At 70.0% G+C, this 57108-nt stretch carries 53 protein-coding genes (2 of these 53 only partly in view); 27 read left to right on the top strand and 26 right to left on the bottom strand.

Annotated features, from left to right (window positions below; translation table 11 throughout):
• Both BQ9890_RS12135 and BQ9890_RS12130 read right to left on the bottom strand, forming a co-directional pair.
• Window positions 1-677, bottom strand: partial view of a transketolase family protein gene (locus tag BQ9890_RS12135; RefSeq protein WP_143226340.1) — the 5' end (the start) only. The gene continues 1501 nt to the left of window position 1, outside the view; 677 of the gene's 2178 nt are visible here — the first part of the coding sequence; it begins with the start codon at window positions 675-677; its stop codon lies beyond the left edge, outside the window.
• 30 nt (window positions 678-707) lie between these two features.
• Window positions 708-1898 carry an ROK family transcriptional regulator gene (locus BQ9890_RS12130; protein ID WP_195907672.1) on the bottom strand — a complete coding sequence of 397 codons (1191 nt, stop codon included), beginning with the start codon at window positions 1896-1898 and terminating at the stop codon, window positions 708-710.
• A 172-nt stretch (window positions 1899-2070) separates the two neighbouring features.
• Between BQ9890_RS12130 and BQ9890_RS12125 the strand changes: the two genes are divergently transcribed.
• The 5 genes from BQ9890_RS12125 (at window position 2071) to BQ9890_RS12105 (ending at window position 6857) form a co-directional block, all read left to right on the top strand.
• The gene (locus BQ9890_RS12125; RefSeq protein WP_075891825.1) at window positions 2071-2544 is read left to right on the top strand and encodes a PTS sugar transporter subunit IIA; all 474 of its coding nucleotides are present in this window, start codon (window positions 2071-2073) and stop codon (window positions 2542-2544) included.
• The gene (locus BQ9890_RS12120; protein ID WP_075891823.1) at window positions 2541-2810 is read left to right on the top strand and encodes a PTS sugar transporter subunit IIB; all 270 of its coding nucleotides are present in this window, start codon (window positions 2541-2543) and stop codon (window positions 2808-2810) included. The genes BQ9890_RS12125 and BQ9890_RS12120 overlap by 4 nt, the downstream gene beginning before the upstream one ends.
• 9 nt (window positions 2811-2819) lie before the next feature.
• Entirely contained in the window at window positions 2820-4319 is a 1500-nt protein-coding gene (locus BQ9890_RS12115; RefSeq protein ID WP_078062428.1) for a PTS ascorbate transporter subunit IIC, read from the top strand.
• Window positions 4320-4564: 245 nt separating this feature from the next.
• The gene (locus BQ9890_RS12110; RefSeq protein ID WP_075891821.1) at window positions 4565-6151 is read left to right on the top strand and encodes a Na+/H+ antiporter; all 1587 of its coding nucleotides are present in this window, start codon (window positions 4565-4567) and stop codon (window positions 6149-6151) included.
• A 250-nt stretch (window positions 6152-6401) separates the two neighbouring features.
• Window positions 6402-6857 (top strand): DUF4234 domain-containing protein, encoded by a 456-nt coding sequence (locus BQ9890_RS12105; protein WP_230297931.1) that lies wholly within the window; start codon window positions 6402-6404, stop codon window positions 6855-6857.
• A 133-nt stretch (window positions 6858-6990) separates the two neighbouring features.
• Here BQ9890_RS12105 and BQ9890_RS12100 read toward each other — a convergent pair whose 3' ends face one another.
• From BQ9890_RS12100 to BQ9890_RS12090, 3 genes are all read right to left on the bottom strand, one after another.
• Entirely contained in the window at window positions 6991-10560 is a 3570-nt protein-coding gene (locus BQ9890_RS12100) for a DEAD/DEAH box helicase (RefSeq protein ID WP_075893170.1), read from the bottom strand.
• Window positions 10561-10832: 272 nt separating this feature from the next.
• Window positions 10833-12320 (bottom strand): sucrose phosphorylase, encoded by a 1488-nt coding sequence (gene gtfA / locus BQ9890_RS12095; protein WP_075891817.1) that lies wholly within the window; start codon window positions 12318-12320, stop codon window positions 10833-10835.
• Window positions 12321-12497: 177 nt separating this feature from the next.
• A complete protein-coding gene (locus BQ9890_RS12090; RefSeq protein WP_075891815.1) occupies window positions 12498-13517 on the bottom strand; it encodes a ketopantoate reductase family protein in 1020 nt (339 codons plus the stop codon).
• Between the two features lie 390 nt (window positions 13518-13907).
• Between BQ9890_RS12090 and BQ9890_RS12085 the strand changes: the two genes are divergently transcribed.
• The 5 genes from BQ9890_RS12085 to BQ9890_RS12065 all read left to right on the top strand — a co-directional run bounded on the left by BQ9890_RS12085 (window position 13908) and on the right by BQ9890_RS12065 (window position 20494).
• Window positions 13908-14405 carry a YbaK/EbsC family protein gene (locus tag BQ9890_RS12085; RefSeq protein WP_075891813.1) on the top strand — a complete coding sequence of 166 codons (498 nt, stop codon included), beginning with the start codon at window positions 13908-13910 and terminating at the stop codon, window positions 14403-14405.
• Window positions 14406-15155: 750 nt separating this feature from the next.
• Entirely contained in the window at window positions 15156-16838 is a 1683-nt protein-coding gene (locus BQ9890_RS12080) for an alpha,alpha-trehalose-phosphate synthase (UDP-forming) (protein ID WP_075891811.1), read from the top strand.
• Entirely contained in the window at window positions 16828-17643 is an 816-nt protein-coding gene (otsB, locus tag BQ9890_RS12075; RefSeq protein ID WP_075891809.1) for a trehalose-phosphatase, read from the top strand. Before BQ9890_RS12080 ends, otsB begins: the two co-directional genes overlap by 11 nt.
• Before the next feature lie 10 nt (window positions 17644-17653).
• Entirely contained in the window at window positions 17654-18286 is a 633-nt protein-coding gene (locus tag BQ9890_RS12070) for a DUF1345 domain-containing protein (RefSeq protein WP_075891807.1), read from the top strand.
• A gap of 246 nt (window positions 18287-18532) precedes the next feature.
• Window positions 18533-20494: a histidine-type phosphatase gene (locus tag BQ9890_RS12065; RefSeq protein ID WP_230297930.1), complete on the top strand. Its 1962-nt coding sequence runs from the start codon at window positions 18533-18535 to the stop codon at window positions 20492-20494.
• 223 nt (window positions 20495-20717) lie between these two features.
• Here the strand turns inward: BQ9890_RS12065 and BQ9890_RS12060 are convergent, their stop codons facing one another.
• From BQ9890_RS12060 to BQ9890_RS12045, 4 genes are all read right to left on the bottom strand, one after another.
• Complete coding sequence (locus BQ9890_RS12060; RefSeq protein ID WP_075891805.1) at window positions 20718-21800, bottom strand: Gfo/Idh/MocA family protein; 1083 nt, start codon at window positions 21798-21800, stop codon at window positions 20718-20720.
• A gap of 119 nt (window positions 21801-21919) precedes the next feature.
• Window positions 21920-24004 (bottom strand): GmrSD restriction endonuclease domain-containing protein, encoded by a 2085-nt coding sequence (locus tag BQ9890_RS12055; RefSeq protein WP_075891803.1) that lies wholly within the window; start codon window positions 24002-24004, stop codon window positions 21920-21922.
• A gap of 53 nt (window positions 24005-24057) precedes the next feature.
• Window positions 24058-25323: a sigma-70 family RNA polymerase sigma factor gene (locus BQ9890_RS12050; protein WP_075891801.1), complete on the bottom strand. Its 1266-nt coding sequence runs from the start codon at window positions 25321-25323 to the stop codon at window positions 24058-24060.
• Window positions 25324-25472: 149 nt separating this feature from the next.
• Window positions 25473-26351 (bottom strand): serine protein kinase RIO, encoded by an 879-nt coding sequence (locus tag BQ9890_RS12045; protein ID WP_075891799.1) that lies wholly within the window; start codon window positions 26349-26351, stop codon window positions 25473-25475.
• Window positions 26352-26659: 308 nt separating this feature from the next.
• Between BQ9890_RS12045 and BQ9890_RS12040 the strand changes: the two genes are divergently transcribed.
• The 6 genes from BQ9890_RS12040 to BQ9890_RS12015 all read left to right on the top strand — a co-directional run bounded on the left by BQ9890_RS12040 (window position 26660) and on the right by BQ9890_RS12015 (window position 31848).
• Window positions 26660-27358 (top strand): deoxynucleoside kinase, encoded by a 699-nt coding sequence (locus tag BQ9890_RS12040; protein WP_075891797.1) that lies wholly within the window; start codon window positions 26660-26662, stop codon window positions 27356-27358.
• Between the two features lie 248 nt (window positions 27359-27606).
• Window positions 27607-28437 (top strand): alpha/beta hydrolase, encoded by an 831-nt coding sequence (locus BQ9890_RS12035; RefSeq protein ID WP_075893166.1) that lies wholly within the window; start codon window positions 27607-27609, stop codon window positions 28435-28437.
• A gap of 41 nt (window positions 28438-28478) precedes the next feature.
• Window positions 28479-29408: a 2-hydroxyacid dehydrogenase gene (locus BQ9890_RS12030; protein ID WP_143226339.1), complete on the top strand. Its 930-nt coding sequence runs from the start codon at window positions 28479-28481 to the stop codon at window positions 29406-29408.
• Window positions 29409-29689: 281 nt separating this feature from the next.
• Window positions 29690-30223 carry a DUF4282 domain-containing protein gene (locus BQ9890_RS12025; protein ID WP_075891795.1) on the top strand — a complete coding sequence of 178 codons (534 nt, stop codon included), beginning with the start codon at window positions 29690-29692 and terminating at the stop codon, window positions 30221-30223.
• A 119-nt stretch (window positions 30224-30342) separates the two neighbouring features.
• A complete protein-coding gene (locus tag BQ9890_RS12020; protein ID WP_075891793.1) occupies window positions 30343-30930 on the top strand; it encodes a DoxX family protein in 588 nt (195 codons plus the stop codon).
• Between the two features lie 111 nt (window positions 30931-31041).
• A complete protein-coding gene (locus BQ9890_RS12015) occupies window positions 31042-31848 on the top strand; it encodes a tyrosine-protein phosphatase (RefSeq protein WP_075891791.1) in 807 nt (268 codons plus the stop codon).
• 148 nt (window positions 31849-31996) lie between these two features.
• On the opposite strand, the gene BQ9890_RS12010 is transcribed toward BQ9890_RS12015, so the two are convergent.
• Window positions 31997-32518 (bottom strand): hypothetical protein, encoded by a 522-nt coding sequence (locus tag BQ9890_RS12010; protein WP_075891789.1) that lies wholly within the window; start codon window positions 32516-32518, stop codon window positions 31997-31999.
• A gap of 93 nt (window positions 32519-32611) precedes the next feature.
• Here BQ9890_RS12010 and BQ9890_RS12005 point away from each other — a divergent pair, with 93 nt between their 5' ends.
• Window positions 32612-33346, top strand: coding sequence for an endonuclease III domain-containing protein (locus tag BQ9890_RS12005; RefSeq protein WP_195907671.1), 735 nt, complete (start codon window positions 32612-32614; stop codon window positions 33344-33346).
• Between the two features lie 28 nt (window positions 33347-33374).
• On the opposite strand, the gene BQ9890_RS12000 is transcribed toward BQ9890_RS12005, so the two are convergent.
• The 7 genes from BQ9890_RS12000 to BQ9890_RS11970 all read right to left on the bottom strand — a co-directional run bounded on the left by BQ9890_RS12000 (window position 33375) and on the right by BQ9890_RS11970 (window position 41062).
• The gene (locus BQ9890_RS12000; RefSeq protein WP_230297929.1) at window positions 33375-34073 is read right to left on the bottom strand and encodes a rhomboid-like protein; all 699 of its coding nucleotides are present in this window, start codon (window positions 34071-34073) and stop codon (window positions 33375-33377) included.
• Window positions 34074-34136: 63 nt separating this feature from the next.
• Window positions 34137-35021 carry an aminotransferase class IV gene (locus tag BQ9890_RS11995; protein WP_075891787.1) on the bottom strand — a complete coding sequence of 295 codons (885 nt, stop codon included), beginning with the start codon at window positions 35019-35021 and terminating at the stop codon, window positions 34137-34139.
• Window positions 35022-35298: 277 nt separating this feature from the next.
• Window positions 35299-36483: a pyridoxal phosphate-dependent aminotransferase gene (locus BQ9890_RS11990; RefSeq protein WP_075891785.1), complete on the bottom strand. Its 1185-nt coding sequence runs from the start codon at window positions 36481-36483 to the stop codon at window positions 35299-35301.
• A 104-nt stretch (window positions 36484-36587) separates the two neighbouring features.
• Entirely contained in the window at window positions 36588-37079 is a 492-nt protein-coding gene (locus BQ9890_RS11985) for a DoxX family protein (RefSeq protein WP_230297928.1), read from the bottom strand.
• A 50-nt stretch (window positions 37080-37129) separates the two neighbouring features.
• The gene (locus BQ9890_RS11980; RefSeq protein WP_078062421.1) at window positions 37130-39085 is read right to left on the bottom strand and encodes a heavy metal translocating P-type ATPase; all 1956 of its coding nucleotides are present in this window, start codon (window positions 39083-39085) and stop codon (window positions 37130-37132) included.
• Window positions 39076-39540 (bottom strand): ArsR/SmtB family transcription factor, encoded by a 465-nt coding sequence (locus BQ9890_RS11975; RefSeq protein WP_075891783.1) that lies wholly within the window; start codon window positions 39538-39540, stop codon window positions 39076-39078. Before BQ9890_RS11975 ends, BQ9890_RS11980 begins: the two co-directional genes overlap by 10 nt.
• Before the next feature lie 133 nt (window positions 39541-39673).
• The gene (locus BQ9890_RS11970) at window positions 39674-41062 is read right to left on the bottom strand and encodes a DUF2252 domain-containing protein (RefSeq protein ID WP_075891781.1); all 1389 of its coding nucleotides are present in this window, start codon (window positions 41060-41062) and stop codon (window positions 39674-39676) included.
• A 176-nt stretch (window positions 41063-41238) separates the two neighbouring features.
• On the opposite strand from BQ9890_RS11970, the gene BQ9890_RS11965 reads away from it, so the two are divergent.
• Window positions 41239-42978, top strand: a complete 1740-nt coding sequence (locus tag BQ9890_RS11965; RefSeq protein WP_075891779.1) for a hypothetical protein — start codon at window positions 41239-41241, stop codon at window positions 42976-42978.
• A gap of 307 nt (window positions 42979-43285) precedes the next feature.
• Entirely contained in the window at window positions 43286-44296 is a 1011-nt protein-coding gene (locus tag BQ9890_RS11960) for a DoxX family protein (RefSeq protein WP_075891777.1), read from the top strand.
• A gap of 123 nt (window positions 44297-44419) precedes the next feature.
• Here the strand turns inward: BQ9890_RS11960 and BQ9890_RS11955 are convergent, their stop codons facing one another.
• From BQ9890_RS11955 to BQ9890_RS11945, 3 genes are all read right to left on the bottom strand, one after another.
• On the bottom strand, window positions 44420-44932 hold the full coding sequence (locus BQ9890_RS11955; RefSeq protein ID WP_075891775.1) for a DUF4395 domain-containing protein: 513 nt from the start codon (window positions 44930-44932) through the stop codon (window positions 44420-44422).
• The gene (locus BQ9890_RS11950) at window positions 44929-45330 is read right to left on the bottom strand and encodes a thioredoxin family protein (protein ID WP_075893154.1); all 402 of its coding nucleotides are present in this window, start codon (window positions 45328-45330) and stop codon (window positions 44929-44931) included. Before BQ9890_RS11950 ends, BQ9890_RS11955 begins: the two co-directional genes overlap by 4 nt.
• 271 nt (window positions 45331-45601) lie before the next feature.
• The gene (locus BQ9890_RS11945) at window positions 45602-45865 is read right to left on the bottom strand and encodes a GlsB/YeaQ/YmgE family stress response membrane protein (protein ID WP_075891773.1); all 264 of its coding nucleotides are present in this window, start codon (window positions 45863-45865) and stop codon (window positions 45602-45604) included.
• A 461-nt stretch (window positions 45866-46326) separates the two neighbouring features.
• Here BQ9890_RS11945 and BQ9890_RS11940 point away from each other — a divergent pair, with 461 nt between their 5' ends.
• Together BQ9890_RS11940 and BQ9890_RS11935 are read left to right on the top strand one after the other, a co-directional pair.
• Window positions 46327-46989 carry an SDR family oxidoreductase gene (locus BQ9890_RS11940; RefSeq protein ID WP_075891771.1) on the top strand — a complete coding sequence of 221 codons (663 nt, stop codon included), beginning with the start codon at window positions 46327-46329 and terminating at the stop codon, window positions 46987-46989.
• A 74-nt stretch (window positions 46990-47063) separates the two neighbouring features.
• Window positions 47064-47525 (top strand): iron chaperone, encoded by a 462-nt coding sequence (locus tag BQ9890_RS11935; protein ID WP_075891769.1) that lies wholly within the window; start codon window positions 47064-47066, stop codon window positions 47523-47525.
• Window positions 47526-47681: 156 nt separating this feature from the next.
• Here the strand turns inward: BQ9890_RS11935 and BQ9890_RS11930 are convergent, their stop codons facing one another.
• A complete protein-coding gene (locus BQ9890_RS11930; RefSeq protein ID WP_075891767.1) occupies window positions 47682-48578 on the bottom strand; it encodes a LysR family transcriptional regulator in 897 nt (298 codons plus the stop codon).
• A 332-nt stretch (window positions 48579-48910) separates the two neighbouring features.
• On the opposite strand from BQ9890_RS11930, the gene BQ9890_RS11925 reads away from it, so the two are divergent.
• Complete coding sequence (locus BQ9890_RS11925; protein WP_230297927.1) at window positions 48911-49525, top strand: EamA family transporter; 615 nt, start codon at window positions 48911-48913, stop codon at window positions 49523-49525.
• 146 nt (window positions 49526-49671) lie between these two features.
• On the opposite strand, the gene BQ9890_RS11920 is transcribed toward BQ9890_RS11925, so the two are convergent.
• Complete coding sequence (locus BQ9890_RS11920; RefSeq protein WP_075891765.1) at window positions 49672-50277, bottom strand: TetR/AcrR family transcriptional regulator; 606 nt, start codon at window positions 50275-50277, stop codon at window positions 49672-49674.
• A gap of 49 nt (window positions 50278-50326) precedes the next feature.
• Between BQ9890_RS11920 and BQ9890_RS11915 the strand changes: the two genes are divergently transcribed.
• The 3 genes from BQ9890_RS11915 (at window position 50327) to BQ9890_RS11905 (ending at window position 52996) form a co-directional block, all read left to right on the top strand.
• The gene (locus BQ9890_RS11915; RefSeq protein ID WP_075891763.1) at window positions 50327-51148 is read left to right on the top strand and encodes a class I SAM-dependent methyltransferase; all 822 of its coding nucleotides are present in this window, start codon (window positions 50327-50329) and stop codon (window positions 51146-51148) included.
• 228 nt (window positions 51149-51376) lie between these two features.
• Window positions 51377-51718, top strand: coding sequence for a helix-turn-helix domain-containing protein (locus tag BQ9890_RS11910; protein WP_230297926.1), 342 nt, complete (start codon window positions 51377-51379; stop codon window positions 51716-51718).
• A 30-nt stretch (window positions 51719-51748) separates the two neighbouring features.
• Window positions 51749-52996 (top strand): AlbA family DNA-binding domain-containing protein, encoded by a 1248-nt coding sequence (locus BQ9890_RS11905; RefSeq protein ID WP_075893152.1) that lies wholly within the window; start codon window positions 51749-51751, stop codon window positions 52994-52996.
• Window positions 52997-53014: 18 nt separating this feature from the next.
• On the opposite strand, the gene BQ9890_RS11900 is transcribed toward BQ9890_RS11905, so the two are convergent.
• Both BQ9890_RS11900 and BQ9890_RS11895 read right to left on the bottom strand, forming a co-directional pair.
• A complete protein-coding gene (locus BQ9890_RS11900; protein ID WP_143226338.1) occupies window positions 53015-53218 on the bottom strand; it encodes a hypothetical protein in 204 nt (67 codons plus the stop codon).
• 11 nt (window positions 53219-53229) lie between these two features.
• A complete protein-coding gene (locus BQ9890_RS11895) occupies window positions 53230-53592 on the bottom strand; it encodes a sulfate permease (protein ID WP_075891757.1) in 363 nt (120 codons plus the stop codon).
• A 202-nt stretch (window positions 53593-53794) separates the two neighbouring features.
• Here BQ9890_RS11895 and dprA point away from each other — a divergent pair, with 202 nt between their 5' ends.
• Window positions 53795-54799: a DNA-processing protein DprA gene (gene dprA, locus BQ9890_RS11890; protein WP_075891755.1), complete on the top strand. Its 1005-nt coding sequence runs from the start codon at window positions 53795-53797 to the stop codon at window positions 54797-54799.
• A gap of 209 nt (window positions 54800-55008) precedes the next feature.
• A complete protein-coding gene (locus BQ9890_RS11885; protein ID WP_075891753.1) occupies window positions 55009-55356 on the top strand; it encodes a hypothetical protein in 348 nt (115 codons plus the stop codon).
• Here BQ9890_RS11885 and BQ9890_RS11880 read toward each other — a convergent pair.
• Entirely contained in the window at window positions 55313-56611 is a 1299-nt protein-coding gene (locus BQ9890_RS11880; RefSeq protein WP_075891751.1) for an ISL3 family transposase, read from the bottom strand. The two genes, BQ9890_RS11885 and BQ9890_RS11880, sit on opposite strands and share 44 nt — an antisense overlap.
• A protein-coding gene (locus BQ9890_RS11875; RefSeq protein ID WP_143226337.1) for a hypothetical protein crosses the window boundary here: on the bottom strand, window positions 56604-57108 show its 3' portion. Its footprint extends 281 nt past the window's final position; only the last 505 of its 786 coding nucleotides appear in the window; its start codon lies beyond the right edge, outside the window; it ends in the stop codon at window positions 56604-56606. The genes BQ9890_RS11880 and BQ9890_RS11875 overlap by 8 nt, the downstream gene beginning before the upstream one ends.

Raw genomic sequence — 57108 nt, 5'->3', positions numbered from 1 at the left:
GCCAGCGACCCGTCGATGGTGATCCCATTGTCGTCCCAGAGGACGACGAGGCGGGGGAGCCCCACCCTGCCCGCCAGGGCAGCTGCCTCGGCGGAGATGCCCTCACTGAGGTCGCCGTCGGAGACAAGACACCAGGTCCGGTGTCCCAACGGGTTGTCCTCCGGTGCGCCACCCGGGGCGAGCAACTCGCCGACACGACGCTCCTCCATGGCGGAACCCACTGCGGCCGCGAAACCCTGTCCCAGGGGACCCGTCGACATCTCCACGCCCGGCGTGACGCCACGCTCGGGGTGGCCGGGGGTGAGGGACCCCAACCGCCGGGTGTCCCGAAGGTCCGCCATCCCGATCCCGTACCCCCACAGGAACAGCTGGACGTAGAGGGCCAGGGACGCGTGACCACAGGAGAGGATGAACCGGTCGCGCCCGGGCCACAGGGGCTCCGCGGGATCGTGGCGCAGGTGGCGTGCATAGAGGGCGGTGAGCAGCGGCGTCAGGCTGACCGCTGTTCCGGCGTGGCCGTTGCCCTTCTGCTCGACGACGTCGAGGGGGAGGACCCGCGCGTGACGGATGAGGTCCTGCTCGAGTGAGGTCGGAAGCCCCTCAGGGTCCGTGTGTGGATCATTCCTGCTGGCGCGCCCGGGCATGGCCATCGCCTCCTTGCTCGCGAACTTCCGCACAATGCTATACGAAAGCCGGGCATGAAGGTCTCACTCCACGGGGGTGGCTCCGTTGACGAGATCGTCCAGGGAATCGGCGGAGTAGAACTCGTCGAGGACCACCAGGCATGCCCCCGTCAGTCCGCCGACCACGCCGAGCTTCGCCGGAACGATGCGCGCCGCGTCACGGACCAACGGTGAGGCCCTCACGAACGCGGTCTCACGGAAGCCCTGGTAGACGAGATCCGAGTACGTCGTCAGGTTCCCGCCCACCACGACGACACCGGGGTTGAGCATGTCCAGCAACCCGGAGACCGCTGTGCCGACCTCCTCCCCCGTGTCGAAGAGGGCGTCCCGGACCAGCGTGTTGCCCGCGACGGCGAGGTTCATGATCTCCACGGAGGAGCCCACACCCACCCCCTCCAGGCGGAGCGAGGAGGCGATGGCCCGACCGCCCGCGACGGTCTCCAGGCAATTGTCGTGCCCCCTCACGCAGGGTGAGCGATCCGAACCCCGGGCATGGGTGACACGGCGGCCCACGTGCCCGATCTCGAAGGCTCCCCCGTTCTCCCCGGACATCGGTTCCCCGTCCCAGACCACGGAGCAACCGATCCCCATGCCCACCTTGATGAACGCCAGGACCCGCGCCTCGGGGTGCACGAGACGCTGTTCAGCCAGGGCCATGAGGTCGACGTCATGGCGCACGATGACGGGACCGGGACAGAACCGGCGCAACGACCGGCGCACATCGACGTGCGCCCACGCCCGGGTGCTCGGTCCGATGCACGGCTCTCCGATGGTGGGGTCCACCGACAGTGGCAGACCCACGCAGATGGCACGAACAGGCTGCTCCCCCAGGGCCACGAAGCGTTCGAAGGCCGCAGCGACCTCATCGATCGCACCGGACGGGTCGTCGAACGCTGCCACCTCGACCGACGAGGTCGCCAGGAGGGTCCCATCCATGGTGGCAACGCCCGCCCTGATCACCGACGTCCCCACGTCGGCGACCAGGATCCGACCGAAGTCCTGGGCGATCTGGTACCGACGCGCCGGCCTTCCACCGGTCTCCGCATTCCGCGGAGAGAGGTTCACCAGCCCGATCCGTTCCAATGCCTCAAGCCGATCGTGCACGGTCATCCGTGCCAGGCCCGTCGTCTCGACCAACTCGGCGTGTGTGTGCGGTCGCTTCCTCAGACGCTCGACCACGGCCACCGTCGGGCCTGCTGGCACGGGCCTGGCCATCGTCATCATCCCCATCACAGTTCGCCGACCCGTCGATGTTATCCGCTGCCAGGCGGGTCGAGTGGGGACCTCCGCGGCCATTTACATCTAGTGCTAGACAAAAGTCGTCTAGCATGGGTCACGTGGGACGTCGTCGTCCCGCTCCTTCACCGGCGAGGGGAACGTGCACACCATGTCCACCACCTGCTCACTGCTCGACCTGATGCCAGCGGACGCCATGGTCGTCTCCGCACGCGCGCACGACTGGCGCGCAGCGATCCAACTGGCGGGGGACGCCCTCGTCAGCGGGGGGATCACCACCCCGGACTACACCGGGGAGATGGTCAGGACCGTCGAGGAGCTCGGCCCCTACATCGTCATCGCCCCGGGACTGGCGCTGGCCCACTCCCGCCCCTCGCCCGCAGTCCTGCGGACGGGTCTGTCATGGGTGGGTCTGGCCGAGCCGGTGGAGTTCGGCTCGAAGTCCAACGACCCTGTCCACCTGGTCATCGGTCTGGCGGCCCGCGACCACGAGTCGCACCTCACTGCGATGACACAGCTCGCCCGTCTGGTCTCGGACGGACGACGACTGGAAGCCCTCGCCGCCCTGGACAACGTCTCCGCGGTCCGGGAATCCATCAGCACCTTCGAAAGGACACAGCAGTGAAGATCCTCGTGGTATGTGGAATGGGCATCGGAACGTCGATCATCCTCAAGATGAACACGGACCGTGCCCTGCAGGAACTGGGTGTCGACGCCGACACCGAGGCCTCCGACATCTCGGCAGCGCGCGGTGCTGCCGCCATGTCCGATCTGGTACTCACCTCCGAGGACCTGGTCGGGCAGCTCGACTCGGTGGGCACGCCCATCGAGGTCGTCCACAACTTCACCGACGTCGCGGAGATCAAGTCCGTGATCTCCCGTCACATCTAGGAGGTTCCCGTGAGTGTCGTCGTGTCAGTACTCGACTTCATCGTCAACCAGATCCTCGCCGTCCCCGCATTCCTGGTCGGCATCGTCGTCGCCGTCGGTCTCGCCGCGCTGAAGAAGAACACCGGGCAGATCGTCGGTGGCGCACTCAAAGCCATCTTGGGTTTCCTGATCCTCTCCGCGGGAGCTGAGGTCGTCGTCTCCTCCCTCACCCCCCTGGGGGAGATGATCCTCGGAGCGACAGGGGCCCAGGGCGTCGTTCCCACCAATGAGGCCATCGTGTCGATCGCCCAGGAGGACTTCGGCGCGATCACCGCCTACGTCATGATCCTCGGGTTCGTCTTCGCCCTGCTCCTCGCCCGCTTCACGCCGCTGAAGTACGTGTTCCTCACGGGCCACCACGTGTTCTTCATGGCCACGATGCTCACCGTCGTCCTCGCCAGCGCCGATGTCGCCAACGGCGTCGTCGTGGTCGTGGGTTCGGTGCTGCTGGGGGTCATCATGGTCGTCCAGCCGGCGTTCGCCCATCCGTTCATGAAGAAGGTGACGGGCAACGACACGGTCGCCATCGGCCACTTCGGTACGGCTGGGTACATCGCTGCGGGCGCAGTGGGTGCTGCAGTCGGAAAGCGTTCGAAGTCGACCGAGGACCTGCGCCTGCCGCAGAGCCTGAACTTCCTGCGCGACTCCATGGTGGCCACGGCCCTGTCCATGGTTCTCTTCTACGCGGTGTTCTCCGTCTGGTACCTCCTGGTCGTCGGCCAGGAGACGGCCTTCGAGCTCGTCGGATCAGCGGACACGGGGTCATACATCATGACCTCGCTGACCAACGGCCTGAAGTTCGGCGTGGGCGTCGCGATCATCCTCTACGGCGTGCGCATCATCCTCGGCGAGATCGTCCCCGCCTTCCAGGGCATCGCGGAGAAGGTCGTGCCAGGAGCGAAGCCCGCTCTCGACTGCCCGATCGTCTTTCCGTACGCGCCGAACGCCGTGCTCGTCGGTTTCGTCTTCTCCTTCATCGGCGGCATCGTGTCCCTCCTCCTGTTGGCCGGGGTCTTCGGCCCGGCCTTCGGGTTGGCGTTGATCCTCCCGGGCATGGTTCCCCACTTCTTCACCGGTGGCGCAGCAGGCGTCTTCGGGAACGCGACGGGCGGGCGCCGTGGCGCGGCCCTGGGCGCGTTCACCAATGGTGTCCTCATCACCTTCCTCCCGGCACTGCTGCTGAAGGTCCTGGGGTCACTCGGCTTCGCGAACACGACGTTCGGCGACGCCGACTTCGGCTGGTACGGCATTCTCATCGGGAATGCCGTCCAACTGGGCCCGGTGGTCGGGGTCGTGCTGACCGTCGTCATCGCTGCGGTGCTGGTGGTCCTGGCGTCCCTGTGGCAGCGGAGACGGGTCGACACCGGGTGGGAACCAGCGCTGGGGCACTCCGATTTCATCGCCGAGGTCAAGGCGGCTGAGAAGGCGGAGGATGCCGCTCGCCGGAAGAACCCGACCGCGGGGGCGTGAGCGCGTCCCGGTCCCCAGGGTCCGCTCCCATGCCGTGTGCCGTCCCCTTGCCCGGGGGCGGCACAACGGCTGTCTGCCCGGGGATGATCGAGCCCTGCGCAGCTCGTCCACCCCCAGGACACCCGACGCCACCACGTCGCACACCACCCGGCACCTCCACCCCCGTGCCTCCGTCCCGGAGCTGTCCCCGAACAGGAAGACCTCGACGACCGGGCCGCAGAACCGGGCGGTGCGACAATCGGCACGTGCACACCCTGGTCCTCATCGTCGTCCTCGCCCTCGTCTCGGCCGCGGTCGTGGGCGTCGGGGACCGGATCCGCCTGCCCTGGCCCGCCCTCATGGTGGTCGTCGGTGCACTGGTCGCCCTCGTCCCCGGTCTCTCCGTGGAGATCAGTCCGGAGCTCATCCTGCCGGTGTTCCTGCCTCCCCTGCTCTACTCCGCGGCGCAGCGCAGCTCCTGGCAGGTCATGCGTCGCAGGTGGAGGTCCCTGGTCTGGCTCGCGGTCGGCCTCGTGGTCGTCACGGTCGCCGCGGCCTCCGCCACTGCCATGGCGATCATCCCGGGCATCACGGTTGCCGCTGCCATCGCACTGGGGGCCATGGTCGCCCCTCCCGACCCCGTGGCCGTGGAGTCCGTGGCCGGTTCCGTGCCCATCCCGAGGCGCGTGCTCATGACACTGCAGTCCGAGGGCCTGTTCAACGACGCCGCCTCCCTCGTCGTGTTCCAGCTGGCACTCTCCGCCGCCCTGTCGGGGGACCGCCCCGACCCCGGTGCCATGGCGGTCGGCTTCCTGGTCGGGGCCGTGGTCGCCGTGGCGGTGGGGTGGGTCTGCGCGTGGGTGGTCCGCCGCGGGACGGAACTCATCGACTCCCCGATGGCACGCTCCTCCGCGATCCTGGCACTGCCCTTCCTCGCCTACCTCGTGGCCGAGCACCTCGGCGCCTCCGGCGTCATCGCCGTGGTGGTGGCGGGCCTCCAGATGCGCTCCTCGGAGGATCCCGCCCGCTCCGACGACCGCCTGACCCAGGAGGCCCTGTGGGGGGTGCTGGAGACGTGCATCACCGGTGTGGCCTTCGGACTCATCGGGCTGGAGATCCGCCAGATCGCCCTCGACGTCGGCCCTGCCATCGGCAGGTTGTTCCTGTACGGACTCGTGATCGCCCTCGTCCTCGTGGCGGTGCGGGCAGGGTGGTTCCTGCTCATGTGGGCCGCGGTGCGCCACGGAGGGGTCGCGGACGACGCACCGAGGTCCGGCGGTGACGTCGTGGTGATGACCTGGGGCGGCATGAGGGGACTGGCCACCCTGGCGCTCGCACTGTCACTGCCGGCGACGCTCAGCGACGGCACCCCCTTCCCCGCCCGTGACGCGATCCTCGTGGTGGCCATCGCGGTCCTCTTCGTGACGCTGCTGATCGCCGGGCTCACCCTGCCCGCCCTCGTGCACGCCCTGCACATCGACGCCGAGGCCGAGTCCGAGGTGGCCGCCGAGCAGGCGCTGCGGACCCGGATGATGACTGCCGCCACCGCAGCGGTCGCGGCCCGCAGAGACGTGCCCCCCGCACTGGCCGACCGCCTCACCGAGTGGGCGCGGAGGGTCGCGGAGTCCACCTTCGACGAGGCCGAGGGCGGCACTCCGAAGTCCCCGCATGCGCGCAGGATCATCGAGAGGCGGGAGGCGATGGCCTCCGTACGGCGTGCCTCCCTGGAGGCCTGCCGGGCGGAGGTGATCCGGGCCCGACGCGAACCGGGTACCGATCCGGAGGTCGCCGACCGGATGCTGCGCAGCCTCGACATGCGCCTGGTGGCCCTGGAGGCGACAGACCGGGACTGAACCGAGGGGATCCACCTCTCCCACGTGACCCGCACCCTGACGACACGCTGCAGGATCCACCGTCGAAGTGGACACGATTGACGCTCCCCGCGATAGTCTGCAGCGGTCCCAGAGCCTTGTCCCCGACATCTCTCCGTCAACCAGAGGATCCACCATGTCCACTCCCCAACCAGTCTCACCCCACACCGCGCCGACCGAACCCGTCGCGGCGGTGCCGTCAGCCCCGGTCCCTCCAACAGGAGACGGAGCGTTGGCTCCCCGCCCCGCCATGCCTGTGGTCCCGCCAGCCACCGCGCCGGCGCCGCATGTCGCCTCCCTCCGCACCGACCGGTCCCTGGTCATGGTGGTCCTGCTCGGCCTCATCACCTTCGGCATCTACCCCATCATCGTGCTCTCCGAGATCTCGACCTCCGTCAACACGATCTGCTCGCGCTACGACGCCCGCAGGACCATGCACTACTGCCTGCTGGTCTTCATCGTGGGACCACTCACCCTGGGGATCGGCACTCTCGTCTGGTTCAACAACATCAGTGGACGCATCGGCAACGAACTGGCGCGTCGGGGTCAGCCGCGCCTGCTCAGCGCCACCGACTACTGGATGTGGGGGGTGCTCGGCGCCCTCATCGTCGTCGGCCCCTTCATCTACCTCCACAAGCTCCTCACCGCGATGAACGCCCTCTCCGCCGACTACAACGCGCGGGGCTGACGGGTACTCCCCGGTACCACGACCGATCCCCGCGCCACGGCGGAGCGGTCACCGTCAGCTCGGACCGGGGGAGGCACCGACGGGGCTCAGCACTGCGACGTCCCGCCAGTGGTGTGTGACCCCGACCCGTCCTTCACCCGAGCAGGACCCGGAGGTCCTCCGCGCTGAGCGCGCCACCACCGACAGCGCGGGTGGGGGCGACCGGAGCACTGCGACCAGCGGATCCGGAGTCCGCGTCGACGTCCGCGTCGACGTCCGTGTCGCCGACTCCGACCGCCTCGCCCGGACCGGCCCCGTCGGTCCCGGTGGGGGCCAGGTCGACACGCCCGTCCGCCAGCACACCGGTCGCCAGGTCGCGCTTGCGCTGCTGGAGGGCCAGCACCTTCTCCTCGATGGTGTCCCGGGCGACCAGTCGGTAGACGTGGACGGGCCGGGTCTGGCCGATGCGGTGGGCACGGTCCACGGCCTGGGCCTCGGCGGCCGGGTTCCACCAGGGATCGGCCAGCACGGCGTAGTCGGCCGTGGCCAGGTTCAGCCCGACACCGCCGGCCTTGAGGCTGATGAGGAACACCGGGTCCTCGCCCTGGGCGAAGCCTTCGATCACCTGTTTGCGGTGCGGAGTGGTGCCGTCCAGGTAGGAGTAGGACACTCCCGCGCGGTCCAGCCGCTGCGCGATCCGACGCAGGTAGCGCGTGAACTGGCTGAAGACCAGCACCCGGTGCCCCTCCTGTGTGGCCCTCTCCAGCAGGGGCACCAGGACCTCCATCTTGGACGACGGCGCGGAGGAGTCCTCCTCGACCAGTGCGGGGTCGATGGCGAGCTGGCGCAGACGCGTCAGGGCCGCAAGCACCTCCACCTGGTTGTGCTCCAGGTCCTCGGCGAGCCCGAGGATGCGCTGGCGCTCACGCTGGAGGTGGCGGTCGTAGATGTGGCGGTGTGCGGGGACGAGTTCCACGTCGAGGACCTGTTCCTGCTTGGGCGGCAGGTCCAGGGCCACGTCCTCCTTGGTGCGACGCAGCAGGAACGGGGCGACGCGGCGGCGCAGGCGGGCCAAGAGCTGCCCATCCGCGTCATCCCCGTGCTCCAACGGCCTGCGGTAGGACTGCCCGAACTGGGCCGGCGTGCCCAGCAGGCCCGGTGCCGTCAGGGCGAACATCGACCACAGCTCGCCCAGATGGTTCTCCATCGGTGTGCCCGTGACGGCGAAGACCACGGGGGCCTGGACCTTCTTCACCGCCGCGAAGGTGCGTGAGGTGTGGTTCTTGGCGTTCTGGGCCTCGTCGAGGACCAGGCCCACGACACCCAGATCGGCGTAGTCCTGCTCCTCCAGGCGCAGCAGCGCGTAGGAGGTCACGACCACGTCGGCCCCTCGCGTCGCCTCGGCGAGGTCAGTGCCCCGCCGCGCCCTCGTGGCCTCGATGGCGACGACCCGCAGGTCCGGCGCGAAACGGCCGGCCTCGGCCACCCAGTTGGACACCACGGAGGTCGGGGCGACCACCAGCCACGGCCCCCTGCCCCGGGCAGCGGAGCGCTCCCCCGTCCCCCCGGACCCGTCCTCCCGATCCACGAGGGCGGCCCCCTCCCCTTCCCGCTCATCGAGGATCATGGCGAGCACCTGGATGGTCTTGCCCAACCCCATGTCGTCGGCGAGCACACCGCCGAGTCCGGAGCGACGCAGTCGTGCCAGCCACTGGAAGCCCTCACGCTGGTAGGGACGCAGTGTCGCATGCAGGCCGGTGGGAAGTGCTGCCGGCTCGGGCGGTTGCGCCACGGCATCGCGGACTGCCTGGAACCAGGCGTGTTCGCTGGTGTCCACGATGCCCAGTGCCAGGAGCTCCTCCCACCAGGACAGGCGCACCTGCGGCACCCGCAGGGAGGTGCGTCGCTGGTCGGACAGCTCCGCGGCTTCCGCCAGGAGGCGGCGGAGGTGGTCCAGCGCCGGGTCGTCCAGGTGGGCGTACGTCCCCTCGGGCAGGAAGAGGACGTCCTCGCCCAGCGTGAGGGCGCGCACCAGGGAGGCCATGGGGACCTCCACCCCGCCCACCTCGACACGCACCTCCAGGTCGAACCAGTCGGGTCCCTCCCGGCCGACCCCGATGCGCACCTGCGGCGTGCCGGCATCGCGCAGGTCGGGCAGGTCGTGGCGCAGAACGGTCACACCCAACGCCTCCAGGCGCGGAAGGACCTCATCCACCAGCCGCACCACCTCCATGCCACGCAGGCGCGCGTCCTGACGGGGACGCATCCCGGTGGACCGGCGTGCCGGACCAGCGGGCGCACCGGCGGTGCCGGCTGACGCGTCCCGGGACGCTCCGGCCCCAGCGGGCACACCTCCGGCAGCGGGAGGATCCTCCTCGACGGTGCCCTCCAGGCCCGAGAGCACTGCGCAGACCTCGGTGAGCAGGCGGACCTCGGCGTCGCCCTCGTCGATCGCGAAACGGTCCCTGCGCTCGATGCCCACGACCCCGCCCTCACTCCCGGGGCGCACCCAGGTCCAGTGCAGGCGAGCCCCCGGGCGCGTCACCACACCGGAGGTCGCCTCCGGAGTGATGTCCAGCTGCAGCGTGGGCGGTGTCGGCGGGGCGGGGGCGAAGCTGCCGTCCGGGGAGAACCAGCCCGACCGCTCCAGGCGTGGGAGGATCTCGCGCTCGAAGGCACCGCGCTCCGCTGACGGCACCACGACCTCCCCGCGCTGACGTGAGAGGACCTGCCAGGTGCGCGAGGCGGGACGCTCCAGACCCGCCAGGTGCAGGTTCCCCGCGGCATCACGCCACGCCAGGCCGTGCACGGGCATCCCGCACATCACCCGCGGTGAGTCCGGCGCGAGGCCGGGATGGAGCAGCGCGGCGCTCAGGTGCAGGTCCCCACCGCCGTCCTGGGAGATGGAGACATCGGCTCGGGCCGGGGAGGTCTCCAACAGCACGGGCGCGAAGGAATCGGACTCGACCAACTCCACCCCGGCTGCGACGACGCGGGCCAGGACGCGCCAAATGTCCGGCGCCATCCCTGCGGAGAAGTCGATCCATGCGCGGGAGGAGGCGTAGTAGGGATCCCAGTCCGGGTCTGCCCGACGTACCTCCTGCAGGGCGTCGAGCTGGTCCGGATCAGCGTCCTCCACCGTGCCCTGGGCGATCTTCGCCCACGTCGCACCGGTGACGATCCACCGGCCCCGCTTTCCCATGCGCAGCGGCCTGGCATTGAGCGCTCCGGGATCACCGTGGTCTGTGTGCCAGGGCAGTGTCGTCCGTCGGGGACCGGAACCGCCCCGCGGCCCCGGAGTGCGCTCGGGGGTGAACTCGAAGGCCAGGGCGAGGCGGGCACCCGTGGCGGAACCGCTGGGGAGCAGGTCTCCGAACACGGAACGCCAGGAGGGTCCCGACGCGCGGTCAGCACCCCCGCCACCCGCCCCGTCGGCGGAGTATGAGCCGAGAGCGGTCAGCAGCAGGGCCACGACGTGCTTGCAGTTGTACCCGACCGGGCACGAGCACTCCCCGTCCACCGCGGTGAGGACACCGGACGGTGAGTACTCGTACTCCAGCGTCGTGGAGTAGGTGTGGGAGCCCGACCCGCGGCACAGGCCCATGACCTCGCCGGTCTCGGGGTCGTGGTGGAGCAGGCGGACGCGGCCCTCGCGCGCATAGGCGCGCCCACGGGTGAAGGGACCCATCCCCACCAGTGCTGCAAGTTCCACGGGCTCGGTCATGTCGACCAGCGTAGGGGGCGGCATGGGCATCAGGGCTGAGCGGGTCGGGGTCGGCCCCACGCCGTTCCCCCCGCCATGGCCGAGCGGGGACATGTCGGACCTCACGTCACGCCCGGCTGGGGGCCACACGGTGCGGGGGAGTGCGCGGTGCGGTGGTGTCCCCACGCGCAGGGCGCCCACGTCTGTCGACACATGGCCTGTACATGTTCGTCCCCCGCAGGAGTGATGCACGGGTCCTCCGCGATCCTGCCGGCGCCGGACCGGGACTGCGCTCAGCTGACCGCGGCCCGCAGGATCTCCTCCACGGTCCCCTGCATCAGGGTCTCGCCCCCTCGATCGATGACCAGCCGGGAGGCGCCCGGCCGGGCGAGGTCCGCGCTCAGCTCGGCCAGGCCTTCCTCGGAGTCCCAGCGCATGACGAGCGTGTGGGCGTCGCCCTCGTCGAAGGAGAAGGCCCCCTGGAAGGCGGGGTGGGTGCTGCGCAGCTCGAAGAGGGCGAAGAGCGCACGCACGACGGGGCGACGGAGCTCCTGGGCGACCTCGCCCGCGCTGTAGTGGTGCCTGTTGATGTCCCGTCCCACGCCGGTGCGTCCCAGGAGGTCCTCGTCGTTGGAGCCGGCCAGGGCACCCGTGTAGTACACCTGCGGGATCCCGGGGGTGAACACCTGGATGGCGCGCGCCAGCAGATATGCGGCATCGTCACGACCCAGGGCGTCGTAGTAGGTGGAGTTGACCTGGTAGAGGTCCAGGTTGGAGGCCGCTGCCCCTGTGGCGCGACGCGAGGCCCCCTCGGAGTGCTCGTGGATGCCCTCGACCAGGTCGTCGATCTGCTCTGCGGTGAGCAGGCCGGGCTCGTCACCCTCGGGACCGACGTCGATGACGCCGATGCCATCATGGGTGTCCAGGACGGTGATCGCATTGGTGGGGCGGATCCCCATCCACCGGGCCAACGCCCCTGCCTGACCTGTGTAGAGCGCGTGCAGCAGCAGGGGTGGCAGGGCGAAGTCGTACACACGGTCCACGGCCCTGGCGATCTCGACCTGCTTGCGGTGGTGGGCGTGGATCTCGACGAGCACCTCCAGGCCCCGCTCCCGCGCCCGGGCCGCGAACTGGTCGATGAAGTCGAAGGTCTCGGGTGTCATGAAACAGCTGGTGCCCGGTGTCTTGATCGCGTAGCCCACGGCGTCCAGTCGGATGGACCGCGCGCCCACACCCGCCAAGGTGTCGAGGATCGACGTGAGGTAGGCGTCCCCGCTCCGGGAGTGCACGTCGATGTCGATCTGCTGGGGTGTGAACGTCGTCCAGAACAGACGACGGCGCCCTCCGGCGGTGTAGGGCGTGAAGGGCAGGCCGGGCCGGGGACGGTAGATGTCAGCCAGCTGCTCCTCGGTCGCCCCCTCGGGGAACACCGAGGAGAGGGTGAGGAACATGTCGGCCTGCTCGGAACCCTCACCCTTCCTGAGCACGTCCTGGAATGCCGACGACTCTGCCGAGACATGATTGACGATCACGTCGACCATGAGGTCGAACTCACGGGCGATCCCCGCGACGTCGTCCCATGTCCCCAACCGAGGATCGACACGTGTGTGATCGACGGGGTCGAACCCGGCGTCCGCCCCGTCGTAGGGAGTGAAGAAGGGGAGGATGTGCACCCCGGTGAAGGCCCTGGACCACGGGTCGCTGGCCAGGAGCTGGCGCAGCGCAGCAAGACCGGGAGCGAGTCTGTCAGCGTAGGTGATGAGCTGGACACCGTTGCGCACGAAGGACCTCCGGAGGATGGCAGAAGGGGTTCACCGGGTTGGGACTCCATCCTCCCGTACCACGGTCCCACCCGCTCGCCTTCGGGGGGAGCAGCCGGGGGCCGGGCCCCGCTGCTCCCTCACAACGAGGCGAGAGGGAGGCCCGGCCCCTCAGTGACCGCCGTGTCCCAGGAGCTCTCAGGCCGCTGCCTGCTGCGCCTTGTCCGCCGTGTCCCGGTCCGGTCGTTCGGCGGCCTCGGCCTTCGCGGCCTCCAGATCGCGCATGGCCTCGGCCAGGTGCATCTGGTGGGTGACGAACTCGTGGAGGTGACAGATGTAATCGTGGTCGCGCCCCAGACGGGCGATGTAGCCGTTGATGTAGTCGACCTCGGTGGGACGGTCGTGGGAGAAGTCCTGGTACATCGAGGGGTGGTGCAGGGGGTTGCCGATCCGGCTGACGAAGTCCACGGAGGCGACGGACTCCTGGCGGGTCTCGATGAGCTGGATCCCGGCGCGCTCGCAGGCGTCGTAGGCCTCGTCCAGGAGCATCCGCGCCATGTCCTGCTCACCCTCGTAGGTGGCGAACTCGCCCATCGTCATCCCGAACATCGTGCACATCGTGTTGACGACGGAGTTGAAGACGACCTTCGCCATGAGCGTCCCCATGAAGTTCTCGGTGAGGACGGGGTTGAGGTTGGCGGCCTCGAAGTCGGCGAACATGGCGCGCGTGGTGTGGTCCGGCTCCTCGGTGAGGTTGACCATGTGCATCGTGCCCGCACCGGCCTTGCCGATGAAGTCGACGTCGCCGGGGCCGTTGAGGACGGTGGCGATCATGGCGGTGCCCGCGACGATGCGGTCGTCGGCGAAGTACCCCTGCAGCTTCTCGACGTGCCCCATGCCGTTCATGGCACTGAAGACGTACTGCTCGGGGCGGAAGAGGTGGGCGCAGCGCTCCAGCACCCCGGCCAGCTGCATCTGCTTGAGGAAGACGATCCACACGTCGGGAGTACCCGTGTACTCCTCGGGTGTGTACAGGTTGATCGGCACCAGGTGGCGACCCTCGTGGTCGCGCGAGACGTACACGCCTCCCTGGCGGCGCACCGCCCGGATGTTCGGCTCCCACGTGTCGACGAAGTCGACCTCCAGGCCCGCCTGCTCCTGCAGGAGGACACCGTAGCGGTATCCCATGGCCCCGGCACCGATGACTGCGTACTTCATTTCCTGTGCATCCTCACGTCTGGATCTCCGCGGGGTCAGCACCGTGCGACCCCTGCGGTGTGGGAGCGGGGCGGGCACCCGATGCCGGTGCGTCCATGTCCCCGGGCGCGCGACGCGCCCCTCCCCTGTGTGTCGGGCGTCGGGCAGGTCCTGGTGAGGATCGCGGCGCGTCCCCGTTGTCGCCTCGTGGGCGTCCTCGACGCTACCCCCGTCGACGAGGGCGCCGCAGTGTGATCTTCCATGGTGACCCTCACCCGCCGTGGGTGAGAATCGCTGCAGCACCGCTGGGCTGCATGGGTGAGCGGCTCGCCCGAGCAGCATGTCCGGGCGACGGCCCAGGGCAGCACCCGCGGACGGCATCCCCGGTCAGCACCGATGAGAGGAGACCCCATGTCACTCGAGACCGCTCGGCGTTACCTCGCGGAACGCGGCCACGTCGACGACGTCATCGTGACTCCGGAGTCGGTGGGCACCGCCACCGTGGAGGCGGCGGCCGCGGCCCTCGGCGTCGAACCGGCACGCATCGCGAAGACCCTGAGCTTCCGTGGGCCGGAGCCCGACACGGCGATCCTGGTCGTCATGGCCGGCGACGCCCGGGTGCAGAACGGATCCTTCAAACGGACGTTCGGCGTGAAGGCCCACATGCTCCGCGGCGATGAGGTCGAGCACCTCACCGGCCACAGGCCCGGAGGCGTGTGTCCCTTCGCCAACCCGCCTGCCGCGAGGGTGTACCTGGACACCTCGCTGCAGCGTTTCGCGACGGTGTTCCCCGCCTGCGGAAACGACCATTCCGCCATCGAGCTGAGCTGTGCAGAGCTGGAGCGGGTCACCGGCGGGCCCCAGTGGGTCACGGTCTCCACCGTGGCGTCCGCGGTCTCCGCCGCCTGAGACGCGACACCTACAACTCGGGTCCCGGCACCCCGGCACCTCGGCACCTCGGCACCCCGGCACCCCGGCACCCCGGCACCCCGACACTTCCAGCATTCAGTGACGTGTGCCGACGCGAAGGGCACACGTCACTGAAACTCAGGGCACATACACCGACCCACCCCGCACCCCCGACACACACCACACACATCACTCCAGGTCACAGCAGACTTCTGCACAGACCACCACCCGAACACACCCCCGACACCTCCAAGATTCAGTGACCTGTGCCGACGCGAAGGGCACACGTCACTGAAACTCAGGGCACACACACCGACCCACCCCGCACCCCCGACACACACCACACACATCACTCCAGGTCACAGCAGACTTCTGCACAGACCACCACCCGAACACACCCCCGACACCTCCAACATTCAGTGACCTGTACCGACACGCACGGCACACGTCACTGAAACTCGTTGGGGTCACTTCGCGCGGCGACGCCTGGGACGCCCGTCGGTTGACTCCGACGACCGGTGTCCATCTCCTCAACCAGTACCTGGGTGGCGTTCGACGGCACCCTTGTCGGAGCACCGGATCCACCGGCCCCCATCCCTCCGGAGCACCGGATCCACCGGCCCCCACCCCTCCGGGGCGCCCTGACCCTGCCGGATCTCCCCGAGAGATGTGGGAAACCCGCCGATAAGGTGGGAGCGCGGTTGTCGCCGGCCCGAGCGCCGGGCTGCGGCGCCCCGGAGGAGTAGGCACGTGACTGAATCACACGCACCACGCCAGGACGAGGAGTCCCGCACCCCACCCCAGACGCGATCGTCCCTGGTGGTCGTCTCCAACCGGCTCCCGGTGGAGGGGAGCCGCGACGAAGCAGGCGAATGGCACTGGGAACGCTCCCCCGGCGGTCTCGTCACCGCACTGGAACCGGTGGTGGAACGCAGCGGCGGGGTCTGGATCGGCTCACTCGGGATCGCGGACGAGTCGATGGAACCCTTCGAGACGACCGGCACCACCTTGGGCCGTCCGTTCACCGTCGTCCCCATCACGCTGAGTGAGGACGAGATGCAGCGCTACTACGAGGGCTTCTCCAATGCCTCGCTGTGGCCGCTCTACCACGAGGTCATCGCCCCACCCGAGTACCACCGCGACTGGTGGGAGTCCTACCGGACCGTCAACCGCCGCTTCGCCCAGGCGGTGGCCGACGCCGCCGAACCCGGGGCGCGCGTGTGGGTGCAGGACTACCAGCTGCAGCTGGTGCCGCACATGGTGCGCGAGCTGCGCCCGGACGTCTCCATCGGTTTCTTCAACCACATCCCCTTCCCCCCTCCCGGCATCTACTCCCAGCTGCCGTGGCGACGCCAGATCCTCGAAGGACTCCTGGGTGCCGACCTCATCGGCTTCCAACGCGCCGAGGACGCCCGCAACTTCGCCCAGACCGTGCGACGCCTGCTCGGCTACACCGTGCACCACGGCATCATCGAGACCCCCGCAGGCGCCGAGTTCGGTGGCGAAGCCGGCCAGTCCGGACCCCACGACACCTCCGACCGCGGAGCCGAGACCACCAGGCCCGTCTCCTTCGGCGCGTTCCCGATCTCCATCGACGTCGCCTCCTTCGCCGAGCTGGGACGCGATCCCCAGGTCCGGGCACGTGCCCGGGAGATCCGCCGCGAACTCGGCAACCCGAAGACGGTCCTGCTGGGGGTCGACCGCCTCGACTACACGAAGGGCATCCGGCACCGCATCAAGGCCCACGGGGAGCTCCTCGCCGAACACCGCATCGACGTCGAGGACACCGTCATGGTCGAGATCGCGGTCCCCAGCCGCGAGCGCGTCCAGACCTACCAGGACCTCCGCGACGACATCGAGCTGGCGGTCTCACGCATCAACGGGGACTTCTCCACGGTCGGGCACACCGCCATCAACTACCTGCACCGTTCCCTGCCGCGCAGGGAGCTCGCCGCCTTCTACCTGGCCTCCGACGTGCTGTTGATCAACGCCCTGCGGGACGGGATGAACCTCGTGTGCAAGGAGTACGTCGCCACCCGCGTCGACAACGACGGGGTGCTGGTCCTCAGTGAGTTCGCGGGCGCCGCCGACGAACTCCGACAGGCCCTCCTCATCAATCCCCACGACATCGACGGGGTGAAGGCCCAGACCCTGCGCGCCATCCGGATGCCGGAACGCGAGAGGCGCAGCCGGATGCGTTCCCTGCGTCGCACCGTGTCCCACAATGACCTGCAACGCTGGACCCGGGACTTCCTCGACCGCCTCGACGAGGCGGCAACGAGTGCCCGCCTCGCCGCGGGGAGCGCGAACAGGAGCGGGCAGCGCCTCGCAGCGGGCGCGGACGAGGGCGACCACACGGGCCGGACCGGTGCCCCGGACACGGTCTCGGACGAGGGGACCCGGACGACGGTGGGGACCACCCGTGAGTCCTGAGCTGGAGGAGGCCCTCGACCGCATCGCCCGGGCACCGCGCCTGCTCGTCGGGCTCGACTTCGACGGGACGCTCGCGCCCTTCCAGCTGGATCCCTCGTCCTCACGCGCGACACCGGAGTCCATGGCGGCGGTCCACCGACTCCTCCGGCTCCCCGACACCGTGGTCGCATTCGTCTCGGGGCGGGCACTGGGTTCCCTCGCCGAGGTCGCGGAAGCACCCCCGGGGACCGTCCTGGTGGGTTCGCACGGTCTGGAGACACGCCTGGGCGACGGCACGACCGCGCCCATCGGGCTCGACGACACCCAGCGTGCCGCCCTCGTCGAACTGGACGAGCGCCTGTCCGCGCTGGCTGCGGGCACTCCGGGAGCCTGGGTCGAACGCAAACCGAGTTCCGTCTCGTTGCACACGCGTGGTGTCGAGGACGCGGACCTCGCGGAGGCCCTGGAGGAACAGGCACGCGCCGCGGCCGGGGACCCGGCCGCTGCGGACGACTCCGCCACCGACACGTGCCGCGTGGACGTGCTGGGTGGCAAACGGGTCGTCGAGCTGGCCGTACTGCGCGGCGACAAGGGCCGCGCGCTGTCACGTCTGCGCGCGCAGGTGCGTGCCGACGCCGTCTTCTACGCGGGTGACGACACCACCGATGAACGCGCGTTCCGCTCACTGGTCCCCGGCGACGTCGGTGTGCACGTGGGTGACGGCCCCACTGCGGCGGCCCACAGCGTCCCGGGGATCGAGGCGGTCCCGACCGTGCTGGAGCGTCTGGCGGGGGCACGGGAGAGGACCCGCCCGACTTCGCCCTAGGGTCGGCACCATGAACCTGTTCAGGGAGTCGATGCGGGCGCGGTTGCTGACGAGCCTGGCCACCGGGGTGCTGACCTCCGTCGGCGCAGGCCTGGCCGGGCACCTCGCCCTGGGACTGATGGGCGGCTGGGTGGTGGCCGCGGGGCTGTTCACCCTGTCGACCTGGTTCCTCGTGTTCCGTCTGGATTCCGAGGAGACGCGCAGGCACGCGCGGGACAACGACCCGGGCCGGGGGATCGACGACACCCTGCTGATCCTGTCCTGCCTGGCCAGCATCGCGGGTCTGATGCTGCTCCTGGTCCTGACGGAACGCTCGGACGTGGTGGCCAGTGCGGTGCTGGGGGTGCTGGGCATCCTGGCGTCCTGGTCGGCGGTCCACACCCTGTTCTGCCTGCGCTACGCACACGCGTACTACGCCGGCGGCGGGTCCGGCGTGGACTTCAACGGCGACGCCTCCCCCGACTATCGGGACTTCGCCTACCTGGCCTTCACCTTGGGCATGACCTTCCAGGTCTCCGACACGAACCTGGCCACCAAGGAGTTCCGTCGAATGGCGCTCAACCAGGGGCTGATCTCCTACCTGCTGGGGACCGTCGTGGTGGCCTCGACGATCAACCTGCTCAGCCAGCTGATCGCGGGGTGAGAGTGCCCACACCGGGGGCCCGTCCCCCGGTGGGAGCCCCGGGCACGAGGGCGCACCCGACACCTGTCCGCCCTCGTCAGAGGACATTCCGGGCGGACTCCTGAGCGGGCGCGACGGGCGGGGAGCACGGGCGGGCACACCCTCGTTCACCTGCCCGACACCTGGGCGCCACTGCGGGTCGTGAGAATCCGGACGTCCGACTGCCGCGCTCCCAGCGGTGCGGCACCACGCGACCCGGAAGATCCCATGACATCCTCACCGAGCCACCCGCCCACCGACCACCGCACTCCCCGCTCCCGCCGCTCGCTCATCGCCCTCGCCGCAACCCTGGGCGTCACGGCCAGCGCGGTCATCCTCCCCGCCGCCGCACAGGCCGAGGAGAACAGCGCGCCGGCCACGCTCCACCACAGCTCCAAGCAGCCCTACGTGGAGCCTTCGGAATCGGACATCGCCGCCTACTCCCAGGCCCCCGACGGGTACACCGTCGTCCAGACGCAGTCCCTGGGCCGCCACGGGTCCCGGGGCCTCTCCTCCTACAAGTACGACGCGCTCCTCATGCAGATGGCCCGCACGGCGGATGCCGAGGACGCCTTCGTGTCGCCGGAGGTGCGCGACGCCTTCTTCGCCGACCTCGAGGCGATCATCGCCGCCAATGTCGACAACGGCTACGGGATGCTCACCGGGCAGGGCATCCAGCAGCAACAGGGCATCGGGGCACGCGCGTTCGAGCGCAACCGGGCGCTCTTCACCGCGGCGGACCTGGCCGACGACACGATCACCGTCGAGTCCTCCGGGGAGGCCCGCGCCACCGAGTCAGGGACGAGCTTCGTCTCCGGCCTGGTGGGAGCCTCCGGCGGCTCGCTCGCCGACAACGTCTCCGCCATGGGGAGCACCCCCGACCTGCTCTACTTCCACAAGCTGGAGAACCCGGACGGGAGCGAGAAGCAACCGGGGACGACCTCGTACGACCTCGCCTCCGCCTACCAGGACTACATCGCCACCCAGACCGACGACGGTGGGACCATCGCTGCCGCCATCGACTTCATCCAGTCCCAGCCCCGCAGCGAGGAGAGCGCCCTGGACCTGCTCTCGGGCATCTTCACGGAGGAGTTCGTCGAGAGCATCGGAACCGACGGCCACGTCTGGTACAACACCGTCGACGGGTCGAAGAACGGTGCCCTGAACTGCGCACCGAACGCCGACCCCGCACAGGACCCGGACGCCTGCGGGGAGGCGTCGAAGAAGATCAAGACACCCGTCGATGCCGCGATGGATCTCTACAACCTCCTGATCATCGGCGCCGACATGGAGGCCGAGAACACCGGCGACCACTCCTTCGACTTCACGAAGTACTTCGTCGGTCACGAGGCCGACACCGAGTGGTTCGCCTACGTGCTCGACGCGGAGGACTTCTACGAGAAGGGCCCGAGCCTGGAGGGCCACGACGAGACCTACGTCGTCGCCGAGCCACTTCTGGAGGACTTCTTCTCCGCGATCGACCAGCGCCTGGCAGGCGCGGGGGCGGCGGCCACGTTCCGCTTCGCCCACGCGGAGACGATCATCCCCTTCTCCGCCCTGATCGCCACGCCGGGGTCGACCCAGTCCGCGCCCGACGTCGCGGACCCGCAGTCCATGGACGACGTCTACAGCTATGACAACAACGAGTGGCGCGGCGAGTCGGTGACCCCGATGGCCGCGAACATCCAGTGGGACACCGCGACCCGGGAAGGGGTCGACCCGGCCACCGGTGCGGACTACACGCCGGTGGTGCGCATGCTGCTCAACGAGGTCGAGGTGCCCTTCAACGCGTCCTGCACCCCGGTGGCGGAGGGTTCGTCCTGGTACAAGGAGACCGAGCTCAAGCGCTGCCTCTCGGGAACCGACACCGATGAGGACCCGCGCATCTCCGCCGACGCACAGGCCACGCCGACCCCGGACCCCTCCGACGGGACGTCCGGGGAGCCCAGCACCGAGCCGTCCACCGGGTCCTCGACGGCACCGGTCACGGGAGGCTCCACCACGTCCACGCCGACCTCCACGGGGTCGACCGGCGACGCCACGGCCGTGTCGGCCCAGGGGTCCGCGGGACAGGGGCCGCTGGCCCGGACAGGGTCCGATGCCGTGGGGATCGGGGTCCTCTCGGCCCTGGCACTGGTGAGCGGCGCCGCCGCCCTGGCTGTCAGGAAGGCACGCCTGCGCCGGTCCTGAGCACCGGTGCGTTGCCTGGCCGCAGCCTCCGGAGGGAAACCTCCGGAGGCTGCGTCATTGCGACCGGATGCTGGGGGCCGGGTGCTGGTGCCCCGAGCGAGGGCTCACACCATGACCGATTGCCCCTGGGTGATCCCGAGCGGATCGCGGGCCCCTCTGGCCGGCTCGACTTCCGATGGAAGCATCCCTCGTGGCTTGCCCCCTGCTGACGCCTCCCATGGCTTCACGACACGGTGCGCCCCCACGGCTCGACCGCAGTGCGCACAGCAGTTGCGGTCCGGGCGCTCTCCTCGATCGCCAGGGCGAGGAGCTGGTCCTGGAGTCCCTGGGCCAGCGGACAGGGGGCCTCGCCCTCGTCCCGGGCCCATGCCCCAGCCGCGCGCACCAGGGTGGCGATCGCGATCTCCTCATCCGCCAGGCGCGCGCCCAGGAAGGGGTTGCGGTGGACGACGCTGCCCTCGAAGGTCAGGTGCGAGGTGTCGTACCCGTCCAGGTCCAGGTCGTGGCCCAGCTGGGCACGGTCGATGGACGAGCGCACGATCGTCTCCGGTTCGGGCAGGTGCAGGACGGAGTCGTCCCGGATCTCGCCCCGGGTGCCGCGGATGAGGATGCGACGGTGCAGCAGCCGGTTGTGCCACTGGTTGTCGGTGAAGTCGTACAGGCCCGTCCCCTCCGGCAGGTCCAGCACCGCCAGGGTCGTGGTCGCCCGGCACTCCTGCGGGTCGGCGCGCCACCCGGAACGGTCCTCGGGGTCCAGCAGGGGTGCGACGTGTCGGTGCGCGGTGACCGTTGCGGGACCGAACCCGGCTCCCAGGAAGCTGCGGATCAGCGCGACCGCGTGGTAGCCGTGGGTCGAGGAGACCTGGACCTGCGTCACCTCGCCGATCGTCCCACGTTCCACGACCGCACGCCTGGCCGCGTGGCCGGGCAGGAGTGGGTACTGTTCCGCGACCTGCACGCGCCCCGTGGCGCCGACGTCGTGCCACAGCCGACGCAGACCCGACACATCCGCGGCGGGTGGTGTCTCGGCCAGGACGTGGGCTCCCGTGTCGACCACCTCGCGGATCACGTCCTCGTTGGACGGGTGCGACACCGCCACGACCACCAGGTCCGGTCGTGCGTCCGCCACGAGCTCCCCGACCGTGTCATGGGTCGGACACCCGAATGCCTGCCCCCAGGCCCCACGCGTCGCCGACGTGCGTGCGGTCATGCCGACCAGCTCGAAGTCCTCGGGCAGGTCACGTGCGAGGCGACCGAAGAACTGCGCCCGCCACGCCCCGCCGACCACGCCGATGCGCACGCTCATCGTTGGGTCCCCATGCCAGGGATGGTAGCGGGTGGTGCCGGATCGGGTGCGCGTCGTGGAGAGGGCACCCCCGGTACCCGTCCCGAATCCGCGCCTCCGGTCCGGGACACGGGCCGTCCCTACTCGGTACCCAGAACCCGCTGGCGGTAGACCTTCCAGATGTCGCCGAGCAGACGCCCGTCGGCGTCCCTCCGCCACAGCCGCAGGCCATTGCGGCTCTCCCCGGTGATCAGGCGCACAGCGCCTGAAGGGGTCTCGGCGACCTTCCCGTTCGGCAGGCGGTAGCCACCGGTCTCCGTCACGGTCACCCGGTACTCCCTGCCGTCGGAGGCGCGCTGCCACACGAGCACGTCGCCGACCGCCAGCAACCCTGCCCTCACCACCTCGGCCGTCCGGATGCGCCGGGACACGCGTCCCCGTCCCACACCCGGACCGCGCAACAGTTCCTGCTCCCCCAGGGCAGCCAGGTCGATCCCCTCACTGTCGTGCCGGATCTGCCAGTGGTCGGCCAGCGCCTCGACGATCCTGTCCTCCCTGCGCTGCAGCACCTCGGGTGTCCATTCCCTGATGGAGGTCAGCTCCGCTGTGAGACCGAGATCCTCGACGGCAGGGGTGACGATGCGAGCGACCCGCTCGGCGAACCCGTCGACGTCACGGATCCGCGCTTCCGTCTGCGTCGTGAGTGCCATGTTCGCCACGCGGTTGGTCCAGTACTCACGCGTGGCCTCCGTCAGCCTGCGCCACGAGGAGTCCGGAGACGGTGACGTGGGGATCAACCGCACGACACGGATGGTGCGCGCGCGGGCCCCTGGACCACCACTGGTGCTGAGCTGCTCGTTGGCGCGTTCGAGGACGATCCGCGTGATCGGGGCATTCGCTGTCACCTCACCCCGCAGATTGAGCAGGGCCCTACGGCGCTCATTGTCGTCAATGGCGAAGCCCCCACTCCTGGCGTCGGGGTCCTGGACACCTGACCCCATCGGGGCTCCGCCCTCGCCGGCCTCTCCTGCACCGGCCGGGTCCAGGGCGTCGAGGGTGTCGAGGAGCTGCACCACGCGCTGACGACGTTGGGGGCGGGTGCGGGCGGCGACGGTGTCCACACCCACCACTCGTTCGAGGCGGGCGAGCAGGTCGGCCGAGGTCGGGGAGTTCACGCCCCAACGGTCGATGATGACCATGGCGACGGGGATCCAGTCGGTGGTCCCGAACTCACCGAGCCGGCGCAGGGAGTCGGCCACACCGGGACCCATCCCCTCGCACGATCCCGAGGTGACGGCGCGCATCGCCCCGGCCAGGGGAATGATCACCCGGTCCAGGAACGACTGCATCCCACCATCGGGAATGGTGGGGAGCACACGCGTGCGGAAGTCCTCGACCAGGTTGTCCTGCGCCTCTCGGTGCGTGCGCACGGTGAGCACGTGGTGGAGGAAGGTGTCGAGACTTCCACCGAAGGAGTCCGCCAGGTCGTCCCACGTACGCGAGTACCGGTCCTGGATCTCCCTCGGGAGCGATCCCACGATCTGCGACTTGAGGATGTCCCCGGCCGTCAGTGGCAGTCCTCTGGTGTTGAGCACGGAGAAGACCCTGTGTGCACTGGCGAGGTCGTCGGTGGAGATCACGACCAGGAACACCTGGTTCGACAGGTGGACGGCCAGGGCGCGACGCTCCTCCGGCGTGCGGTCGGTGGACAGTGAGTCGAAGAGCGCGCGCGTGTTCTCGAAGATGTGGCGCTGGGCCACCGAGGTGAGGTCGCTTCCCCGGAGGTCGAAGAGTGCCTCGAGGTCGCCGTCCTGCACGGTGTACCGGAAGAAGGACCGGTCCGTGTCGCGCAGCTCCAGGCGCGGACCCGGTGCGATCCCCTGGAGGACCTGTCCGGACTCGTTGATCATGTGGTCCAGTCCGTCGCGGACGTCCGCCCTCTCCTCCAACTCGCGCAACACGGCGAGGAGGATCGTCAGGGTGGTCAGGCGCTGTTGTCCGTCGATGACGTCGCGGACACGCCCATCAGAGGGGTCGCGCAGCAGGACGATCGACCCGAGGAAGTACGGGGACCTCGACTGTGAACTGGACTCGGTGACGTCGTCGAGCAACTGCAGCGCCTGCTCGACACCCCACGAGTAGGGGCGCTGGAACACGGGCATCCGGAACTGGTAGTCCCGCGAGAAGACACGATTGAGAGGCTGCTCCTCTGCAGACAGTGCCATGTCCTCCGACTCCTCCAGGGTTCTCCGGTCAATCAACGACACCCGCTGACCCATCACGATGGTAGGCGCGTGCGGCCTGCGGGTCCGCCGACGTCCGACCGCGCAGGGTCCGCCCCGCCCTCGTCACCGGGAAGTGGGATGTCGGCAGCGGCAGCCATGCGTCGACGGAGCTCGGGGTCGGCCGTCAGGCGCACCAGGATCTGGCGGACCCGTTCCCGGGTGACACCGAAGCGTTGGCCGATCCGCTCCAGCGTCCACTCCTCTCCGTCCACGAGGCCGACGCGCAGGCGCAGCATCCCGACGGACCGTTCGATGGGTCGCGGTGCGCTGCACTGTGCCAGACCCGCAGCGACGTCCCGCTCGAACCGGTCCAGGGCGGCGACGACACCCCGGGCGCACAGGCGTTCGTCCGCCTCCGCGCAGGGATCGCTCCCCTCGATGTCGGTGGCGGAGAGGATCGACCACCAGCCCGTGGGTCGGGAGTCGGACTCCTCGTGCCCCACCCAGTCGTCGAGGCTCAGGGTCGGCCGACTGACCAGTTCGAGCCAGGCGAGCGTGGCGGCGTCCGTGCCGCACTCGGCAGCGAGCTCCTCGCGGCTCGGTCCGCGACCCAGGGCAGCCGTCATCTCCCGTTCGACACGCCGACTGCTGCGCAGCCTGTCCATCACGTGAACCGGGATCCGGATGAGACGTTCGGTGTCGTCGACGCCGCGGGTGACGCTCTGCCTGATCCACCACGTCGCGTACGTGGAGAACCTGCCACGGTCGGGGTCGAACGTCAGGGTCGCACGCAGGAGACCCAGGGTGCCGAGTGAGACGAGGTCCTCCTCCGGCATGCCGGAAGGGATCCTCGTCGACATGACCCGGACCAGGCGCAGGTTGGCGCGCACGAGGATCTCCATGGCCCGGTGCCCCTCCCGGATGGCCCTCCTCGCGGTACGGGTGGCGTGCTGCTCGATCCCGGTGGCAGCCCGGACCCCCGCCTGGATGCGGTCGCTGAGGACACGCTCCTGGTCGGCATCGAGCAGTGGGTGGTCGAACATCGTGGAGGGACCCAGCGGCAGGTCCTCCGCCCACCTCACGACCAGGTCCCACGGGGTCTCGCTCGGGAGCACCCCCCGTTCGAGGTGCCGGGCGCGGGGTGGGCGCGGGGTGCCCACTGACGAGGGCGCCCCATCGAGCCGGTCCACACGGGACAGGAGCTGCCGGAGTTCCTCGTCGTCGAGTGCGCCCACGCCGACCCCCGGTCCTTCGCCCAGGGGCACATCCAGGAGGCGGGTCCCGCCACCGGACCGTGGGCTGTCGTCGATGACCGTCATGGACTGACCGTATGTCCCTCCATGCGCATCTGGGTGCAGTTGGGACCCGCACACCCCCGCAGCGACACGGGGACCCGACGACGAAGTCCTCGGGCAGGTCACGTGCGAGGCGACCGGAGAACTGCGCCGCCGGGCGCCGCCGACCGCTCTCAGACATGCAACCCGGCGGCCGCGAGCGCATCACGAAGCCACTCCTCCGGGTCGACCACCACGCCGCGCGAGGACAGCCAGGCGCAGAGGTTGCGGCAGTCCCGGGCCAGGAAGTCGATCCCGGCGGGGTTGCCCACCAGGTCCACGGCCTGCGGCACGTCGATGACCACGAGCTGTCCCCCGGACCCCGGTCGGTTGTCCACGAGGACGTTGTAGGCGGACAGGTCACCGTGGGCGAGGCCCAGTCCCGCCAAGCCGATGACCGCCTCCCGCAACTGGTCCCGCCAGGCGCACGCCTCACGGGGGGTCGCCGGGGCGGACTCGGCCAGACGCGGGGCGGCGTCGCCCTCGTCCCCGATGTACTCCATGCAGACCTCGGTCCCCACGATCTGCACGGGGTAGGGCACGGGCAGGCCCGCCCCCCACATGGTCGAGAGCAGGTCGAACTCGGTGCGCGCCCAGGAGCCGGAGGCGGCCTCCCGGCCGAACGCGGTCCCGCGCGCCATGGCACGCATCTCCCGGGAGTCACGCACCCGGCGTCCCTGGGCGTAGTCCTGGGAGCGTCGGAAGGACGAGTGCTCGGCCGTGCGGTAGCGCTTGGCCACCATGAGGACGGACTCCCCGGGTGCCCCGGTGCGTTGCCCGGCGGGGAGGGCACGTTCGATGAGGAAGGCGTCGGCCTCCTTGCCGGTCTTGAGGACACCGAGTTCGGTGTCGATGGCGCCGCTGTGCTGGACGACCCAGGAGGGGAAGGGCTGGGGTCCGCGGTCGACGGTGTGGGCGGTCTGCTCCCACGTGGACCATCGCTGGTCCTCGTCGAGGTCAGGTGTTCGGGTGAAGGAAAGGCGAAGTGCGTCCCAGTCGACGGACGAGGGCATGTGATCTCCTGATGAGGAGGGCCCTGCTCCGGAAGTGGTGGTGGAGCGTCAGAGGGCCCGGGGGGAAGGGAGGGCATGGGTGAACGCGTGGACAGCCATGGTCTGCTCCTTCCGTGGGATCACTGCGGGACTTCGTCGGCCGCGGTGCTGCGTGGCGACGACCCCATGCTGGCACCGCAGCGGCGCAGCGGTCAACACCCCGGGCGCGCCGATGGGCCCACGCCGGGGTGCCAGCGCTGGTGGCCCCGTGCCACGCGCCGGACAATGGCAGTGGAATCGCGCTGCGACACGCTCCGGGAGGACGGGACATGCTGATCACACTCGCGGGACCGATCGGGAGCGGCAAGACCGTGCTCACCGGCATCCTCGCCGAGGATCTCGGAGCGCTGGCCGTCTACGAGCCCGTCGACGACAACCCCGTCATCGACGACTTCTACCGGGGCAACGCGATCGCCGACGCCCGGCGGGCCGCAGGGGAGGCGGATGCCCGCAATCCCTACGCCTTCCTCATGCAGGTCTACCTGCTGAACCGCCGGTTCGCCGCGATCAAGAGGGCCCGCGAGCGCGAGAGGGAGACCGGTCAGGACACCATCCTGGACCGCTCGATCTACGAGGACCGCGTGTTCATGGGCATGAACCACGACCGCGGCAACGTCAGTGAGGTCGAGTGGGAGACGTACAACGCCCTGTTCGCGAACATGATGGAGGACCTGGAGGGTGCGCCGTACCGGAAGTCCCCGGACCTCATGGTCCTCATCAGGGTCTCGTTCGGGACGATGATGCGCCACATCCGCAAGCGGGGCCGTCCCTTCGAACAGCCGGAGGTCGATCCCGGACTGGAGGACTACTACCGAGACCTGCTCCGCCACTACGACCAGTGGGAGCAGGAGTACGACGCCAGTCCACTGCTGGTCATCGACGGCGACCACGAGGACTTCGAGGGGAATCCTGCGGAACGGGCCGAGGTGGTGGCGAGGGTCCGGGAGGCGTTGGGTCGGACCGACTGAGCAACCCGCGTCCCGGGGAGCGTGCCTGCCCCGGATTCGGGAGCGGGCACTACGCGGGTGCCGCGACGATCGAGCAGTTCCGGTGCCTGCCCCGGATTCGGGGGCCGGCCGGGCTCTCGTGGAGGATGCCGGACACCGGGCAGTGCGACTCCTCCTACGACCTTCCACAGGTCGGACTCCCCGGACGCCGCTGCCCGCACCCCACCTGGGCTGCCATGATGGTCGGGACGGTGACGAGGAGGGTCCCCATGGCTGTGCTGGACGTCCACTTCCACTCCGATGCCCTGCAGGTCTCCACCGCGATGACGGTGATCCTGCCGGAGCATCCCCGGACACTGATCGGCTTGGGTGGGGGCGGGGCGCAGGCCCCCGACGACCCCGCGGGCCCACCGCTCCTCTACCTGCTCCACGGGCTCTCCGACGACGAGTCGATCTGGTTGCGCCGCACCTCGATCGACCGTTACGCCGCGGAGAAGGGCCTCGCCGTGGTCATGCCGCGTGCGGGGCGCAGCTTCTACCAGGACGAAGCCCACGGCAGTGCCTACTGGACGTTCCTGTCCGAGGAGCTCCCCGAGGTGGTCCACCGCTTCTTCCGGGTGTCCACACGTCGCGAGGACACCTTCGTGGCGGGACTGTCCATGGGCGGATACGGTGCCATGCGATGGGCGCTGTCCCACCCGGACCGCTTCGCCGCAGCAGCCAGCCTCTCCGGTGCCCTCGACCTCGCCGCGCGCGCCGGTGACCTCTCCGGTGGTGCCCTCAGCGGCGGCCTCGACGCGGATTCTCCCTTCCTCGACTTCGCCCCCGATGTGCGCGACCGGGTCTTCGACGGCCACTTCACCCCGGGTGGGGACAACGACCTGCTGGCGCTGCTCGGCCACTCGGATGCCTCGGCCCTGCCCGCCCTGTGGGTCTCGTGCGGCCGCCAGGACGAACTCCTCTCCCACTCCGAGCACTTCGTGGCGGCTGCACGCGCCGCGGGCGCCGATCCACATGTGGAGTATCCCGACGGGGTCCACGAATGGGGCCTGTGGGACACCCAGGTCCGACGGGTCCTCGACTGGCTCCCACTGCCATGAGGTCCTCCGCACCACACCCCGCACCACCCAGGAGTCCCGACATGCTGACCGTCACCCTTCCCGACGAGGACATCGAGCAGCGCCTCGCCGATCTGCGCGACCGCGTGGACCTGGTCCACTGGGACCTCTCCGCACCGCTGCCCGCCGAGGTCGCCGAACGCGTCACCGCCGTGGAGGTGCCGCACTACTTCTCACGGCCCGGTGCATTCGACGTCCTCACCACCCTGCCCCACCTGCGTTACGTGTGGCTGCCCAGCGCCGGGTTCGAGCACGCCGTGGGGCACCTGCCCCCCGGCGTCACCCTGTGCAACGGGCGCGGCGTGCAGTCGGCCGGCACCGCCGAGCTCACCCTCGCCCTCACCCTGGCCGCCCAGCGCGGCATCCCCGACGCGGTCCGCGCCATGGACCGCGGGGAGTGGCACAACCCCTTCGGCCCGGCACTGGCCGACCGCCACGTGGTCCTGGTGGGTTACGGGTCGGTCGCCCGGGCCATCGCGGACCGACTGGAGCCCTTCGAGGTGACCATCACCCCCGTGGCCCACCACGCCCGCGTCCAGGACGGCGTGCAGGTCCACGCCCTCGCCGACCTCCCCGACCTGCTCCCCTCGGCCGATGTCGTCATCCTCGCGGTCCCGCTCAACGCGGGCACGGACCATCTCTTCGACGCACAGCTCCTCGCACGGATGAAGGACGGTGCGCTCCTGGTCAATGTCGCACGAGGGCGGGTGGTGGACACCGATGCACTCCTCGCCGAGCTGCGCACGCGCCGCCTGCGTGCGGCCCTGGACGTCACCGATCCGGAACCCCTGCCCTCCGACCACCCGCTCTGGCACGCTCCCGGTGTGCTGATCACCGCCCACCAGGGAGGCAACACCGACGCCACGTACCCCCGCATCGCGCGGCTCGTCAGGCGCCAGATCGAGCACCTCCTGGCCGGGGAGGAGCCCGAGAACGTCGTCGCGAGAGGCTGAGCGAGCAGCAGAAGGAGCAGACGACGGGCTCCCCGCCCCGCCCGCATCCGGTGCCCGGACGTGGACGTCCCCCCACCGACGTCCCGGTACTCCGCACTCCGGGCCCGCGCTGTGACTCCGGCCACAATGTGGTAGGCAGGAGTCAGTGACGGGGTCCGGCGACGCCCTCGTCCCGGGTCACGTTCCCGTCACGCGAGGCGTCACCACAGGCCGCACACCACGGACCACACGCCACACACAGCACTGGATGCCACTCCCGACACAACCGGAAGGTCACCGACATGAGCACTCCGCCTCCCCCCACCACCCCACCACCCTCGGATCCGCGCGACCCCTACGGCACGTCCCCGCAGCAGCCCTACGGGACACCTCCCGGACAGTCCGCCGACGTCCCGCCGGCGCAGACCTACGGTTCGCCCCAGGGACAGCCCTACGGTTCCCCCCAGGGCCAGCCCGCCGGCGCTCCGTCCCCCGGCCCCCAGAGGTCCTCAGGTGCCTTCCCGAGCCCCTCGGACGGGCCCGGATTCTTCAAGGCGCTCTTCGACATGCAGTTCCGCCACTTCGTCACCCTGAAGTTCGCGAGCTTCATCTACATGCTGGGCATCGCCGTGGCGGCGCTCTTCTGGCTGATGGAGATCATCTCGGGCATCGTCGTGGCAGGCAGCGGCCAGGGCGGCGGGGTCCTCGTCGCCGCGATCCTGCTGGGGTGGATCCCACCCCTGATCTGGATCATCACCTTCCGCCTGTCCATCGAGTTCGTCATCGCGATCATCCGCACCTCCCAGAACACCTCGGAACTGGTCGACCGCCACTGAGATCGCATCCGTGCACGTACCTGTTGCCGCCCCGTCCCCGCAGGGTTAGCGTGCCCCCAGACACGCATCGGGTCGGCATCCGGGTCGGCTGCGGGCGCGACAGGAGAGGAACCACCACGATGGGGAAGTCACGGGGACGGGATCTGGGACTGCTGGCACTGCGTGTCGGCGTCGGTGCGACGCTGGCGGCGCACGGCTCACAGAAGCTCTTCGGGGTGCTGGGCGGTCACGGACTGGACGGCACGGGTGCCTTCATGGACTCCTTGGGGTTCCGGCCCGGCAAGGTCTCCGCCCTGCTCGCCGGCCTCGGTGAGTTCGGCGGTGGCTCCCTGATGGCCCTCGGCCTGGCCACCCCGCTGGGAGGTGCGGCGGGTGCCGCCACCATGGTCGTGGCGGGATCGACGCACGCCGAGAACGGCTTCTGGAACACGAACGGCGGCTTCGAGCTCCCCGCCACGCTCGCCACGGCCTCGACCGCGCTCGCCCTGACGGGGGCCGGGAAGTACTCCGTGGACCACCTCCTGGGCGACAGGCTCGCCCCCTCCTGGCTCGCGACCGTCGCGCTGGCGGGTTCCTTCACCGCTGCCGGCGCACTCATCGCGCGCGCCTCCCTGGAGCGCGCCGCGGACCGGACGGACACCGACGAGGGCGGGACCACCGGGACCTCCGAGGGGGACACCTCCACGGACTCCGCCCCACAGGACTGACACGGTCCCCTCGTCGCACACCCCGTGGGCGTCCCACGACGGGCGGGAGATCCCCTGAGGTCCACGGCGGATGCCCGGTGGTCGACACCCCGTGCGCATAGGCTCTCCCTCGTGAGCACTTCGCACGAGATCCCCTCCGACCACCTGCCGAACCTCCGCGACGTCGGCGGGTGGCCCACCACCTCCGGTGGCGTCGTGCGCCCGGGAGCCCTCTTCCGTTCCGCTGCGCCCTCCGACCCCGGCGTCCCCACGGACCCCGCCGTCACCACCTTGGGCCTGGAGGTCGTGGTGGACATGCGCACGGCTGCGGAGGCCGAGCGCCGCCCCGCCCACCTGCCCCGGGGTGCCCGGCTGGTCCGGGTGGACATCCTCGCCAGCACGCCCGGCTCCCTCGCGAGCCTCACGGGAACGCTGCCCGCGGCGATCGCCGAGGGCCGGGTGAGCCCGGACGCCTTCCTCGCCGACCTCGACGCGAGGGCCGTCATGGAGCACACGTACGAGCAGTTCGTCACCGAGGCCCCCGCCCGTGCGGGATTCGCGGAGGTGGCACGCAGCGTCCTGAGTGCCGGTGGTCGGCCCACGCTGCTCCACTGCACCGCGGGCAAGGACCGCACCGGCTGGGCCGTGGCCGTACTGATGGCAGCCGTCGGGTCGACCCGCGACGCCGTGTTCGAGGAGTACCTGGCCGTGTCCCCTGCCGTCCGTGCGCTCTTCGCCCCGGACCTGGAGCGTGCCGCCGCGGTCGGTCTGGACGCCGAGCGCCTGCGACCCCTGCTGGACGTCGACGTCGCCTACCTCAAGGCCGCACTCGACCGGGTCGACGCGGACTTCGGTGGGTTCGACGGCTACCTGCGCTCCGGCCTCGGCCTGGGGGACGACGAGCTGGACGCCCTGCGGGTCGCCCTCGTCGACGCCTGAGGACCCGAGGACGGGCGGGCGCCAGGGTCCCCGTCCCGGGACCACCGCCACCACGGGGGCCGCACGGGTCCACTGCCTGCCGGGCAGCCAGGATGTCGGCACCCGCGCGGGGTACGCCGAGGGGGCCGGGCCGGAGCCGGTGGGACCCTCACCGGCGGACCAGGGAACTGAGCTCGACGCGGGCCTCACCCGCCGCGTCGACGACAGTCCCGGAGAGCGTCTCCCCCAGGACTGTCGTCGACACCGTGGCGCCCCCACTCCCCGGACGCGAGGTGACCGCGTAGGTGGCCGTCCTCAGTGCGTCGCGCAACGTGGCGAGCGCGGGATCGGAGAGACCGCCGACCGCCTCCTCGACTTCGTCGCGGCAGTCGTCCCAGTGGTTGTCGGGCCCGACCGGTGCCCCCTCGTAGGCGGAGAACCCGCAGGCCGTGTCACCGTCGTCCTCGGCCATCGCCAGGACGAAGCTCTTGAAGGTGCTGCGCGCGACCTCGTCACTGATCCCGTCCGTCCCGGCGCCCGTCCCACTCCCGTCCCCGGCGGGGGCGAGCACGACGGGTGCACCCACCACGGAGGTGCCTCCTGCGCTGGAGGAGAAGAGCGTGCACCAGGCGTAGTACGCTCCCGCGCACACCACCAGCACCGCGAGGAGCATGACGGCGTTCTTGCGCATGACCCCAGCATGTCACTGCCCGGGCGACCCGCCTGCGTCCAGCACCCGAGGCCCCCGAGCCACGAGCCACGAGCCACGAGGAGGATGGACACCATGGCGCACCACGACCCCGCCCCGGCCCCGCCACCACGGGACCGCCCGCCGCACGCCACCGTGCTGGAGCTGTCGGACCTGCCCGCCGCCCTGCGCAGCCACGTCGGCCCGCAGTCCCACTGGTGGACGGTGGAGACCCCCTTCGAGGTCCTCCTGGGCTGTGTCCTGGTGCAGAACACGAACTGGCGCAACGTGGAGCGCTCCCTGGACCTCCTGCGCCGCGCGGGCGTCACCGACCCGGTCCGACTCCTCGGCACGGACGTGCCCGAGCTCGTCACACTGGTGGCACCCTCCGGGTTCCAGCACGCGAAGGCACGCACGCTGCGTGGCCTGTGCGCGTGGTGGGTGGACGAGGGCGGGGCCGACACCCTCCGGGGTCCCGAGCTCCTGGCGGCCAGCCCTGCCCTGACGCACCTCTCCACCCCTGAGCTGCGCCGGGAACTGCTGGCCCTGCGTGGGATCGGCCCGGAGACCGCGGATGTCCTCATGCTCTACCTGCTGGGACGCGGGGTGTTCGTGGCGGACACCTGTGCCCGACGCCTCTTCGGCCACCTGGGGTGGCAGGTGCCGCGCGGCTACGGCGCCTTCGCCACCCGGGTCCAGGAGGAGGTGGAGCTCACCCTGGAGGGATGGCAGGAGTTCCACGCACTCATCGACGAGTTCGCGAAGCTCCACGCCAGGACGGCCCCGGCATGGGCGGCGGGGCCACTGGCCGGGTGGGTGCTGGCACCCTGACGACCCGGCGACCGTTCCGTCCCTGCACTCACCGGCGGGGGAGCCTCCCCCACCGCTGCCGCACGCGCCGCCAGGCGAGTGGCGGGTCCCAGGGAGCAGCGGTGGACGCCCTCGTCAGGGGGAGGAAGGCCAGCCCCACCAACAGCGCCACCAGGTGCCCCAGTGTGGTCAGACCGGGCCGGAGGACCAGGGGCAGGACGAAGACCGCCAGGGCCACGCCCCCGTACACCCAGCGCCAGCGCGGCACGAAGTGGTGGGCGAGCACGCCGATCATCGCGGCCTGGAAGTAGCTGACCCCGACGTCACGCACCCCGAGCATGATCGGCGGGGCGCTGCCCTGCCGCACGGCAGCCAGCAGTACCGCCTGGCTGACCAGCGTGGCCACGACGTGCCCGGTGAGACCGATGAGGAGCCACCGCCACCACCCCAACCAGCGCTCGACCTGGGCGTGGAAAAGTGCGAACGACACCAGGTAGGGGAACCAGAACGAGCCGTCGATCCAGAAGAGGCTCGCGACCAGGGACCGCACGGGGTGCTGGACCAGGTTGATGACATTCGTGGAGCGCTGCACCAGCACCTCGGCCAGCTGGCCCTCCGGCATGGCGTGCTGGGCGAGGGTGGTGGCCAGCAGGATCGCCGCCCACCCGAAGGTCAGGGGGGCGCTGCGCACGTAGCTCCACGCTGCCCGTCCCGCCCGGCGCAGGAACTGCCCGTGCCGAGCAGCCACGGGATTCCTGCCCACGCGCTCTCCCGGCGTACCCGTCGGACCAGGCCCTCCCCCCATGTCGCCCTACTCGCCGCGACCCAGCAGGAACTCGTTCGCCGCGTCGGAGAGCTCGTGGTCCACCGGCACTGCCCACCCGTCGACCTCACGGACCGGGGCCAGCATCCGCACCGAGGACGCCAACCAGAGAGCGTCGGCGTCGGGGAGCTGCCCGGTGCGCAGCAGGACCTCCGACGTCGAGAACCCCCGGGCGGCGAAGAACTCGAAGGCGCTGGCCTGGGTGGTGCCGGGCAGCAGTCCCTGGGCAATGGCCGGGGTCCAGATGTGCCTGCCGAAGCGCGCGATCAGGGTGGAGGTCGGCCCCTCCAGGACGTAGCCGTCGGAGCTGGTGAAGACGACGTCGTCGGCGCCACGCCTCGCCGCCTCGCGCAGGACGGCCTTGTTGACCGCGTAGGACAGTGTCTTGGCCCCCGTCAGCAGCCAGGGGGCACGGGAGGAGATGTCGTGGGGGTAGCCCCGGTCGAGGAGGACCACGGAGACACCCTCGTGGCGCTCCGCGCCGTGGTCCGCTGCGGGCAGGGCGATCACCCAGCAGGTGGCGGCGGGGGGCTGGGCATCCTCCACCCCACGGGTGACGACGACCTTGACCAGCAGCTCCGGGACGGGCTCGCTGAGCGCGACGGCACGGAGGACGGCCGCACGGATCGCGGTGAGGTCCAGGACGGGCAGGTCGAGCATGGCCGCGGAGTTGGCCAGTCGGCGCAGGTGCGCCCCGACGGCCTGGGGGCGACCCTCCACGACGCCGAGGACCTCGAAGATGCCGTCCCCACGGGTGACACCGAGGTCCAGCACGGACACCCTGGGGTCGGCCGCATCCACGACGTGGAGACGATCCTCGGTGCCTGCCGGGTCGGCGGCCTCGACGGGTGAGACGAGGAGACAGGTGCTCATGACGATCCCTTTCGACGGGCCGCAACGACGCAGGCCGTGGTGGGGAGCCCCCCTGCGGGGAGCTCGGTCCCGCACACCCCACGGGCAGCGGGAGGCAGGGCTCCAACCATCGTAGGGCGGCGCCGCCGCAGGAGCTTCCCGTGGGCCTCCCGTGCGGGGACCGCGGCTCCCGGTCCCGACAGGGGTCCTCCCGCGGGCTCCGACCGCCCCTCCGCACCTGGGGCCCCTCCGGCGGACAGTCGACCCTGCGCCCCGGGCGCAGCGCTGCGGGGCCACCTCATGCGTGCGACATCTCCCGAACGGTGTCCGCCCGGGGCTCCCCGTCCCCCGGTGCGGGCAACCTGCCCAGTGCCTCGAGCAGTGGAGCGGTGTCCCCCGCGTAGCAGACCCGCACCCAGCCCTCCCCGCGCGCACCGAAGGCCGATCCCGGTGCAACCGCCACACGCTGCTCCATGAGGAAGCGCTCCGCCCACGCCGCGACGTCGCCGCGGCTGGCGTGGGAGACGTCGATCCACAGGTAGAAGGCGCCCCCGGGGCGGAGGTGGGGGATCCCGCGCGCGCTGAGCAGAGCGGAGGCCGCGTCCCGGTTGGCGACGTAGTGCGCACGGGATGCCGCCACCATGTCCTGGCTCCCGGTCAGGGCGGCGAGCGCGGCGACCTGGGCGGGGGCGTTGACACAGCTGGCGATCGCCTCCTGCGCCGCCCGGACCCGTTCGGCCAGGCCCGAAGGGGTCACCAGGTACCCGATGCGGCCACCCGTGAGCGCATAGGTCTTGGACAGGGAGTACACGCCGATGACGCGATCGGGGTCCAGGGCGGCGGCACTGGTGAAGCCCGGGTCGTAGGTGAGGGCCTCGTAGACCTCGTCACTGATGACCCACAGGTCGTGGCGGGCAGCGAAGTCCACCAGCGCCTGCATGACCGTGCGCGGGTAGACCACCCCCAGCGGGTTGGAGGGACTGTTGACGACGATCGCGCGGGTGCGCGGGGTGACCAGGCCCTCCAGGACATCGATGTCAGGCATGAAGTCGTCGCGGGCCCTCAACGGGTAGGGCACGGGCACCGCCCCCACCAACCTCGGCGCCATGGCGAAGGTCGAGTAGCCGGGGTCGGGGATGAGGACCTCCTCCCCCGGGGACAGCGTCATCACCATCGCCAGGTGGAGGGCCTGGGACCCACCCGCCGTCACGTGCACCCGGTCGACGTCGACCGCGTAGACATTGGCGCGGGCCAACTTGTCGACGATGGCCTCCCTCAGGGGCAGGATCCCGGAGTTGTGGGTGTACCCGGTGAAGTCGTCGACCCAGGCCCGGGCGGCCGCCTCACGGATGTGGGGGGCCACCTCCCACTGCGGTTCCCCCACGGACAGCTTGATGGCGTCGTCCATGGTGCCCGAGAGCTCGAAGATGCGCCGGATCCCCGAGGGCGGCACGGAGCGGACCAGTGCGGAGATCTGCGGCATGTGGACACGCTCCCCTCGGTATGGAGTCCTCCTGCACCGAGTATGGACTTCACCAAGTCACTTCCGCGAGGGCGTCCCACGGAAGCGAGGACGGGGGACCGGGTTCAGTCACGGGTGGCGTACAGGGCCGACCAGACCAGGACGGGTTGGAGGAACAGCCGCGCAAGTCGCTTGGCATCGGTGTCCAGTCCGAAACCGTCACGGGCGTGCAGGAACTGGGAGAGGTTGCCCGGGAGGACCCCGACGAAGAAGAGGGCTGCGAGTCGGCCCAGGTGGCGGCGGTGACGGCGGGGGACGGCGACGAGGGCGGACCCCAGGGCGATCTCGACCACGCCCGAGACGAGCACGGTCGTGTCCACGTCCAGGGGCACGGACTCGGGGACCTGCGCCCGGAACTCCTCACGCGCCCACGTGAGGTGACTGGTGCCGGTGAACACCAGCATCGAGCCGAGCGCCACACGTGTCACCAGCCGGGTGAAGTGGTGTCCCACCGGACCGACGCGGTGGTCGTCCCGGTCGCGGTCACTGTCCCGGTCGCGGTCGTCGTGACGCCCGGGAACGTGACGTCGCAGTCGCTGGTGCACGGAGTGCGTCATGGGAGTGTCCTTCCCTGGAGGTGGCGTCCCTCACATGAGCATTCCAGCCTTCAGCGCCGTGCGCGACCGGGGACCAGTCGTGCGGAGTTGAGGATGAAGGCCGACTCCGAGCCGACGTGCACCACTGCCGCCGCCACCGGCCCCAGCACCCCGGAGGCGGCCAGCACCATGCCCACCGCGTCCACGACCAGCGTGCCCACGAAGTTCACCATGATCGTGCGCCGGGCCCGGCGCGCGGTGCGCACCAGGGTGACCAGGTCCCCCAGGTCGGAGCTGATGAGGACGACGTCCGCACTCTCGCGGGCCACATCCGTCCCCGAACCGATGGCGATGCCCACGTCGGCGACCGCGAGCGCCGGGGCGTCATTGACACCGTCCCCGACCATGGCGACGACGTGCCCGGCGGCGCGTTCCTGTCCCACCACCGCATGCTTGTCCGCGGGCAGGAGGCCGGCGCGGACCTCGGTGATCCCGACGTCTCGCGCGGTCGCGCGGGCAGTCTGCTCGGTGTCGCCGGTGAGCATGAGGACCCTCAACCCCAGGGAACGCAGGTCGGACACGCAGCGCGCAGCTCCCTCCCGCAGCTGGTCGGCGACCCACAGGGTGCCTGCCCACACCCCGTCCACCGCGACGTGCACGGGACTGGCCCCCGCCGGGCCCGACTCCTGCGGTGCGTCCGACACCAGTCGCGCGCTGCCCACGCACACCTCGTGCCTCCCGACCCGTGCCGTCACGCCCATCCCGGGCACGTGCTCCGCGCTCCCGGGGACCGGCACGGTGACACCGAGTTCCTCGGCCCGGTCGGTGATCGCCCGACCCACCGGGTGCTCCGAGTGCCATTCGGCGCCCGCCGCGAGGGCCAGCAGGTCGCCCTCGTCGACGCCGGGTGCGGGGCGGACGTCGACCACCCGGGCCTGCCCGAGCGTGAGGGTGCCGGTCTTGTCCAGGACCACGGTGTCCACACCGGAGAGGACCTCCAGGTGGGTCCCGTCGCGCACGAAGGCGCCCGCCCGTGCGGCGCGCGCGATGGAGGCGAGGATCGCCAGTGGCGTGCCCGCAGCGATCCCGCAGGCGCCGGCGACGATGACCACCGAGATCGTGGCCCGCGCATCGCGGGTGACCAGGAACGTCACCAGCGCCGCACCCAGGGCGATGAACACCAGGATGCCGGCCAGGCGGTCCGCGAGGCGCTGGACCGGGGCCCGGGACTCCTGGGCCTCCCGGACGGTGGCGATGATCTGGCCGAAGGTGGAGTCCTCGCCCGCGCGCCGGGTCGTGACCTCCAGGGCCCCTGCCACCGCGATGGAGCCGGCCAGGACCGTGTCACCGACCTGCACGTCCACCGGGAGGGACTCCCCGGTCAGTCGGGACTGGTCGAGGCTGGCCGAGCCGGCGAGCACCGTGCCGTCCACAGGGACCCGGGAGCCCGGCTCCACCACGACGACCATTCCCGGTCGGACCTCCGTCAGGGGGATCTCCACCTGGGAGGTGCCCCTGCGCACACGCACCGTGGCGGGGAGGAAGGACATGAGGTCGGACAGCGCGTCACGGCCCCGGTCCATGGAGAGGTCCTCCAGGATCTCCGCAGCCAGGACGAAGGTGGTGATGACGAGCGCCGTCGTCCACTCACCGATGGCGGCGGCAGCGGCGATGGCGATGAGCATGGACAGCTCCATGCTCATGCGTCGGGCCTTCACGTCCTCCCAGGCCTCGACGAGGATCGGCCAGCACCCGGCAACGAGGGCCACCACGGACACGGGTGCCAGCACCCAGCGCGAGGCACCCAGGACGTGGGCCACGCCGACCGCCACCGCGCAGGCGGCCACCGAGAGTGTGCGCGCCAGGTCGGTGCGGTCGATGCGCTGCCACAGGCCGGGCTCGTCCCCGGGGCCCGCGGCGGTGACCGGTCGGTGGGTGGGGGTCGACTCCGCCTGCCCGACCGTCGCGCTGCCCGTTTCCCCGGGTCCGGGCCGGGGGGAGGGGACCGGTGTCGGCGTCACGCCCATGTGGATGCTCCTCCGTGTGCGTCGTGCGCCGGTACGAGGTCGGGTGCGTCGGCGGGTCCGCCCTCGTCCGCGCGCACCCCGCGCACGCCCTGGGCGCTTCGGCGCCGGTGGTGGGCCGGCAGTTCGTCCACCATGTGCTCGGCCTGGAAGAGGGCCTGGTGGATGAGGGTCCGGGCATGCTCGTCGACGAGGCGGTAGTGGACACGGGTGCCCTCCTGCCGGGTGGCGACCACCCGCGCCCATCGCAGCTTCGCGAGGTGCTGTGACACGGCGGTGGGTGGTCTGCCCACGCGCTGTGCGAGTGCTCCGACCGTCATCTCGCCGTTCTCGAGGGCGAGGACGAGTCGTACCCGGGTCTCGTCGGAGAGGAGTGTGAAGACTTCTGTCGCCAGGGCGATGTGCTCGTCGTCCAGGTCATCGGGTGCGGGACGGCCCGTCCTCGAATCTGCGTCCATGCGCAGATAATAGAAGGCTTGCCTCAGTCCGACGTCCTCCCTCCGTCCCTTGACAGTCCCGATGCGAGGTGGCCGTCACCGGGAGGACCCGCGCGCCCCGGCGTGCAGTCCGACGCGCACCCCGGCACGCACCTCAGCGCGCAGCGTCCGGTGCGACCTCGATGCGTCCCTCCCGGGCCGCGGTGCGCACCACCTCGTAGTCCTCCAGGGACTTGTCCGCGTACGCCAGCGAGAAGTCGGCCAGGGCCTCGACCAATCCTCGTCCCTGTCCGATGTAGGCGAGCACGGCCGCGGCGTCCGGACTCTGGGAGTGTGACCGCGCCAGGAGGGCCGCGCAGGAACGGGCGTACCCGGTGAAGGCGTCCAGGTCCAGGTCATCGGTGTCGACGGAGCCCTTCATGTCGTGGAACTGCCGCACGTAGAACTCCCGTCCCCCCGCCTGCGCGGTGCCCAGGAAGGGATCGGACACCGCCTGGAGCATGCGCTGCCCGGCCACCACCCGGCCACCCTGGCCGTTGAGGTGGACCGTGCGGGAGAAGACCTCCGGCAGGGACTTTCCCCCATTGGTCACCAGCACCGAGGCCAGCGCCTCCTTGATCTGGAGGACGAGCACCTCCCCCGCGGACCCTTCGAGCAGGGCCAGGTAGCAGCGTGTCCCCACACTTCCCACGCCCACGACGCGTCGGACGATGTCGACGATGCGGAAGTGGCTGAGCAGCAGTGCGATGTCCGGCGGGACGCTGGTCAGGTAGGCCCTGTAGGACCCGGCGACCGCGCGCCACACCCGGTCCCCGACATGGGACAGGACGGGTGGGTCCTCACGGAAGCGCACCGAGCCGCCCTCGTCGACCTCCGTCAGTCGGCGCACCACACGTTCCGAGGTGCGCCGGCGTGCGCGCCGGGCCGTCTCCTCGATGACGTCGGCGAACTCGCCACGCACACTGTGGGCCACCGGTTCGGGTTGGGCGTGGAGGTAGTAGCGCGAGACCGCGTCCATCTCCATGACACGGTCCAACGCGTCCACGTACTGCTGTGCCGTGGCCGCCGCGAGGTCCCGGGTCCGGTCGGCACCGTGTCCCGCCTGACGTGCTCCGATGACGACACTGGTGACAAGTCGTTTGAGGTCCCACTCCCACGGTGCGACGGCGACCTCGTCGAAGTCGTTGAGGTCGAAGACGAGGGCGCGCTCGGGGGAGGCGTAGACCCCGAAGTTGGAGACGTGGGCGTCCCCGCACGCCACCACGCGCAGCGAGGTGTGGGGGGAGGCGGCGAGGTCCTCGGCCATGAGTGCCGCCGACCCCCGGTAGAAGGCGAAGGGATCGGCCAGCATGCAGGCGAAACGCAGGGGGACCAGGTCGGGGACCCGGGGAGCGTTCTGCTCCACGAGGACGTCGACGGGATCCCGCTGGGAGGGTGCCAACTCGGCCAGCCGCGAGCGCGGGACGGACTTGCGTTCACCGCGTCCCCGTTCCCGTGACTGCTCGAGTGACTCGTACGCGCCGATCCCCAGGACTCCCGTCATGGGGCCATTGTCCTCCGTGATCCACGCCCCGGCAGTGTCCGGACACGCCAGGAGCTCCCCTCCGGCGACAGTTCCCCACCGGTGGACGGATCGCCGCGACTCGGACGACTCACGGCAGAATCGGTGCCGTCACCCGGCCGCACCACCGCGGCGGACACTGACCAGGGAGCCAGGACATGGGCAGGCGGCACACAGGAGGCACCGGCACGACCACGGGCGGGGGGCCCAGTGGGCCCCGCCGGGTCGCGGTCATCGGCAGCTCCGGGGGGAACCTGCGCAGTCAGGGCGGAGACGACCCCGCACGCCTGATCGGGGAGATCCAGCGCCAACTGGCTGCGGCGGGCTTCCAGCTGGTCACGGTCCAGTTCGTCGCCGCGCAGGCCTCCATGGACTCCGCCGGTGACTCCACGCCCGCACAGCTGTGGGAACTGTCCGGGGGGCGCCCCGTCCCCACCGTCTCGGGGACGCTGGCAGAGGTCAACGAGGCAGCCCGGACCAGGGACTCGATCCTCGCCGAGCGCGTGGAGGTCGGCCAGGTCGACGCACTCGTGCTGGTCAGTGCCGACCCGACGGGCACGAACTCCGCCACTGTCACGGCAGCGGCTGCGGCCGGGATCCCGGCCGCCGGAACGGGTGGCACCTCCATCGCCCGGGCGGAGAGCGCGGGCCTCAACCTCGTCTCCGTCTCCGGCACCACGGGCACCACCTCGACCACTCGGGCCGTCGCCTACGTCTCCGGACTCGCGCGCCACTGGAAGGTCCGCTACCGCCCGGTCCTGGGGCACCCGCCCGTCGAGGTCCCCGACGCAGGTGTCCCCGGGCCCGGCTCCGACCAGCGGGGGACCAGTGGGACGGGGACCGCGCACGAGGGCGACCCCTTCTCCCCCACCGGCGAGGACGCCGGCACCCACGACGCCGCGTGGAGACGCATCTCCATCCGCGGCATCATGGTCGGCTCCATCCCCGCCTTCATCGCCCTCGCCCTGGTCCTGGCGGCGTCGAAGATCCCCGTCCTGTCAGGACTGGGTGAGGTCTTCGACGTCCTCATCGCCGGGCTCCCGATCGTCGTGGCCGCTGTGGCTGCCCGCAAGGTCTCGGCCCTGGACGAGGTCGGAATGGTCGCCGGTGCCGTCGCAGGCATCCTGGCGTCCAAGGGCGGGCTGCTGGGTGGCCTGGCCGCCGGCATCCTCGCGGGCCTGCTGGCATCCTGGCTGATCCGGTGGACCCTGTCCCACCGCTTCCCCGCCACGACCGCCAACATCGTCGCCGGGGGTCTGGCAGGTCTCCTGCCGGGTCTGCTCGTGTACTACCTGCTCGCCCCGGCCACCAACTGGCTGGGCGAGGCCGTCAAGACCGGCATCCAGGCGGCACTGGACTTCAGCCCCGTCCTGGCCGGTGCACTGGCCGGAGGCGTCATCTGGTTCGCCCTGATGGGGGGCGTCTACCACTCCGTGATCCTCCCGCTGGTCCTCCTGGAGATGGGTCAGAAGGGGTTCAGCTTCTTCGGGGCGATCGACATGGTCTGCCTCGTCATGGTGAGCCTGGGGATCACACTGGCGAACGTGGTGCGACCCCGCAGCTCCGGTGAGCGCGCACTGGCCGGATCGGGGGCCGCGGTGAACTTCTTCTTCGGGACCTTCGTCGAGGCGTCCTACCCGTTCATGTTCTCCGACCGCCGCGTCTTCGCGACCGCCATCGGGGCAGCCACCGTCGGCGGAGCCGTCGTGGGTGCCATGGGTGTCGAGGCGACCGCCTACCTGCCCGCCGTCATGGCGCCCTTCGTCGCCACCAACGCACTCGGCATGGTCATCGCCATGCTGGTCGCCACTGGGCTGTCCTTCACCGCGACCCTCCTCATCAACATGAGCGCGACCCGCCGCACCCGGACGTCCGAGGTCGCAGGGGTTCCGGCCTGACCACACGCCGGACGACCCCGACCGGTCCGGGGCTCCGGTCCCGCCACGTCCTCGCTTCGGCTCCCCGTCCCAGGTCGTTCCCCGTGCCCTGTGTCCGGTGGAAGTTGTTCAACTCCCGACATGTGCGCCAGGAGACAGTGACAACCACGTCCACCACGGTGGAGCAAAACTGACCACGAGCGGTGGAGATGTCCCGCCGAGCCCGCTGTCCTACCCGGCACACAGGGACCTTCGACATCGCCCGTAGTTGTCCAACAGGCATTCAATTCGAGTGTCATCAGCGCATCTCCATCGAAGTGAGGAAGAGATGGCACAGAAGAGCACACCTCCTGACGTGATCAGGAACCGCGAGCACCTGGTCCCGGCCGGTGTCCCCGACATCTACGTGCAGGTCTGCCTGGGAGTCACCCTCCTGGTCGGTCTGTACACCGTCTTCATCGCACACCAGATCCACGACTTCGGCGCAGCCTGGACGATCGTCCTGCTGGCCCTGGCCCTGGCCATCAGCATCTGGGTCACGCCGAAGCACTTCACGGTCGGCTTCCTGACCTCGCTCCTGCCCTACCTCATCGTCTGGCGCATCGCCGCCATGGCCGGTGGGACGGACGAGACCGGTGCCGACGGCTCCGTCGAGTGGACCATCAGCGGACCCCGCCCCTGGGCCCTCATGGTCGTCTGCCTGATCACCCTGGTCCCCTTCGTCCTCCAGTTCGCCGCCGTGTGGCGCAATGACCTGCGCCACCGCACCGAGAACGTCTGGCTGTTCAACCTGGTGTGGGGCTTCACCCTGGTCCGCATCTACTTCGGTTTCAACGAGCTCGGCCACGCCACGGAGAAGATTTTCGCCGGCCACGATTCCTGGGCCCACATGACCTACCAGGTCTTCGGCCCCATGGGCACGGACGCCGTCGCCCCCTTCTCCCTGCTCGGCCAGGCGCCCGGGTTCTTCGTGGTGCTCGCCGGCATCATCGAGATGGCGGTCGGCCTGGGCATCGGCTTCGGCTTCATGACCCGCCTCGCGGGCCTCGGGGGCGTCGTCTACCTGCTCCTGGCCACCATCGCCTATGGCGGCGAGTGGTTCAACGGCTACGACTGGGCGGGAGCCGGCTGGGAGTACCCGATGCTGCTCATCGTCTTCTTCGGCAGCTTCGTCCTCACCGGGGCCGGCCCGTTCTCCGTCGACCACTGGCTGCTGGCCAATGACCGCATGCCCAAGTGGATGCGCGCCCTCTCGGTGACCAGGTCGACCTCGGAGGCCTATGAGGCCGAGGCCCCTGCCATCACCTCCTGGGCCAAGGAGCACGCGGCCACCAACTGACCCCTCCACGGCACCCGGTCCCGACCGGGTGCCCGCCCGTGCACGACCCGTGCCGCCCCCTCGGACACACTCCGGAGGGGCGGCACGGTCGTCCCCGGGGAGGTGGCCGCGAGTGGACCGCGCTCAGGTCCCCGACGCGCTCCTGCCACCCACGAGCCCGGCCCGCAGGAGGAGGACGTAGAGCTGACAGCCGAGGCACAGCCCGAAGGCACCGTTGAGGAACGCGGCGAGGAAGGCGATCGCTGCCGACACCGCGACGGCGTGGGGCACCCCCACCAGCGCGAGGACCACCCCGACGCCGGTCACCAGGAGACCGATCCCCTGGGCGAAGGTCGGCGGAGCCGCGTCCTCGAGTTCATCGGGCGGCGAGAGGCGCGGGCGCACCACGCGCTGGAAGATCAGGCCCCACGGATGACGTCCCACCCCGGCGAAGGCCCCCCAGGCGAAGAGGGCGACCAGGACCGCCAACAGGACGAGGGCCGCGGTGTGTGCCCCCTGCAGGTCCAGAGCGATCGTCACCAGCAGCAGCACCGAGGTGACGGCGGCACCGAAGCGTGGGCCGCGCGGATCGACCCTGGACGGACGGCCTCCCGGGGACGAGGGCGGGGCCGGGGACCGGTCGGATGGTGTGGTCATGTCGGGACCTCCAGGAACTCATCGATGGCGTGGGAGAGGTCGACTCGTGAGGGCACACCGACGATGCGACGACGGACCTGGCCCGAGTCGTCGACCAGGAGGAGTGTCGGGGTGCCGGAGACATGGAAGCGGTCGGCGATCTCGGGGTGGTCGACCAGGTCGATCTCGCGGTGACGGGCACCCGGGCGCTGGTCCACGACCGCGCGCGCCAGACGGGCGCTCCCCGGGCAGCGCGCGCACATGGGCGTGGAGAGCTGGATGACGGTCACCCGTGCTGCCGGATCGACCAGATCTCCTGCGGGACCGCTGGCGCGTCGGGACCTCCCCTGCTGCGCGCGGAACAGGATCCCGATGAGGACCCCCACCAGGACCAGTCCCACGAGGACGGCCAGTGTCATGGTGGCGACGCTACGGGCGCCCATCGGATTCCGCGACCCCAGTCCTGCGCAGTGGATGAATGTGAACGAACCGTCGGGCGCTGTGCCGTGCCGACCCGGTGGTGCCGTGACCTCCGCAGGGGCGGATGCCGGACAGCGGGAGCACCGCCGGGGTGCCGTTCGCCCGACGGAAGGACCCCGTCCCCCACTTCCGTGGGGGACGGGGTCCTGTGCGCAGCGACCCCCCGCAGCGACCTGGAACGGTCGGTAGCGCGGGCAGGTGTGCGTGACGTCAGCGCTTGCGGCCGGTGAGTGCTCCGTAGATGAGCAGGACGATGATCGAACCGACGATGGCCGAGACCCAGGCGCTCAGCGAGAAGAAGCTGTCCATGACCTCCGTCTTGAAGATCACGCCACCCAACCAACCTCCGACCATGGCGCCGATGACGCCCAGGACCAGTGTCGCGAGCCAGCCTCCGGGCTGGTCACCGGGAATGATGGCCTTGGCGATCGCGCCGGCGATCAGGCCCAGCAGAAGGAATCCCAAGAAACCCATGATGTGTGTCCTCTCCTAGATGTTGATGGAGTTGCCCCCCCACCCTCACACAGGACCAAGGATCCCGCATCTGCTGGCGCAGTGGGCGCGGAGGCGTTTCACCTCAGCGGGAGTGCCGCTGGGACGCGCGCCCAGGGCACCCAGCAGCCCCATGTGTCTCCCGGGAGCCCGCTCCGTCCACCCTCGTCCACCGTGCACCCCGGGCCCCTCCCCACCGGCCGGGCCACCTGTCCGCAGCGGCACCGCCCACCCCACGCAGGGGCCCGGAGGCGGTGTCGTCCACGCAACCGGTCACCCGTCCCGGTGCGGGGACCCGAGAGGTGCCCTGCTCGACGGGCCGGGTGGGACCATCCCTGCCAAGATGGACGGGAGTCAGCTCCGGCGCGGCGCCCGGGCCGCCCGGCCAGCCACCACCGGCGTCCTGTGCACGGGCGGCTCCCGCAACCAGGAAGGACCCATCCATGGCCGACTACCTCATCATCGGCGGACACGGCAAGGTCGCCCTCCGCACCGCTCCCCTGCTGACGCAGGCGGGCCACACCGTCACCTCCGTCATCCGCAATCCGGACCAGTCCCGCGATGTCGAGGCCACCGGCGCGATCCCCCTGGTGCTCGACATCGAGACCGCCTCACTGGCCGACCTCCTGCGCGTCTCCCGCGGCAGGGACGCCGTGATCTGGTCCGCCGGGGCGGGAGGCGGGAGTGCTGAGCGCACCCGTGCCGTGGACCGCGACGCCGCGATCCGCTCGATCGATGCCGCCGCCTCCGCCGGTGTCCACCGCTACGTGATGGTCTCCTACCTCGGAGCGGGCAGGGACCACGGAGTCCCCGAGGACGATCCGTTCTTCGCCTACGCGGAGTCCAAGGCCGCCGCCGACGACCACCTGCGCGCCTCTTCCCTGGCCTGGACCGTTCTCGGCCCCAGCAGGCTGACCCTGGAGGAACCCACCGGGAGGATCGATCTGGTGGAGCCCGGGCGCGGCCGGGGATCCGACCGGGGCACCTCCCGAGGCAATGTCGCCCTGACCATCGCCGCAGCCCTCGACACCGACCACACGATCGGGAGGACACTCGGGTACACGGACGGGGACACCGACATCCTCGAGGCCTTCGCCGGGGCCTGACAGCCACCCACACACCCACACACACCGTGGCCCGGCACCACCCGCCGGGCCCGGACCTGCAACTGGAGGAACCGATGACGTCATCGACGGACACCACCGCAGAACCTGACGGCGGATTCACCGATCAGGAGCGCGCCGCCATGAAGGAGCGCGCAAAGGAACTCCGGGCAGCACGCGCCTCCGGGGGGAAGGGGCGGAAGAAGGTCGACCCCGAGGTCGCCGTCCTGGAGAAGATCGCCGAGATGGCCGACGATGACCGGGTCATGGCCGAGCGCATCCACGCCCTGGTGAAGGAACACGCGCCGGCGCTCGGCACGAAGACCTGGTACGGGATGCCTGCCTACACGCGCGACGGGAAGGTCGTCTGCTTCTTCCAGGCGGCCTCGAAGTTCGGCGCGCGCTACGCCACCTTCGGTTTCGAGGGTGCGGCCCACCTCGACGAGGGGGACATGTGGGCCACCACCTTCGCCCTCACCCACATCGGGCCGGCCGAGGAGGAGCGCATCGTGGAGCTGCTGCGCCGCGCCGTGGGCTGACGTCATCCCAGTCGGTCGCCAGGACCATGACCGAATGGATCGACCGCCCCGGGCATGCCAACCCCGTCACGCGGTGCGCCCCCGACGGGGCCGATCGGCCGGACACCCTGTCACGGTGCGGCTCGGCCCGGCGTGGGGCCCGCGGCAGGGGTCCTGTCAGGAGCGTGGTGCAGAGTCGGAGGTCGAGCTCGTGGGGGGGCCACTCCGGTACAGCTCGGTGACGAGGTCGATGAGGCTGTGGACGAGCGGTGGCGGGTCGTCCTTGCGCCAGGCGATGGAGACAGGGATGCGGGGCCCGTCCGCGATGAGCCGGTAGGTGACGCCGGGTCGGGGATAGTGGGCACGGGTGGCCTCCGCCGTGGTCCCGACACCCTCGCCGACGGCGATCGCGTCCAGCCATTCGTCGACGTCGCCGGTGTGCACGACGGAGCGGGGTCCCCGACCCGCCGGCCAGAGGTCGAGGTGGGTGGTACCGGTGCGGGTGTCGATGAGAACGGTGCGCCCGGCGACCTCGGCCATGCGCAGGCTGCGCCGCCTCCTCCAGGGGTCATCGGTGGCGAATGCGACGAGTCGCCGCTCCAGGCCCACGACGACGGAGTCGAACCGGTCGGGGTCGACGGGGGTGCGCACGACGGCCGCGTCACAGTGGCCCTCGGCGAGACCGGAGGTGGTCGTGTTGGCGCGCACGAGCGTGAGACGTGTTCCCGGATGCGCGCTCGCCCAGCGACGTTGCAGGGCGACGGTGTGGCTGCCGAGGGCGGCCCACGCATAGCCGAGCCGGAGGCTGGTCCGGCCCGCGCCGACCACACCGCCAATCCTGTCGGCCTCCGCCAGCACCCGTCGGGCCTGGTCGGTGACGGCCAGGCCGACCGGCGTCGGGACGCTGTGCCGGGGCCCGCGACGGATCAGGGTGACGCCGAGGTCGTTCTCCAGGGCCTTGAGCGTCCGGGAGACGGCGGCCTGGGAGACCCCGAGGTCGATGGCCGCGTCCGTGAATGTGCCCGTGTCCACGACGGCGACCAGGGCGCGGAGGTGTGCGAGCTCAAATGCCATGCACCAAGCGTATGGCAACACTTGTGCCTTGCATTGTGTGAATGGCTCCCGGGTCCCTACGTTGCTGTCCATGGAGAAGACGGAAGCACCCGCACCAGCTCCGCGGCAACGGCTCGTCGGCGTCGCCACGATGCTCCTCAGCACGCTGTCCAACCAGGTCGGGGCCGGCCTCGGTTCACTCGTCTTCCCCGCCCTCGGACCACTCGGGGTCGTCTCTGTGCGCCAGTTCATCGCCGCCGCCGTGCTGCTCCCGATCGCCCCTCCACGCTTCCGCACCCTCACCCGGCGCCAATGGTGGCCGATCCTGCTTACTGGGAGTGGTCTTCGGGGTGATGAACACCACCCTGTACTCCGCCATCGACCGGCTCGGCCTCGCCCTGGCCGTCACCCTCGAGTTCCTCGGGCCCCTCACCCTGGCCCTCGCGACCTCAAGGCGGCGACTCGACGCGGTCTGCGGACTGATGACGGCGGCCGGCGTCGTCCTCATCACCGCCCCGAAGCCGTCCAGTGACTTCCTCGGGATCGGCCTGGGACTCACCGCAGCCGCTGCCTGGGCCGCCTACATCCTGCTCAACCAGGTGGTCGGTGCCCGCATCCCCGGGGGGCGCGGCACCTCGGCAGCCGCAGGCGTCTCCGCCCTCATCTGGGCGCCCGTCGCCGCCGTGACCTTCCTCCTCCGACCCCCGACCCCGGGTCCACTCCTGCTGGCCGTGGCCTGCGGCGTGCTCTCCTCGGCGGTGCCCTACCTGGCCGACCTGGTCACCCTGCGCCGGGTGCCCGCCTCCGTGTTCAGCGTCGTCATGAGTACCAATCCCGTACATGCGGCCCTCATCGGCTGCCTCGTCCTGGACGAGGCACTGGTAGTCAACGAGTGGGTCGGCATCGCCGTCATCGTCACCAGCAACCTCATCGTCACTCTCCTGCCCGGTCGGAGTGGACACGGGTGACGCGTGAGGTGGTCGAGTTCCCGTCGTGTCCGCGCCCACCCACGAGGAACAGCCCCGCTCGGCACGGTCCACTGCCTCCGGCGCGCTGGCGTGCTGCCGTGACCGACACCTGGAGCGGCGGGAGTCCTGCGGAGCCGGCAGTCCCGTCACCGGCGCTCGGTGACGCCGGGCTCGGCGCCGACGATGATCCCCTCGACGACCTCGTGGACGGCGGACTCGTCCGGAAGCCCACCCAGTTCGGCCGCGAAGAGCAGGTGCCCCGTACCGATGAGCGCGTTGGCCAGTACAGCGGGCGTCGCGTCCGCACGGATGCGGCCGACCCGCTGTTCGGCAGCCAGGTACTCCGCCAGGCCGTCGGCCCCCTCCGTGAGCACCGGAATCCCCTGACGAGCCCCTGTCCGGAGCCGGGCGCGAAGCCCGTCGCGGGAGAGTACGAGTCGGACGACTGCCAACCCCAGCGGGTCGAACATCCGAGCGAGCGCTGTCGAGAGGTTCTCGATCACGGTCCGTCGACCGGCTTGGTCGCCCAGGTCGACCGACATCGCGTCGACAGCAGCGATCCGTTCCCGAATGAGTGCCGCTAGGAAGTCATCGAAGTCGGCGAAGTGCCGGTGCAGAACGCCCTTGGCGACGCCGGCCTCCTCGGTCACGGTCCGGCTCGTGAGACCTGCTGGTCCGTCACGGAGCAGCACCCGCTCTCCGGCGGCGAGAAGCCGGGAACGCGCATCGCGCAGTGCCACTCCGGTGGGCATCGGACTCCGTTCGCTTGTGAATGGGCACTTGCCCACTTAGAGTGGGCGCATGGTCACTCTACCCCCTGGGCCACCTCTGGTCGACGATGCCGCGCACGATCACCGCGAACTGGCTGAGTCATTCGGATCGGATGCCGACAAGTACGATCGCGCGCGGCCCCGGTACCCCGCCGCACTCATCGGCGCCATCGTCGATCGACTGCCGGGTCCCACGGTCCTCGACGTGGGAATCGGCACCGGCATCTCGTCCGAGCCGTTCCGACAGCGCGGACTCGACGTGCTCGGCGTCGAGCCCGATCCGGACATGGCCGCGCTCGCGCGCGCCAAGGACTTCGTGGTCGAGGCAGGACGGTTCGAGGAGTGGGACCCGGCCGGTCGGACCTTCGACGGCCTGATCGCCGGACAGACGTGGCATTGGATCGACCCGGACGCGGGGGCGTCGGGAGCCGCGAGCGTCCTGCGCCCGGGCGGTCTGCTCGCACTCTTCTGGAACAGGGAACTCCCATCGCCGGAACTCGCTGCCGAGTTCGCCGAGGTCTTCGACTCCCTCGACACGGGTCTCCCGTTCAATCCCTGGGCCGCCGCGCCACACGCTGATCCCTACGGTTCGATCATCGACCGTGCCGCCGCCGGTCTCCGGACAACCGGCGCATTCGGGCCGGTCGAGCGTCTGACCTTCACGCGGCAGTCGACCATCGGGCGTGATGCATGGCTTGAGCGGGCCTCGACCTCGGGCGGCATCAACCGTCTTCCGGAGGACGAGCTCGACACGCTCCTCCGGGGGATGGGAACGGCGATCGACGCCGTGGGCGGGACACTGCTGATCGACTGCACGACGGTGGCAGCGTTGGCCGAACGGCTGCCCGACTGATCCGTTGAGGACGAGGAGGCAACCCTCCGACCCGCGGAGTGGTTCGCCGTCACGAAGAGCCAGCACGCCCAGGTCGGGGACTCGACCACGTCCGGAACTGTGGACCTCCGTAGGTACTTCTCAAACCCTCGCAAGCCCATACGTTCGCTGATTTCCCGTGTCCACAAGGCATCTCGGGCTCGCAGGATGGGTCGCCCGGCGACCCAGCGAGCGGACACGCGAGGCCTGGTGGTCGAAAGATCGCGTCAGTCTCAAACTCGTTTGAATGCCTCGAATCGTGCGGCACTGCTCGACTCCTACGCCGCAGAGGTACCCGTTCAAGAGCTGGCCGACCGCTTCGGCGTGCACCGCTCGACCGTCAGTGAGCTGGTGCGCCGGGCAGGCGTACCGACCCGGAGTCCGGGGCTTCCCGAGAGCATCCGTCGTGAAGCGGCACGGCTGTATGAGGAAGGGCTGACCTTGCCACAGGTTGCGGCCCGCCTCGGCATCAGCAACGACGGCGCCCGTGCAGGGATCGTCGCCTGTGGCGGGACGATCCGTCCGCGCGGTCGTCAGCCGATACCACGCTGAGTGTCCGACATGCTCCATATCCTTGAAGGCATGAACTTCACTGCACTTCACCGCGCCGCCGGGGCTGGACCTGGACCGCTGACCGATGCGCTGCTGGACGCGGCCGTGGGCGTCGGTGCGGTGGAGACGAGCGACTTGGATTGGAAGTCTGAGTTGCCGCCGGCCAAGGGGCTGTCGCAGACGGACTTCCCCAAAGATGTCGCAGCGATGGCCAACAGCGGTGGCGGCGTGATCGTCTTCGGTGTGCGCGAGTCGCAGAAGGCAGCAACTGGGCGTGTCGATGTTGGCGAGTGCGACGAAGCCTACGAGCGAACCTTGCGCAGCGCCGCGATCACCGCCATCTCTCCGCCCGTGTTCGGGCTGAATGTCTACCGGCTCGGCGATGGCGCCAAGCGTGCAGTCGTCGTGGAGGTTCCAGCAAGCATCGACGGCCCGCACCTGATCTACCGCAACGACTTCTTCGGCGCGCCCATCCGCAACGACTCAGACACCGTGTGGATGAAGGAACGACAGATCGAGGCAATGTACCGGGCGCGGTTCGATGAACGTCGGCACGCTACTGAGGCGCTGGACAACTTGTTCACCGAGACAGCCAGAGGCCGCGACACCGACAAGCGAGCCTGGTTGATCGCTGCTGCTCATCCGCGCGTGCCGCGCTTCCGGGATCGGCTCACTCGCGATCAGGCCCGGGAGGTGCTGTCCCAGACAGAGGGGCTTGCCCTGACCTACGCCGGTCGAGGAGGGATTCACCCGCTGGAGAGCGTGGACAGGCACAACCCTCGCCCGGGCTTGAGGCGCTGGGTTGCGGTCAACACGGCGACTGGTGACCGCTCGACGTGGAAGGAGGCGTGGCTGAGCATCCACCACGACGGCTCGGTCACACTGGCAGCCGCGGTCGGCGGGCATCGCATGAGTAGCGACGGCTACTTCGAGGGTTCACAGATTCAGTCGGCCGCAATCGAATGCGCCATCGCCGACTTCATGGGACTGATCCGCGCCACTGCCGAAGCCACCGGGAACGACGAGTACGACCTGCGTGTCGGCATCGACTGGACCGGCAACGAACCGCTGATGATCCTGACGACCGACAATCACGGATTCATGTACGACGGCGTATCAACGCCGCTGCATCACTACACAGCCGTGGAAACGACCGTGAACGCGGCGGAACCAGCTCTTGACTTCTACTGGCATGTTCACGACCTCGCCCAAGACTGCATCAACCAAGGTGGCGTCTCGAACGTGAGGATGATTCAGCCGCCGGATCGAGACTCGTAGACAAGACGCGGCGCAAAGTCACGCGCCCTTGGTGCCGCTGGGCTGAAACTTGCGAGTTCCGGCAATCTCTTCGCGGCGCTGCCAGGCTCGCGATTCCCCCATGTCCTGCAGCGTGAACCTGATGAGCAGTTGGCAGAGCTTGTCCACATCCGGTGGGTAGCGGTGCTCTGCCCGGACAGAGAGGTTCCGATCCTCCCGGCGGCGCCGCGTGGTCTTCTTCACGTACCGGCCCATCACATGACCCCGGTCTGCACGGGCTCTTCGTGGTTGCGACGAGTGTCCTCGCGGCGCGCACGGCGATCGCTGGTCCTGGCTCGGAGTAGGTGGAGCAGGCTAACGGGGCCGATCCACAGCATCTTCAAGCCGCTCCACACGCAGATCAGGACGACGAGGTTGAGCCAACCGGGGCCACCGTTGCCGATGATCGTGGTGCACCAGTAGGCGACGCCGAAGTACGGGATCGCCAGCAGCATGGCTGGGACGCCCCACTTGAGGCCGCGGCGGGTACGGATGAGGTCGAGCAAGATGTTGCTCGGCATGAAGCGACGCATGAAGTCGCGGATATGGATGCTGGCGATCATCAGTAGGCGGATCATCGGATGCTCCTCTTCTACGCAAGGTGTCTCTGCGAGACGGTGCGTTGAAGAGTGGCCCGAAGGCCTGCCGCGAACGGCCCACTGTGAAGGAGAAAGCCGCCTCACCTTCAACTCTACGTCTGAGCTGCGACGTTGGGAACCCCTCGCGGTGGCGCCCGGGGGTGCACCTCGTCGGTGACCGTGGAGTGGAAGGACACCGATCATGGCGACGCTGGCGGAGCAGGTGCAGGGTGAGCGGATGGCGCGGATCGTGCTGTCGATGATCGCTGAGCCGGATGACACGACGACTGGATACGTCTTGGGTCGCCACGGCGGCGTTGCGACGCTGAGCCTGGTCGAGTCCGATCACGACGTGACGGGGCTGGGCCGCGCGGACGTGCTGTTGTGGCGCGAGCGCCTGCGGGCCCGGATCGCGCCCGACTTGATGGAGCGGGTGACCGAGGCCGAGCAGTACGGGTTCGGCACGCTGATTCCGGCGGATCGGGAGTGGCCCGCCGGGCTGGACGAGCTGGGCGACCGCGCCCCGTATGTGCTGTGGACGCGGGGCGCATCGTCGTTCTTGGCGACGGCGCTGAGTGATCGGGTCACAATCACGGGCGCTCGCGCGTCCACCCACTACGGTGAACACGTCACCAACGAACTGGCGACGGGTCTGGCCGATGAGGAACGGGTGGTCATCGCCGGAGGCGCTTACGGCATCGACAGTGCGGCGCACCGGAGCGTGCTCGCCGCCGGCGGTCAGACGATCGTCGTGTTGGCAACTGGCGTGGATCGCCGCTATCCGGCCGCGCACACCGAACTGCTGGATCGGATCGGTGACACCGGCCTGCTCGTGAGTGAACTCCCGCCAGGTGCTGTGCCCAGCCGGGACAGGTTCATCGCGCGAAACCGCTTGATGGCAGCACTCTCAGGCGGCGTCGTGATCCCGGAGGCAGGCGTACGGTCTGGGTCGCTCACGACCGTGCTCAACGCGCTCGGCCTCGGCCGACGTGTCGGCGCGGTGCCTGGCCCCGTGACCAGTGCCGTCAGCAACGGCCCGAACGAGCTCATCAAGCAAGGGGCCGCGTCCGTCGTCACTCAGGCCAGCGATGTCATCGCACTGCTCGACGGCGCTGAGCCAACCGGCAAGAACCTGACGCGATCCGCTGCCGGACACGGCTTCGGCGGCTATCGCTCTGCGCCGGACGGGTCTGGGCACTCGATCTAACGAGCTGACGATAGCTACATGACGAGTTTGGGTTCCCAGTTCGGGGATCGTGGGAAGTCATCGTCGGAGCGCCAACCCGTTGAGTCGTTCCACGGGAACGTGTCTGGTGTGGTGGGGTCGTCCCATCGCCACACGTCGGGATGGCGTCGCTCGCTGCTGGTGCTTGGACGTGCTGCATAGCCGAGGGTCTGACCGGCTGGGATTGTGTAGTGCCAGCGCCAGCCGGTCTGATCTTCGTCAAGCGTGAACGCTTCCGGGTCGAGCCCGTGTTTGCGCGCGACCGCTGCCACCTGTCCGTGGGCGTCGAACGGTGCAGGCTTCAGGAGGACGGCGTTGAGGTATTCGGTGTCGAGGTCGTAGGCGAAGTTCAGCAGTTCTGGAACGTGGCGGTCGTCTACGAGTCGCCCGCGTTCATCGAGGTCGGTGGAGCCGGCAACGGTGTCTTCGTGTTCGCGTCTGAGTTGGGCGCCGGCGTCGTCGGCGATCTTGGGGCGCTCCTGACTCTTGTGTGGGTCATTGGCGGCCTGGGAGGGTGGGGCGGTGGCCTCCGAGGGTGAGCATGGCCATGGCGATGAGGGGCTGGGCTGTGTGGAAGCCGAATGCGACGCGGGTGATGAGGCGGATCTTGGTGTTGGTGGACTCGATGAGCCCGTTGGAGAGGTTGTGTTTGATCGCGGCGAGGATCCGGTCTCGGTGTTTGACGATGGTCTTGGACAGTTTCACGAACGCGGGGATCTGGCAGCGTCGCGCCCAGCTCAGCCACTTCTCCAGCGCGTCCACGGCGGCGTCGTAGGGAAGCTGGAACACCACACGTAAGCCCTCCTTGAGCAGGTAGGCGCGATGCAGCCTCGGGTCGGTCTTCGCGATCCACTCCAGCTTGACCTGCTGGTTCTCGGTCAAGTTCTCCGGGTTCTTCCACAACGAGTACCGGGCGCCCTTCAAGGCCTTCGCCCGCTCACAGGCCGGCCGTGGCGGGGCATCCTTGCGGGGGCGTCCGATGCTGCGCTGGGGTTCGCTCCTGGCCTGGGCTCGGGCCTGGTTCCAGGACTGGCGCCGGACCTCGTCCAGTGCCTCGGTGGCCCACTTGACCACGTGGAACGGGTCCGCCACACGCACCGCGTTGGGGCAGCGTTGCGCGACGATGGAGTCAATGAAGTCCGCCCCATCAGCGGACACGTGCGTGATCAACTGGCAACGATCCTCACCGAGGAGATCGAAGAACTCACCCACCGCCTTCTTGTCCCGCCCCTCACCAGCCCACACCAGCTGGCGGGTGTCGTGGTCGACGACAACCATCAGGTACTTGTGGCCCAACTTGAAACTGATCTCGTCGATCCCGATGCGCCTGAGCCCCTCGAACCTGTCCTGCTTCCCCTCGGCGTCGGCCCATACCCGGGAGATGATCGCCCCGACCGTGCGCCACGCGATCCTCATCAACTCCACCACGGTCGTCTTCGAGGAGCGAGTGGCCAACCACGCGACCTGATCATCAAAGACCCGGGTATGACCGGCACCGTGGCGAGCCCAGGGCACGTGGGAGACCACGACGCCGTGGTCCCGGCACCGCACCCGTGGACACTCCGCCTCCACGAACGCCTGGATCCAGCCCAGATCCAGGCTCCGCCACCGGCGCCTGCCGGGACCAGGATCGTAGCCCGGGCTGCGCCGCCGACACACACCACAGCGACCACGCTCACGCGAGCGAGGCCGCACATGCGCGATCAGCGAGCCGGCGTCCTCATCGAACTCAACCCGCTCAATCACCGCCTTGTCGATCCCGAGCAGAACCCGCCATATGCTGACATCACGCACGCCGCTTCTCCTGACCATCGGTCCTGTTGCCTTCGAACAGCTCAGAACCTATGCAGGAAGCGGCGTGCGACCCACTCCGACGCGCACACACACCCACAGATGCGTCAGGAGCGCCGATCTTGGGGAGGTATTCGGCGAGGGCGGCGATGAGGACGATTGTCTTGGTGGAGTTCACGCGGGTCGCGTAGCCGAGGTCTCGGCCGTGGAGCACGCCGTGTCGCGAGACCTTGCCGTAGTCGCCGGTTGGCCTTACGTCTTCTGAGAAGAGGGCGCGTACCACCGGGAGGTTGGTTTCCATGCCGGCGATCGTCTCGTCGTCCAGGTATGGGTCGTTGCTTCCTTTGGAGAAGAAGGACTGGCCGGTGAGGTCCCGACTCATGCCGTCGATCTGAGCCAGGATGATCGGGGTCGATGCTTCGTAGGCGCCTGCGAAGTGATGCTCGATGGCCTTCTCGATGAGACTGACGCGATTCCAGACAAGTTGCTTGAACGGGTAG

Origin of the sequence: Actinomyces provencensis, assembly GCF_900155435.1 — a bacterium.
GTDB classification, from domain to species: domain Bacteria; phylum Actinomycetota; class Actinomycetes; order Actinomycetales; family Actinomycetaceae; genus Pauljensenia; species Pauljensenia provencensis.
This window is presented reverse-complemented; position numbering and strand designations above follow the sequence as displayed.

Coding starts and splice junctions, on each gene's coding strand:
- BQ9890_RS12130 (WP_195907672.1), bottom strand. CDS start 1,898: ATGGCCAGGCCCGTGCCAGCAGGCCCGACGGTGGCCGTGGTCGAGCGT.
- BQ9890_RS12125 (WP_075891825.1), top strand. CDS start 2,071: ATGTCCACCACCTGCTCACTGCTCGACCTGATGCCAGCGGACGCCATG.
- BQ9890_RS12100 (WP_075893170.1), bottom strand. CDS start 10,560: ATGACCGAGCCCGTGGAACTTGCAGCACTGGTGGGGATGGGTCCCTTC.
- BQ9890_RS12090 (WP_075891815.1), bottom strand. CDS start 13,517: ATGAAGTACGCAGTCATCGGTGCCGGGGCCATGGGATACCGCTACGGT.
- BQ9890_RS12085 (WP_075891813.1), top strand. CDS start 13,908: ATGTCACTCGAGACCGCTCGGCGTTACCTCGCGGAACGCGGCCACGTC.
- BQ9890_RS12070 (WP_075891807.1), top strand. CDS start 17,654: ATGAACCTGTTCAGGGAGTCGATGCGGGCGCGGTTGCTGACGAGCCTG.
- BQ9890_RS12065 (WP_230297930.1), top strand. CDS start 18,533: ATGACATCCTCACCGAGCCACCCGCCCACCGACCACCGCACTCCCCGC.
- BQ9890_RS12060 (WP_075891805.1), bottom strand. CDS start 21,800: ATGAGCGTGCGCATCGGCGTGGTCGGCGGGGCGTGGCGGGCGCAGTTC.
- BQ9890_RS12055 (WP_075891803.1), bottom strand. CDS start 24,004: ATGGCACTGTCTGCAGAGGAGCAGCCTCTCAATCGTGTCTTCTCGCGG.
- BQ9890_RS12050 (WP_075891801.1), bottom strand. CDS start 25,323: ATGACGGTCATCGACGACAGCCCACGGTCCGGTGGCGGGACCCGCCTC.
- BQ9890_RS12045 (WP_075891799.1), bottom strand. CDS start 26,351: ATGCCCTCGTCCGTCGACTGGGACGCACTTCGCCTTTCCTTCACCCGA.
- BQ9890_RS12040 (WP_075891797.1), top strand. CDS start 26,660: ATGCTGATCACACTCGCGGGACCGATCGGGAGCGGCAAGACCGTGCTC.
- BQ9890_RS12035 (WP_075893166.1), top strand. CDS start 27,607: ATGGCTGTGCTGGACGTCCACTTCCACTCCGATGCCCTGCAGGTCTCC.
- BQ9890_RS12030 (WP_143226339.1), top strand. CDS start 28,479: ATGCTGACCGTCACCCTTCCCGACGAGGACATCGAGCAGCGCCTCGCC.
- BQ9890_RS12025 (WP_075891795.1), top strand. CDS start 29,690: ATGAGCACTCCGCCTCCCCCCACCACCCCACCACCCTCGGATCCGCGC.
- BQ9890_RS12020 (WP_075891793.1), top strand. CDS start 30,343: ATGGGGAAGTCACGGGGACGGGATCTGGGACTGCTGGCACTGCGTGTC.
- BQ9890_RS12010 (WP_075891789.1), bottom strand. CDS start 32,518: ATGCGCAAGAACGCCGTCATGCTCCTCGCGGTGCTGGTGGTGTGCGCG.
- BQ9890_RS12005 (WP_195907671.1), top strand. CDS start 32,612: ATGGCGCACCACGACCCCGCCCCGGCCCCGCCACCACGGGACCGCCCG.
- BQ9890_RS11995 (WP_075891787.1), bottom strand. CDS start 35,021: ATGAGCACCTGTCTCCTCGTCTCACCCGTCGAGGCCGCCGACCCGGCA.
- BQ9890_RS11990 (WP_075891785.1), bottom strand. CDS start 36,483: ATGCCGCAGATCTCCGCACTGGTCCGCTCCGTGCCGCCCTCGGGGATC.
- BQ9890_RS11985 (WP_230297928.1), bottom strand. CDS start 37,079: ATGACGCACTCCGTGCACCAGCGACTGCGACGTCACGTTCCCGGGCGT.
- BQ9890_RS11980 (WP_078062421.1), bottom strand. CDS start 39,085: ATGGGCGTGACGCCGACACCGGTCCCCTCCCCCCGGCCCGGACCCGGG.
- BQ9890_RS11975 (WP_075891783.1), bottom strand. CDS start 39,540: ATGGACGCAGATTCGAGGACGGGCCGTCCCGCACCCGATGACCTGGAC.
- BQ9890_RS11970 (WP_075891781.1), bottom strand. CDS start 41,062: ATGACGGGAGTCCTGGGGATCGGCGCGTACGAGTCACTCGAGCAGTCA.
- BQ9890_RS11965 (WP_075891779.1), top strand. CDS start 41,239: ATGGGCAGGCGGCACACAGGAGGCACCGGCACGACCACGGGCGGGGGG.
- BQ9890_RS11960 (WP_075891777.1), top strand. CDS start 43,286: ATGGCACAGAAGAGCACACCTCCTGACGTGATCAGGAACCGCGAGCAC.
- BQ9890_RS11955 (WP_075891775.1), bottom strand. CDS start 44,932: ATGACCACACCATCCGACCGGTCCCCGGCCCCGCCCTCGTCCCCGGGA.
- BQ9890_RS11950 (WP_075893154.1), bottom strand. CDS start 45,330: ATGACACTGGCCGTCCTCGTGGGACTGGTCCTGGTGGGGGTCCTCATC.
- BQ9890_RS11945 (WP_075891773.1), bottom strand. CDS start 45,865: ATGGGTTTCTTGGGATTCCTTCTGCTGGGCCTGATCGCCGGCGCGATC.
- BQ9890_RS11940 (WP_075891771.1), top strand. CDS start 46,327: ATGGCCGACTACCTCATCATCGGCGGACACGGCAAGGTCGCCCTCCGC.
- BQ9890_RS11935 (WP_075891769.1), top strand. CDS start 47,064: ATGACGTCATCGACGGACACCACCGCAGAACCTGACGGCGGATTCACC.
- BQ9890_RS11930 (WP_075891767.1), bottom strand. CDS start 48,578: ATGGCATTTGAGCTCGCACACCTCCGCGCCCTGGTCGCCGTCGTGGAC.
- BQ9890_RS11925 (WP_230297927.1), top strand. CDS start 48,911: ATGAACACCACCCTGTACTCCGCCATCGACCGGCTCGGCCTCGCCCTG.
- BQ9890_RS11920 (WP_075891765.1), bottom strand. CDS start 50,277: ATGCCCACCGGAGTGGCACTGCGCGATGCGCGTTCCCGGCTTCTCGCC.
- BQ9890_RS11915 (WP_075891763.1), top strand. CDS start 50,327: ATGGTCACTCTACCCCCTGGGCCACCTCTGGTCGACGATGCCGCGCAC.
- BQ9890_RS11905 (WP_075893152.1), top strand. CDS start 51,749: ATGAACTTCACTGCACTTCACCGCGCCGCCGGGGCTGGACCTGGACCG.
- BQ9890_RS11895 (WP_075891757.1), bottom strand. CDS start 53,592: ATGATCCGCCTACTGATGATCGCCAGCATCCATATCCGCGACTTCATG.
- dprA (WP_075891755.1), top strand. CDS start 53,795: ATGGCGACGCTGGCGGAGCAGGTGCAGGGTGAGCGGATGGCGCGGATC.